The sequence below is a fragment of the Ktedonospora formicarum genome, from assembly GCF_016587355.1.
GTDB classification, from domain to species: Bacteria; Chloroflexota; Ktedonobacteria; order Ktedonobacterales; family Ktedonobacteraceae; genus Ktedonobacter; species Ktedonobacter formicarum.
In genome coordinates this window covers 922747-980417 of record NZ_BNJF01000004.1, presented here as the reverse complement: position 1 = coordinate 980417, position 57671 = coordinate 922747, and the positions used below count along the sequence as shown (strand labels likewise).

Annotated in this window: 42 protein-coding genes (2 of these 42 only partly in view); 15 read left to right on the top strand and 27 right to left on the bottom strand. The window is 49.5% G+C overall.

The features are described 5' to 3' along the window. The 5 genes in view from K3T82_RS35990 to K3T82_RS35970 are tightly spaced (at most 55 nt apart) and all read right to left on the bottom strand, a layout consistent with a single transcriptional unit that may run on beyond the window. On the bottom strand, positions 1 to 1166 hold the 5' end (the start) of the coding sequence (locus K3T82_RS35990) for a VirB4 family type IV secretion system protein (protein ID WP_220198296.1). The gene continues 1687 nt to the left of window position 1, outside the view; the window shows 1166 of its 2853 coding nt (coding positions 1-1166); the start codon lies at positions 1164 to 1166; its stop codon lies beyond the left edge, outside the window. Between the two features lie 2 nt (positions 1167 to 1168). After that, a complete protein-coding gene (locus K3T82_RS35985) occupies positions 1169 to 1603 on the bottom strand; it encodes a hypothetical protein (protein WP_220198295.1) in 435 nt (144 codons plus the stop codon). A 14-nt stretch (positions 1604 to 1617) separates the two neighbouring features. Further along, positions 1618 to 1881 carry a TrbC/VirB2 family protein gene (locus K3T82_RS35980; protein WP_220198294.1) on the bottom strand — a complete coding sequence of 88 codons (264 nt, stop codon included), beginning with the start codon at positions 1879 to 1881 and terminating at the stop codon, positions 1618 to 1620. A 55-nt stretch (positions 1882 to 1936) separates the two neighbouring features. Then, the gene (locus K3T82_RS35975; RefSeq protein WP_220198293.1) at positions 1937 to 2677 is read right to left on the bottom strand and encodes a CHAP domain-containing protein; all 741 of its coding nucleotides are present in this window, start codon (positions 2675 to 2677) and stop codon (positions 1937 to 1939) included. A gap of 17 nt (positions 2678 to 2694) precedes the next feature. Then, positions 2695 to 3882, bottom strand: a complete 1188-nt coding sequence (locus K3T82_RS35970) for a hypothetical protein (RefSeq protein WP_220198292.1) — start codon at positions 3880 to 3882, stop codon at positions 2695 to 2697. A 483-nt stretch (positions 3883 to 4365) separates the two neighbouring features. On the opposite strand from K3T82_RS35970, the gene K3T82_RS35965 reads away from it, so the two are divergent. After that, positions 4366 to 4869, top strand: a complete 504-nt coding sequence (locus tag K3T82_RS35965) for a hypothetical protein (RefSeq protein ID WP_220198291.1) — start codon at positions 4366 to 4368, stop codon at positions 4867 to 4869. 168 nt (positions 4870 to 5037) lie between these two features. Here K3T82_RS35965 and K3T82_RS35960 read toward each other — a convergent pair whose 3' ends face one another. Continuing rightward, positions 5038 to 6309 carry a helix-turn-helix domain-containing protein gene (locus K3T82_RS35960; RefSeq protein WP_220198290.1) on the bottom strand — a complete coding sequence of 424 codons (1272 nt, stop codon included), beginning with the start codon at positions 6307 to 6309 and terminating at the stop codon, positions 5038 to 5040. 427 nt (positions 6310 to 6736) lie between these two features. On the opposite strand from K3T82_RS35960, the gene K3T82_RS35955 reads away from it, so the two are divergent. After that, complete coding sequence (locus K3T82_RS35955; RefSeq protein ID WP_268886706.1) at positions 6737 to 9655, top strand: helix-turn-helix domain-containing protein; 2919 nt, start codon at positions 6737 to 6739, stop codon at positions 9653 to 9655. Here the strand turns inward: K3T82_RS35955 and K3T82_RS35950 are convergent. Then, positions 9652 to 10290, bottom strand: coding sequence for a hypothetical protein (locus tag K3T82_RS35950; RefSeq protein ID WP_220198288.1), 639 nt, complete (start codon positions 10288 to 10290; stop codon positions 9652 to 9654). The genes K3T82_RS35955 and K3T82_RS35950 overlap by 4 nt on opposite strands. A 793-nt stretch (positions 10291 to 11083) precedes the next feature. Here K3T82_RS35950 and K3T82_RS35945 point away from each other — a divergent pair. Then, entirely contained in the window at positions 11084 to 13456 is a 2373-nt protein-coding gene (locus K3T82_RS35945) for an N-6 DNA methylase (protein ID WP_220198287.1), read from the top strand. Beyond that, positions 13449 to 14603 (top strand): MBL fold metallo-hydrolase, encoded by a 1155-nt coding sequence (locus K3T82_RS35940; protein ID WP_220198286.1) that lies wholly within the window; start codon positions 13449 to 13451, stop codon positions 14601 to 14603. The genes K3T82_RS35945 and K3T82_RS35940 overlap by 8 nt, the downstream gene beginning before the upstream one ends. A 419-nt stretch (positions 14604 to 15022) precedes the next feature. Here K3T82_RS35940 and K3T82_RS35935 read toward each other — a convergent pair whose 3' ends face one another. From K3T82_RS35935 to K3T82_RS35865, 15 genes are all read right to left on the bottom strand, one after another. Further along, on the bottom strand, positions 15023 to 15736 hold the full coding sequence (locus K3T82_RS35935) for a M48 family metallopeptidase (protein ID WP_236031793.1): 714 nt from the start codon (positions 15734 to 15736) through the stop codon (positions 15023 to 15025). A 12-nt stretch (positions 15737 to 15748) separates the two neighbouring features. Then, positions 15749 to 18958, bottom strand: coding sequence for a type I restriction endonuclease subunit R (locus tag K3T82_RS35930; protein ID WP_220198284.1), 3210 nt, complete (start codon positions 18956 to 18958; stop codon positions 15749 to 15751). Further along, positions 18955 to 20112, bottom strand: a complete 1158-nt coding sequence (locus tag K3T82_RS35925) for a restriction endonuclease subunit S (RefSeq protein ID WP_220198283.1) — start codon at positions 20110 to 20112, stop codon at positions 18955 to 18957. Before K3T82_RS35925 ends, K3T82_RS35930 begins: the two co-directional genes overlap by 4 nt. Further along, positions 20109 to 21641 carry a type I restriction-modification system subunit M gene (locus K3T82_RS35920; protein WP_236031775.1) on the bottom strand — a complete coding sequence of 511 codons (1533 nt, stop codon included), beginning with the start codon at positions 21639 to 21641 and terminating at the stop codon, positions 20109 to 20111. Before K3T82_RS35920 ends, K3T82_RS35925 begins: the two co-directional genes overlap by 4 nt. Before the next feature lie 129 nt (positions 21642 to 21770). Next, on the bottom strand, positions 21771 to 22097 hold the full coding sequence (locus K3T82_RS35915; RefSeq protein ID WP_220198282.1) for a helix-turn-helix domain-containing protein: 327 nt from the start codon (positions 22095 to 22097) through the stop codon (positions 21771 to 21773). Between the two features lie 370 nt (positions 22098 to 22467). After that, the gene (locus tag K3T82_RS35910) at positions 22468 to 23352 is read right to left on the bottom strand and encodes a hypothetical protein (RefSeq protein WP_220198281.1); all 885 of its coding nucleotides are present in this window, start codon (positions 23350 to 23352) and stop codon (positions 22468 to 22470) included. Positions 23353 to 23588: 236 nt separating this feature from the next. Continuing rightward, on the bottom strand, positions 23589 to 23981 hold the full coding sequence (locus K3T82_RS35905; protein ID WP_220198280.1) for a hypothetical protein: 393 nt from the start codon (positions 23979 to 23981) through the stop codon (positions 23589 to 23591). A gap of 78 nt (positions 23982 to 24059) precedes the next feature. Further along, entirely contained in the window at positions 24060 to 28334 is a 4275-nt protein-coding gene (locus K3T82_RS35900; protein ID WP_220198279.1) for a DUF6094 domain-containing protein, read from the bottom strand. 80 nt (positions 28335 to 28414) lie between these two features. Continuing rightward, the gene (locus tag K3T82_RS35895) at positions 28415 to 29362 is read right to left on the bottom strand and encodes a hypothetical protein (RefSeq protein WP_220198278.1); all 948 of its coding nucleotides are present in this window, start codon (positions 29360 to 29362) and stop codon (positions 28415 to 28417) included. 29 nt (positions 29363 to 29391) lie between these two features. After that, positions 29392 to 30465 carry a hypothetical protein gene (locus tag K3T82_RS35890; protein ID WP_220198277.1) on the bottom strand — a complete coding sequence of 358 codons (1074 nt, stop codon included), beginning with the start codon at positions 30463 to 30465 and terminating at the stop codon, positions 29392 to 29394. A 93-nt stretch (positions 30466 to 30558) separates the two neighbouring features. After that, on the bottom strand, positions 30559 to 31719 hold the full coding sequence (locus tag K3T82_RS35885) for a toprim domain-containing protein (RefSeq protein ID WP_220198276.1): 1161 nt from the start codon (positions 31717 to 31719) through the stop codon (positions 30559 to 30561). 97 nt (positions 31720 to 31816) lie between these two features. Then, on the bottom strand, positions 31817 to 32242 hold the full coding sequence (locus tag K3T82_RS35880; RefSeq protein ID WP_220198275.1) for a hypothetical protein: 426 nt from the start codon (positions 32240 to 32242) through the stop codon (positions 31817 to 31819). Between the two features lie 14 nt (positions 32243 to 32256). Further along, positions 32257 to 32598 (bottom strand): hypothetical protein, encoded by a 342-nt coding sequence (locus K3T82_RS35875; protein ID WP_220198274.1) that lies wholly within the window; start codon positions 32596 to 32598, stop codon positions 32257 to 32259. A gap of 380 nt (positions 32599 to 32978) precedes the next feature. Next, on the bottom strand, positions 32979 to 33671 hold the full coding sequence (locus tag K3T82_RS35870) for a hypothetical protein (RefSeq protein ID WP_220198273.1): 693 nt from the start codon (positions 33669 to 33671) through the stop codon (positions 32979 to 32981). 237 nt (positions 33672 to 33908) lie between these two features. After that, positions 33909 to 34097 (bottom strand): hypothetical protein, encoded by a 189-nt coding sequence (locus tag K3T82_RS35865; protein ID WP_220198272.1) that lies wholly within the window; start codon positions 34095 to 34097, stop codon positions 33909 to 33911. Positions 34098 to 34827: 730 nt separating this feature from the next. Here K3T82_RS35865 and K3T82_RS35860 point away from each other — a divergent pair. Continuing rightward, positions 34828 to 35697: a hypothetical protein gene (locus K3T82_RS35860; RefSeq protein ID WP_220198271.1), complete on the top strand. Its 870-nt coding sequence runs from the start codon at positions 34828 to 34830 to the stop codon at positions 35695 to 35697. 374 nt (positions 35698 to 36071) lie between these two features. On the opposite strand, the gene dnaB is transcribed toward K3T82_RS35860, so the two are convergent. Together dnaB and K3T82_RS35850 are read right to left on the bottom strand one after the other, a co-directional pair. After that, positions 36072 to 37442, bottom strand: a complete 1371-nt coding sequence (dnaB, locus tag K3T82_RS35855; RefSeq protein ID WP_220198270.1) for a replicative DNA helicase — start codon at positions 37440 to 37442, stop codon at positions 36072 to 36074. A 4-nt stretch (positions 37443 to 37446) separates the two neighbouring features. Beyond that, positions 37447 to 39255 (bottom strand): hypothetical protein, encoded by a 1809-nt coding sequence (locus K3T82_RS35850; RefSeq protein WP_220198269.1) that lies wholly within the window; start codon positions 39253 to 39255, stop codon positions 37447 to 37449. A 287-nt stretch (positions 39256 to 39542) separates the two neighbouring features. Between K3T82_RS35850 and K3T82_RS35845 the strand changes: the two genes are divergently transcribed. Continuing rightward, positions 39543 to 40676, top strand: coding sequence for an SMI1/KNR4 family protein (locus K3T82_RS35845; RefSeq protein WP_220198268.1), 1134 nt, complete (start codon positions 39543 to 39545; stop codon positions 40674 to 40676). A 93-nt stretch (positions 40677 to 40769) separates the two neighbouring features. On the opposite strand, the gene K3T82_RS35840 is transcribed toward K3T82_RS35845, so the two are convergent. After that, positions 40770 to 42371: an ISL3 family transposase gene (locus K3T82_RS35840; protein ID WP_220198372.1), complete on the bottom strand. Its 1602-nt coding sequence runs from the start codon at positions 42369 to 42371 to the stop codon at positions 40770 to 40772. Between the two features lie 346 nt (positions 42372 to 42717). Here K3T82_RS35840 and K3T82_RS35835 point away from each other — a divergent pair, with 346 nt between their 5' ends. Then, positions 42718 to 43221, top strand: coding sequence for an ATP-binding protein (locus K3T82_RS35835; protein ID WP_220198267.1), 504 nt, complete (start codon positions 42718 to 42720; stop codon positions 43219 to 43221). A gap of 634 nt (positions 43222 to 43855) precedes the next feature. Here K3T82_RS35835 and K3T82_RS35830 read toward each other — a convergent pair. After that, entirely contained in the window at positions 43856 to 44737 is an 882-nt protein-coding gene (locus K3T82_RS35830; RefSeq protein WP_220198266.1) for a TlyA family RNA methyltransferase, read from the bottom strand. 997 nt (positions 44738 to 45734) lie between these two features. Here K3T82_RS35830 and fes (K3T82_RS35825) point away from each other — a divergent pair. The 8 genes from fes (K3T82_RS35825) (at position 45735) to fes (K3T82_RS35790) (ending at position 57370) form a co-directional block, all read left to right on the top strand. After that, positions 45735 to 47009 carry an enterochelin esterase gene (gene fes / locus K3T82_RS35825; protein WP_220198265.1) on the top strand — a complete coding sequence of 425 codons (1275 nt, stop codon included), beginning with the start codon at positions 45735 to 45737 and terminating at the stop codon, positions 47007 to 47009. A 239-nt stretch (positions 47010 to 47248) separates the two neighbouring features. Next, positions 47249 to 48046 carry a nucleotidyltransferase domain-containing protein gene (locus K3T82_RS35820; protein ID WP_220198264.1) on the top strand — a complete coding sequence of 266 codons (798 nt, stop codon included), beginning with the start codon at positions 47249 to 47251 and terminating at the stop codon, positions 48044 to 48046. 402 nt (positions 48047 to 48448) lie between these two features. Continuing rightward, the gene (locus K3T82_RS35815) at positions 48449 to 49399 is read left to right on the top strand and encodes a phosphotransferase family protein (protein ID WP_220198263.1); all 951 of its coding nucleotides are present in this window, start codon (positions 48449 to 48451) and stop codon (positions 49397 to 49399) included. 549 nt (positions 49400 to 49948) lie between these two features. After that, positions 49949 to 51076, top strand: coding sequence for an oxidoreductase family protein (locus K3T82_RS35810; RefSeq protein ID WP_220198262.1), 1128 nt, complete (start codon positions 49949 to 49951; stop codon positions 51074 to 51076). 133 nt (positions 51077 to 51209) lie between these two features. Next, a complete protein-coding gene (locus K3T82_RS35805) occupies positions 51210 to 52931 on the top strand; it encodes an ABC transporter ATP-binding protein (RefSeq protein WP_220198261.1) in 1722 nt (573 codons plus the stop codon). Positions 52932 to 52976: 45 nt separating this feature from the next. Then, the gene (locus K3T82_RS35800) at positions 52977 to 54779 is read left to right on the top strand and encodes an ABC transporter ATP-binding protein (protein ID WP_220198260.1); all 1803 of its coding nucleotides are present in this window, start codon (positions 52977 to 52979) and stop codon (positions 54777 to 54779) included. A gap of 27 nt (positions 54780 to 54806) precedes the next feature. Beyond that, positions 54807 to 55793, top strand: a complete 987-nt coding sequence (locus tag K3T82_RS35795; protein WP_220198259.1) for a phosphotransferase family protein — start codon at positions 54807 to 54809, stop codon at positions 55791 to 55793. 320 nt (positions 55794 to 56113) lie between these two features. Beyond that, positions 56114 to 57370 carry an enterochelin esterase gene (gene fes / locus K3T82_RS35790; protein WP_220198258.1) on the top strand — a complete coding sequence of 419 codons (1257 nt, stop codon included), beginning with the start codon at positions 56114 to 56116 and terminating at the stop codon, positions 57368 to 57370. 237 nt (positions 57371 to 57607) lie between these two features. Here fes (K3T82_RS35790) and tcmP read toward each other — a convergent pair whose 3' ends face one another. After that, a protein-coding gene (gene tcmP / locus K3T82_RS35785; protein WP_220198257.1) for a three-Cys-motif partner protein TcmP crosses the window boundary here: on the bottom strand, positions 57608 to 57671 show its end. Its footprint extends 989 nt past the window's final position; only the last 64 of its 1053 coding nucleotides appear in the window; its start codon lies beyond the right edge, outside the window; its stop codon occupies positions 57608 to 57610.

The following is a 57671-nucleotide window of genomic DNA, read 5'->3' as shown; positions in this document are numbered from 1 at the left end:
ATTTGTCGTCGCCGGAATTGCGCAATCATCTGTGCCGAGGGATAGGGGTGAATATGGAAGGAAACCTCCAAGGGTTCGTCGAGATCGGCTAATGGTTTGAGCCAGCCGGCATGGACGCGTCGAGGAAGGTGATGGATGACCAGGACACGTGCATATTCATCTTCCAGACGCAGGCAATCACGTTCGATAGCGATACCCGCTGGCGCAACGAGGTCTGCCAATTGGGTGAAATCTCGCCCAGCTACGGTGGGCTCTGGCGTCGGTCGTTTTCGTGTTCGCTGGGTGTGTCGTTCGGGGGACGCTTGCTCAGAGACCGAAGCATCACGTTGTGCTTTCGTTGGATCTTGCTCGAAAAAATAGGCGCTCGTCTGGGAAGATCCATGATGATGGGCCAACCAACCGCTGGCCTCAATGGGTCTTCCCACACTCTCGATGACTTCATCAGGGAGAGACTGACGAGCATGCAAGACACAGGAGGCATAGAAACGCGTTAGCATCCGTGTCCCTTCCAGTCGCTTGACAGCTAAGCCCATATTGGAAAGCAGACGCGAGACTTCGCGCACGCGGACATCGAGTTCCATTTTGGCCTGTTCAAAGGCTTCCGCCTGACTGCTGTGCCGAGTGTGTGAGGCGTGCATCCAGCGTTGCCACACAGGCACTTGGCGATGTGGCGCTCCCTCGATTTTCAGGAGGAGATAGAGCGAGCGCTCTAAAAGCGTCCGACGCGCACCCAGGTGGGATAACAGAGTGGCATGGTCATCCGCGACAGGGTGCCACGGCTCCTGTGCCGTTTCAGCAATGGGCGCTGCGCCCTGGGTATGCGTAGCACGCTCCGAGAGAGTGAATTGGGAACCATATTGTTGTATATCCAGAGGGAGGACACGCCAGAGAATCTGAATATCATAGGGCAGCGATGCCAGAAAGGCCTGGTACAATTCGTTGATAAGGTGTTGCTCATCCTCACCTTTCAGGTCGTAACAGATACCCTCGACCTGAAGCACGGTTGCATAGTCAAAGCACCCAGGCGTCTCGGATGCCAGACAGAGGATCTGCTGATGGATCGCTCGTGCTTTGATGATATCTTCCTGTACCCAGCGATGTTTTTGACGGAAGGGGTGTCTATGGCTTGCCTCTTTTGAGGAGTGTGTGCGGTGAATCGAGTGCATATTTATGCTTCTTCCTCCTGTTCAACAGGTCGAGTCGCAAGAGACTGTGGTATGGACATACCATGCTCCTCCCTCATCGTGAGGAGCGTGGAGGAATGCCAGACGAAGGTGCGTGAACGAGCATAATATCGAAGTGCCAGCATCAACCACATTTCGAGAGAGCGCTCTCTGAAGCGGAAGGTGGCGATGATAAACGTCGCAAAGGCAAGCATGCCTGTGAGAATGTAATGCAGGAGGGGACCACCGCCAGCCCATTGATCGAGCCAGAAAAGGTGATTCCAGGTGCTATACACCAAACTGCCGCCGAGAAGCACAATTATGCCTTGGCGCATGGTGATGGTGAGTGAAAAACCAAAGATCTCAAGTGTGATGGTGTCTGCAACTTTGAGATGGGTTGGAATCTGGTAGCTCTGCTTGGGTTGGGATGAGACCGCCATCGAGGATTGACTCCTTATTTCTTGATGTTATTGACCAGTTCGGTCGAGATGGTTGTGGCAATCACGACGATGATGGCTCCCACAATCACCATGCCAATCGCGCGTTTGATGTGGGCCGCACGCTGGTAATCATCAAGAGACGTGATATACATGTATCCAAGCACCGCCAGGGCAAAGGCAACCACAGGGATGAGATAACTTGTGATAAGCGTGGTTAGATTGCTAAAAGCCGAACCGATACTGGCTCCCAGCACGAGTGAAGAAACAAGCAAAAGCATACAAAAAGGAGCTCCTTTCTAAAATCATCCGTTTGTCTTGTCAATATGATGAGCATTACGCTTGACGGAGAAAGCCACGCACGGTATAGACATCAGGCTTCGTCCAGGTTTCAATAGAAAGGTCTGGATGCAGCGGCATCGTGTACCAGTTGGCAGCATCTGCGCTCTGACCAGCAGGCCAGCGATTGCCTGGAGCATTGGCTTGTGCCACGGTGACGGAGCCATCCTTCCCGTTGTGAGGAGGGGTTACCGCAAGCACTACCGCAATATGTCCAGCTTCTCCGCCTTTCCAGATCATCAAATCTCCAGGAGCAGGGAATCCACGCTGGCTCGGAGGATATTCTGTAGAGGAAATGGTGCGCCACCCCTGCTGGTGTTGATACTTCGGCCAGAAATCGACCGCATTGGCAATCTGTGGTAACGGATAACCTGCTAGATAGTAAGTCCCGACCGCAAAGTAGACACATTGCAGCGTTCCTGTGTGTGCGTACCAGCACACATCATCATTGGAGCCAGGACAGATACTCTTCCAGTAGGCATACACCGGACGCATAAACGGATCATTGGGATCATAGAGATTTGAGCGCACTCCCGAGAGATGCTGTGAGAGGGCTTGAGCCGCCTCCACAATGGAGGTTGCACCTTTCCCAGGCTCAATCCGCACCTGACCAGATTGAGAAACGCCGACGGTTGGAAGCACGCTTGCCAGGGGAGCAAACAGCATGACCACAAAGAACATGAAGGCAAGCACCTGGATTACCACCGCGACCACACCCAGACGGATCAGCATTCCCATACATTTCCCTCCTCTTCTCAAGCCGCCAGTATGGCGACCTTGGCTATGGCTTCGCCAGTGTCTTCGGCGGCTCCCTGGACCGCCTGTGCTCCGGCTACCCCTATCGAGACTCCATCAGGGACTCCATTCATGAGCAATCCAAGGGGCTTGGAGACCAGCATAGTTGGAAGCTTGAAGGCAAGATAGAGTCCTCCAATACCAATTAGCATCCCAACAACGGACACCCCTTTTGGACCCGTCGCCGCCAGAATGGTCGAAGATAGGTAGAGGCAGAGGTTTTGTAAGATTGGCATGAGCAAAGTCGAGACAAAGAGCTGCATCCACCAGTTGCCCCACTCCTGCGTTTGTGGAAGGGTAAAACAGGCAATGCCAAGTGGAGCCAGTACGATCAGGAAGTCCAGTAGAGCCAGATATACAAAGCGCTGGGAGAGAATCATGATCGACATCACTAACTCAGCCAGATAAAAACAGACGATCCGCAAGGCCGTCGAACCGCTAGAGGTATCAATCGTGCCAGTTGGGAGCAAGTTTACCTTACTGCCAAAGAGCGTTTGCAGACTACTGGTCAGGGCATTTTGCAGTTCGATGACCTGGGGAATGTAGAACAAACTAAAGTTGGCTGCGATGACCGCAATGAGCAAACGTACCGCAATCTGGCGGAAATCGCGATAGCCACCTAGCATATAGGTATATCCACCAATAGTCAGGAAGAGTGCCAGCGCAGCATCTAGAACTCCAACACTCCAGGCATGGAGCTTCTTGACGGTGTCATGCTCATAGGTGAGGTCCTTGGGGGTTGCATTGATGACGCCCCAGCTCTCTGCCCACGTCACAAGCCCTTCCAGGGTATTGGCGATGCCATGAAGCATGTACCGAACCAGACCTTTAAAGCCATCAATAGCCCATTGTTTGACATCAAAGCCCACTTGAGGTGTTGATGTGGTTGGGGTCTGGGTGCGACCGGGAATCCCGAGTTGGGGGCTGGAGGGTACCGCAACCCCTCCTTTGCCAATAGCAGGAAACAATAGGGTTTGGGAAGTGGGAGTGATTGTGCTGGAGAGCATCGTTCCCACGACAAGACAGATGCCAAGGAGCAACCCAAGAGATGAAAACGCACGCCAAATGCGCTTGGATGCAGTGCCAGGAGATGGTCGTGGCGATGCAATGCGTCGAGTAAAATCCATGGTGGGTCGTCGTAAGAGCATGTATCACCTCACAATCTCTTTATAAAATGTGTGAAATACCACAGGTTGACCTAACGTGCTGTTGTAGGTAGTACGTTAGGTTGAATGAATAACAAAGGTTTCTTTACTGGCATATCTTCATCGCATGAAGTTACATAGGCATACCTTTCTCTGTCTCTTGTTTCACTGCAATGTTGACTTGTGCCTCCTCTCATTCGCAACGGGGAGGATTTCTCTCCGCACTTTAGTTATACTGGTTTCTCTGTGAGAAAGATAGAAACAAGTTGTATCATTTTATGGATCACTTTTCATGTATCATCTTGCTCGGGAACACTCATGTAAATGTAACTTAGGTCTTGCCATTTGCTCACGTGGGTATTGCCGCAAGAGCAGAGAGTGCCCTTCAATAGGACATATGCCCCATGTGTTCCCTACTCGGAAAGTTTATACTGCTCTCAAGATGCTTTCCATTCTTGCAGATAAATTATCTTTGGAGATAAAGGTATGTCAAAGCGTATTCCAAAATCAATCTGGCTTATAACTTTGTTCGTCGCTGTTGTCCTGGGAATTTTGGTTGGGATCGCGCTCCCGCAAAATACGTTCATTACCCTATTCCCTCTCGTCTTTGGTTGGGTATTTCTTCCATCCATTGGGTGGTCACTTCCTGGTGTCGATGAAGTTACCCACGTACCACAATGGTTCCTCTGGCTCGTCGTCTTTTACTACCCGCTTGCGACGCTGATAGCGAGTGTTTGTGCCTATTGGACACTGTGGGCTACTGAAAATCGGCGTCAAGCGCTGCTGGTGGTGGGGCTGTTCGTATGTGTGAGTATCCTGGTCTGTGTACCAGTGAGTCTGGTAGCACCAAGCCTAAACAGCAATGGAACCACATTTGCTGTCTCTCTTACCACCATCATCCCTGTTGTGCTCAACCTATTGTTTTCAGCAGGGCTGGGTTGGTGTATTGGATGGCTCATACCCAAACCCAAGCGGGGAATGATTTCATGAGAAGAGGTGGGCCGCGAAACCCATTGGCAATGAACGCTTTTCTTTTCGCGCTCCCCCCTTCATCTATTGGCAGGGTACTTTCAAGATCTTCTGGTTCACAGAAGTTGTAGCAAAGCTCAAGCTGAATTCGCAGCCCACGCTCCCAGAGCAGGACGGGAGGTGTAGCATTTACTCGGCACAACGCAGTTGAAGATAGTCGGCAACCGTTGGATGGAGCATGTATTGACCATCTCCAATGCATTCGATCAAGCCTGCATCACTGAGCGCATCCAGTACATCAACGGAGCATTGCGCTTGTGTGATAGCTTCTGCTTCGGTGAAGCTGGCTGGTTTCGGTGGAAAGACTGAGAGCGCGGAGAACGCAATACGCACACGCTCGGATAAGTACTGCTCTGTAGCCGAGATGGCAGCATACAAAGATCGTGGGAGGGAATGTTTCTGATGAGAATGAAGCCCATGTAGACCTAATACTTGCTCCAAATGCATACGCTCATGTATGTTAGAAAGACGGCACAAAGCGGATTGAAGACGGCGTGCCTGTCCTGTGATTCCTTGCGTTCGGAGATAGTTTCCCATGATGGTAAGGGCTAGTGGGAGGCTGCCAACTGCTCTTACGAGATAGCATGCCTGAGAATGGTTTAATTCGAGAGAATCGCTGAAGGACGCAAGCATATGAAGTAAGGTGAGCCCATCGTCCTCACTGAGTTCCTGGATCTGTATGAGGCTGTCAATCGTAAAGCTTGCAGCTGCGCGAAGGGAACGACTGGTCAAGATATATGCACAGTTGGGGCCTCCCACCTTGAGAGCAAGTGCATCGTCAATGTTCCAGACATCATCAAGGACGAGAAGGATTCTTTTTTGTCCAATAACCCTTCGTAATGCCTTAGGCCAGGTTTCATGATGCTCCTGCAAGTCGGTAGATGAGAGACCAAGCTCCTGTCCCAAGCGTTGATAGAGTACATCTATGTCTGGTTGAGCACCTAACTCTGCCCACAGTATTCCATCACGAAAATGCTCCTGTATAGTAGCATCGTGAACTAGAGTCGTCACAATTGAAGTTTTTCCAACTCCAGGAAGGCCGTGGAGCGCGATCAAAGGATGGAATTTCTCATTAAGGAGAAACCGAAGATGTTCTAACTCTTTGTAGCGCCCCATAAGAGGGATGTCTGGAAGAGGTGGAATAGCTGGATCGTAGAGGAAGCCGCGTGAAGCAAGTTTCGGATAATCGGTCTGTGAATCAAAACCGAACTCGCGCTTGGTTGCTCCCAGAACTTGACAAAGCTTCGTCTGATAATAGTCCTGGGGATGCGAGCGGCCAGTTTCCCAGCGACGAATAGTTTGACGACTGACACCCATGAGGTCAGCCAAGGCCTGTTGTGAAAGGTGACGATGCAGGCGAAAATGCGAGATCGCACGATAATTCCACTCTTCGCTCTTCATAGATAGCTTCCCCCTCTAATCGAGAGATAATGTGTATGCCATGCACTTCATGCCAGTGAAATACATGCCTGCGCTAAAGAGAAAAAGAAGCTCGTCCTTGAGCAGGTGCTCTGAGAAAAGCATTGCGATCCATGCTCCACATAACTTTTCTGTCTGCTAGTGTGCCAGCAATTGACTGCGAGGGGAACGAACAGAGGGCATACAAAACTCATACAGGACTCATACAGGACCCATAGAGAAGGCGTGTACACCCGCATTTTGTCGCTTTCCGACCATTAAAACCTTGTGGCGAGAAAAAAGGATGTGTTAATATCGATGAGGAAGGATAACGTATAGGTAGATCTGGTGCTTTTTAGACACATATTCTAGATAAAATCTATATTTCGCTGCAGGGATGCGCATTCGGGTACTTTGAGTCGAAATATTCATGGCACAAGCAAATGTTTTATTGAAGAATGCGCGTAAGGATCAGGGCTTGACCCAAGCGATCCTGGCCGAGAAATTACACGTTGACACACAGACTGTTAGTAGCTGGGAGCGAGGAATACGCGCGCCTCTACCAGACGTGCGCAAGCGCCTATGTGAATTATTGGGAAAGTCTCCAGAGCAGCTTGGGCTCTCCTTTGCTGAAGAGAATGAGGCTGACAATTCTCAATTACAGGTTGCAGTCGCATCCGTTCAAAAGGCTATTGTGCCCTCTTCTTTAGAAACCGTCGCGATTTCTCTTCCTCAAGACCGCTCTATTGTGGACACTACAGAGATCGAGATCCAAGCGTTCCCACCACTTCAAGCAATATCCTTATCTGCCCAAGTGAATAATGATAGCCTAAGATTGCACCTTCTGAATCGTGTGTATTCACTCTGGATCGTTGGATTTTTTCAGCATTCTCTCTTTCGGTCAATCTTACTCAGGTTGCAATTGTATGAGCAACCCAACGCTGTGAATAATCCCTGGCATCAGACTGTTCAAGAATCTAATTTACCAGCTCGTTTGTTGCCTATTGGAACCAGAATCATCCAAGTGTATGATGAGGCAGACGGTGAAGTGCTCATTCTAGGAAAGCCAGGTGCGGGAAAAACAACGCTACTCTTGGAATTGACTCAGCAGCTCCTCATGCGCGCACAAGAGAATGAGCAACACCCAATGCCAGTGGTCTTTAATTTGTCGTCGTGGGCTGAGAAACAACAACCATTGCAAGAGTGGCTAATTGAAGAATTCACCATGCGGTATCAGGTTCCCCCAAATCTAGCAAGAGCCTGGATAGAAGAGGAAGCTATCACACTCATGCTTGATGGGCTTGATGAGATGGCGGGTGACTATCGCACAAAATGTATTGAAGCTATCAACACCTACAGACAAACGCATGGTCTCGTCTCCATCGTTGTCTGTTGTCGACAAGACGATTATTTTGCACAACCTGCTCGTATATTACTGAATAAGGCTATTGTAGCTCAACCATTGACGGAGCAACAGGTTGATCAGTATACATCGCATGAGAATTTCAACGTGAAATCAATGCGATTGGCACTTCAGAAAGATCCAGACCTGCAAGCAATGGTCACAACTCCCTTGATGCTAAATATTCTGACACTTATTTATCATGAAACACCCCAGGGAAAAGCATCGTTGATCTCTTCTCTTCCTGTACATCGCCAGAATATCTTTCAGACATATGTAGAACGAGTGACGAAGAGAGGCCTATTGCAACGCAATTACACGCTTGATCAGACCAATCATTGGCTATCATGGTTAGCACGACAGATGCAAGCACATAATCAAAGCGAATTCTATCTTGAGCGCTTGCAACCTACCTGGCTCCCACATACAGCATATCAGCGCTATCAGGCCGCTATTCTCAGGCTTATTTATGGGATAGATATTTTTGTAGTAGCAGCGCTCTTCGCCTGGATACGTGGAGGCAAGCGTGGAGACGAAGTTGGTGTAGGTATTGGATTACTTGGGGAACTGGGAGGTAGATCAGGAAACGATGTTTTGGGTTGGATGAAACCTGGATTAGGAGGGGGATTAGAGGCAGGTGGAAGTCTCGGCATTCTTCTTGCACTTGTCGTTGTCATCGTCACGCTTCTGATGGGTTCTCCAATGCCAATCTTCTCCTGGAGGACATTATGGCAAAGTGTTACAAGTGGGCTCCGTAACGCTAGCCTGATAGGTGTTGGTGTCACGCTTATTGCAGGCATTCTTTTTAGCTTGAGTCAAGGTCTGATTGGAGGGTTTGAAAGCGGATTAAGTATGGGACTCTTTAGTGGTTTACTTGCTGGTTTATTAACAGGTTTAATCAATGGTTTGAAAAGTAAGCCAGAAATGGCTCATATAGTACAAGATCCTTCTGAGCCCTTACAAAAAAATAAACAATGGCAGAAAAGCAATGTTATCAAGCGATTTTGGGATACAGTATTTTATGGGTGTTGCGCCGGTGTCGGATTTGGAGGCGTTTATGCCTTGCTCGCTGGAGGTATTAATACGTACGTTCTCACCTATGGAGCCATCGCAGGCGCATTTATGGGTCTTATCTTTGGTGCCGGAGGAGGAACCAATCTGCTACATTTAGGGAGCGGAATAGAGCCCGTAGAAAGAGTTGCCTGGTCATGGCGTAATATGCGCTATCATGCGACCAAATCCCTTACGAAGGGCCTTCTTTTGGGCATGATGGTTATGCTTGGGGTTTCCATAACTTTGAGCATCGCGAGTAGTGGTTTCTATGGTCTCGCTTATGGTATGCGTTATGGAATAATCTATGGAATGATCGTTGGCCTGGTGGGTGGATTGGCCGCAATCTTTACTGGAAGCCTGGCAAGCGGGTGGTCTAGTGATATATTGGATGAGCATCAGTTCGTCAGACCCAACGAAGGCATCCGCCGTTCTCTCAAAAATGCGCTTTTAGTAGGATGTGTCTTCGGGCTAGTGGGAGGAGTTGCAAGTGGCCTGATCAGTGGTTTCGCGTTTGGATTCGTAGGTAGGCTGGGAGGATGGCCTATCTTGAGCGCAGGATTTACTATACTTTTTGGGGTTATCTTTGTGCTGCAATGCTTCATCCTACAAGGTGGTGGTGCTTGGGTGAAACATTATGTATTACGATGGTATTGCTGGCGTGCTGGGTATATGCCTCGGAACTACGCACATTTTCTGGATTATGCGGCTGACAGCATCTTACTTCGCAAGATTGGTGGCGGATATATGTTTGCCCACCAGCTCTTACGAGATTATTTTGACAAGCTTGAGATGCAAGGCGAAATCTCTCATCACTCAAACAAGAAGCTACAGATTCGCCATACGGATAACATCGATCATATTGAATGCGACAGTCATGCAAATCCGCCAGTTTAAAAGAGCCCAAATAGTCGAAAGGTGATCACGGTAACAACAGCTGCAAGTACTGTGCCAATCAGTGCCTGGAAAGAGGTATGAGCGCGAACCTGCCAACGGGCCCAGCCGACGACAAATACCAACGGGGTCAGAGAGAGAAAAATAGGCCCATACATCAGTATGATGACGGTTACTGCGCCTGCCATACCGACCATATGCAAACTTATCTTTGTAAATTTGGTAATGATAAGTGCAAGCAGAACAGCAACGATGACCGCGACCATGGTTGCCAACAGATGCGATGAGGCATGCAGTAGCAACAAACCAACAAAGACAAGGGCCACGCATCCAGTCGCGAATAACATTGGCACCAGGCGTTGCTCCCTCCGACTGACATGATGATCAGTATAGCGTCCCCGACGAACCCCTTGCCAAACAAAAATAAGAGGCGCTAATGAGACCCCAACAGCGGTTACGACCCACCAGAGTAATCCCTGCCAGACGTTGGGTGCTGTGGCAATCGCAACTAACAAACAAAGGGGGAGGGCTACAAAGAGAGGATTTGTCACCGTAGAAACGACATAAGCAAGTTTTTCCCAGGGCCCTTTAAACGAAGAAAACTTCTCCTCACCAGTAGGTTGCGCCGAACGTTCCATAGCTACCTTCCATATATCAATAGGCAAATTAATATTTTACCCTTAGTGGCCTCCTGCCCTATACCTCGTGGTCCAACCTATCATTATGAGCATGTTCTTAGCAAAAACAGCCTTACTACAAGGCAAACCTCTTAGCACTTATCCTCTATTGGCAGTAGTGGCTTATTCATGCTGAGCTTCATACTCTCACATAGCATAGCATAAGCAAGCAGCCATTGCACACCTAATATTTATTGTGATAGGACCTTGTCCCATTTTAAACTTATACATGTTAGGAATCTACATGTTTTGTGTTTATATAACATTAAATCCTCTAAAAGTGGGTTTATAAGCATTGTGTAACTGGCTATTTAAGTGCACAAATAGATCTAAATAGCAAATATTATGAGAAGTGGTAAAATAGGAATTAACAAGACTAGCTACTAAAATGCTCTCTCTTCTGCTAGTCTTTCTTGGCCCTACTATTAAGAGAAATATGCATCACTCGTAATTGAGCAGAAAATGTTGGCAAATTTGCCAATGCGTGGATGTGCCGATTTTTTGACGAATGGAAGGTAGGCAAATAGAGCCACATTATCCGGTGAAGAGCTCAAAGAAGCCGAGGGAAATAAGCTCAAACAATGAGGTCTTCATCACTTAATGTAGCTCTACTGGTAGGCAAGCAATGTGTGGCTTATTATTTCTCGGCAAGTAACCTTTTTGTCATAAGAAACTACTAAATTGCTATAGTGTAATGTATACTAGTTCCTTGTATATAGTAAGAAATTGAGCAAGCGTCCTGCATTGAGGAGTTATGATGAATTATTCAAATCCGAGAAATCCTGACACTCTTTCTGAGTCTATCGTTATGAATCAAAAAATTATTCCTTACTTTTATCAATTAGGATACCAATATTTAGATATAAATGTAAAACTCCAAAAGGACTTTATAACCGCTATTGCGGATCTCGTTGTCTATCTTGATGAAGATAAGACACAACCCTATATTGTTGCCGAGGTAAAATCACAAATACCAGCGGAAATAACACTTCTGGCCCCGTCAGTTCAACAAGTATTTAGCTATGCAGCCTATCTTGGAGAAAGTGTTCGCTATCTTTTGGTGACAGATGGAATACACTATCACTGGTTCGAGCGAAGTTCAGGAGGGCGTTCATTGCTCTCTCTTGAAAACGCACCACATGCATATAATCAACAGCAGCTTGCCCTGTTTTCAAACGTTTTACAGCCAATTACTGATCCTCAACATTTTTTTGATCTCATGCATTCTGTCATGCAGATACTTGTGCGTGAGGGAACTGGCTATGGTTTACGTATGGGCAGTGAAATTAACCGTATCTTGATTGCCAAACTACATGATGAACAGAACATCACATTAGGTAGAAAGAGTCTCTTTAGTTCTGATCAGAAAACAGAATCACAATTATCAATCGATATTGCTTCTCTCTTTAACAATGCTCTTGCTCAACTAAGTACAATTTCTATTTCGGAGGGCATATGGAATTTATCTCCGCGGGTTTTGAAACAAATTGTCGTAATGATGGAGAAATACGCTTTCTCAACTATTACTCATAATGCAATAAATCAACTATTTTGGCATCTCTTCTCGGATATGGTTCGCTTGGATCATGATGTATATACAACTCCTCTCTATTTAGCACAATTCCTTATTCAATTAGTGAATCCCCAGCCTGGTATGCGCATTCTTGATCCTGCTTGTGGTACTGGCCTATTTCCGATAGAATCAGCCAAGCATTTGCAAGCTTCATCTGAAATTACACCTACATCAGAAATTTCAATGTTATCCTCATCTCTGCCGGAAAAAACTATTATTGGCATCGAAATTAACGCAGAAGTTGCCGAGCTTGCCCTTACAAATTTTGTTCTAAATGGCCTTCCTCCTAATGATCTTGTAAAGGCGGATGCTCTTGATAAGAATGCTTATACTAATTTTAGAGAATCTTGTGATGTTGTTGTTCTTGATCCTCCGGTAGGGCAGATTCCGAGAAGTTTTTCTTTTCTACATCAGTTTGATATTGCTTCTTTTTCTAACCGCATTACTTATGAGATGCTTTTTGTAGAGAGAGCATTAGATTTTTTAAAACCTGGGGGTATTTTAGGTATTTTATTGCCAGACACTTTGTTGTCTTCTCCTGCTTATGCTCGTGCTCGTGCTTGGATATTACAAGTAGCAATCCCAAAAGCAATTATTAGCCTTCCCGTAGATGCTTTTGTTCAAGTGGGCCATTCAGGTAAGGCTTCTATTCTTCTTTTGGAGAAAAAACCATCTAGCTCATCTAAAGTTGGGCAGGTTTTGTTAGCTGAGATTCAATCTCTTAACATTGGTAAATCTCAAAGGAGTGTAGCTTCAGGGATTTTTTCATCCCTCGTAGAAGTGGTTAGAACATTTATGACAACTAACCAAGTACCAGAAGAAACTCAACAGGATTATTGGAATGCCTGGTTAATTTCTAGCAATGAACTTAAAATAGAGTCCTGGAATGCTAGCGCTCATAACCCTAATAAACGTACCTTTGTCCAAACACTCAAACAAAGTTCTTATTCTATGGTTCCTCTGGAATCATTAGTGGAAATTATAGGTGGTAGAAATTTTGGCCCCAGTAATTACGTTGAAAAGGGTGATAATACTGCGATGGTGCTTCAGGCTGGAGCTGTAAGAGATCTTGTTCTTGATACTTCTGAATCTCCATTTGTATCTTATCGAGATTATATACATTTTGAACGCATTCAGGTAAAAACGGGTGATGTTCTTATTACTACTACTGGAAAATATCTAGGACGAGCTACTGCTATTATTGGCGAAACTCTTGGCTATACCTTGGCAAGTGGAGCCGTCACTATACTTCGTCCTCGCTCTCCTGCTGAAGTTGATCCATTCTTTCTCGCTGCTGTCTTGAGTAGTACTTTAGGCAAAGAGCAAGTGCTTCAAAAACAGGCTGTGTCCAGTGCTCAACCTTATATTCGCCGTGGTGATCTCGGTTCAATTCTGATCCCTCTACCAAACCTTAGAATTCAAAAAGATATTGCTGATCGCCTTCATGAAATGCTAGCAACTGCTCAACGCTTGATCCAACTTGCTAATCGTATTGAAGCTGCCTCAAAAGAGATTGTGGTAAAAGAGCTTCAGGCAGGAGAGGACAATGCATAACCGTTTTTGTCTCGACTTGCATCAGCTTAGAAAGATTTTAAATGATTTAAGAGAAAATCTCACCAAATCAGTAGCTAATGCCGATGCTATTTGGATGGATGCCTTTTCTTCTATTGTTGGAAAAAAAGTTACGAAGCATTCAATTCCAGAAATAACTGCATTTGATGTACAGAACATTATATTAATGCTCTCTTTGACAGGTGGAGATGCACCATGGGAGTTTTATCATGCTGTTTCTAGCCTAGTCGCTAATGTGCCAGAGATAATTAGCGAAGTTATTACACAGAATATTAATTTTACTACTGATTATGACTTTGAAATTATTCGTCTTGCTCCAAACGGACACTGGCAAATTGCTTGGATTATAGACGATGCCAAAGTGAATGACAGCGCGGTAGTTTTGGATTGGCATATCCCCTCTGTCAACATCCATGCACCAGTTGTTCCTTATGCTATTCTTGACCACATTGCTAGTTGCGTTGCGCTCTTACGTCAAGGGCTAGTGCTTCCAGCAGCTTCCATTATTTCCGTCATTCTTGAAGCGGCGCTTTGGGATGCATTAGATGGGAAAGGAGTTCCTCAGTATAAAGCTGAAAAAATATACATGCCCGTCTATTGGCATTTCAGAAAATTATCTAATCAATTTACTGTGAGTATAGAGGGAGCTGATAAAGATGTGAAAGACCTAATTATTCCATCAGAACTAGCAGATAAATCCTATAATGACATTACTTTTGAAATTAGCAAAGCATCTTTTGAGAACTCTGATAAAACCATTAATCTTTATATGAAGGTAAATAATGAAATAGTAGATTATTTATCTACTAGTCAGATTAAATCAGAAGAACAAGTACCTATCAGAGGGCTCTCAGCTGCTTTTCAACAAGCTCGCAAAAAGGATCTCGAATGCCTTAAGGTTATATCGAAAGACTTCGACGGTATTCTTACTTCTTTAAGAAATAACCTTATACACCTTCCATCTCAGGGGAATTTCCGCGAGCCGATAAGTATTCCTGGAGGCGGGGTAATACGTGGTGTCGAGGATCTTAAGAAAAATAACATGTTTGTTTATCAACTCCTATATTTGGTAGTTAATATAGTCAGGTCTGTGTATCTTGAGAAGGGACATGCTATGGTCAACCCTTAATCCTCTTCGGCCCTGTGAATCGTTTCATTGATGTCGTTTAGAATATTTTGTTAAAGTTATGTGCTGAAAGCTTGCACATTTTCGATGGAGGCATTGTTTGAAATGAGCTTCAGTTGTCTACTGCTCAAGTGTCCCAAGCGTTGTTGATGCTGGCTTTAAGCCACGAATGAGCCGTAGAGATGCACAACACATTCCTATTAGTATACCTAAAACACTTCTTGGCTATAATAGAGCAACAGCTATCTTTATCTAGTCTTAGCGCTGGAGAAATGCATTAGATGAAATGCAAGCATACATAGTGTGGTATGATAGAAAACATAGGATCTCAATTGAGGTTGTGAACCTGCAGAAGCAAAAACTCGCCTTAGTAAAGAGAATAACAAACTACAAACATCGGTGAGTTTAAGTTAGCCAACTGTCTAACCTAGCTCAAATTTGTTGAGTTTTTCTCTTCGCTCGCGCCAATTGGGGAGAATTTGGTCGAGGAGGTGATAGTAGTTCTTGCTGTGGTTATGTTCTTTTAGATGGCAGAGTTCATGAAGAAGGACATAGTCGATGCAATCCAGGGGAGTTTGCACGAGCCTGGGATTGAGGATAATCAAGCCTGATTGCCCACAGCTTCCCCAGCGTGTTTTCATAGCACGGACAGATAATGTAGGATACAGTACTCCAAGGCGCTCTATACGTGGATAACAGACGCTTAAGCGCTCTTGAAATATGGCTTTGGCAGCGTCACGATACCATTGCTCTAAAATCTGCTGAACTTGCTTGGTGTTGCGTTTATCAGGAACAGTGATATAAATATAGCTTCGCTCTAATCTTATGCTTGGCTCATCCCTTTCAAGCACTTTAAGACGATATTGTCGCCCAAGGTAGCGATAGCTTTCACCGCTTACGTATTGGCGTGGTATATCCTGCGGAGCATAGCTAGCAAACTTTTGTTGCTGTTTGAGAATCCAGCTCGCTCGCTTATGAACTAGGTCCTCAATGGCTTCTAGCTGGCTCCCTTCAGGAGCTTTTACCATGACTCCCTGGTCTGGATGAACCTCAATGGAGGCCGTTTTGCGCTGGGCAAAGTCAATACAATATTCGATGATGGTGTTACCAAATGGTAGGCTGCTATTTATGGTCATACTCACAGTATACTACAGCCTATCTCGCTGCTTCGCGACTTCAACAGCCTGCTCCATGATAAGGTCCTTTTCGATACCTGTCAGAGCTAGACCATAATGGCTTTCAATGTCATAGAGATAATCTTCGATATCGGTTTTCATGCCATTCTTGACATCATTATTATTAACCCAGTCACGAATCTTGTGTTTCTCTAGTCTCTCTTCAATCCCAATTGCTATGTCAGCTAAAGCCTCTTCAGAGATAAGTTCGTTTATTTTTTGTTCTCGTAACTCCAGAATACTCTCTAATACTCCGTAATAAGCGGCAGCATCGCGATAGCGGCGCAACTTTTCGGGCATACTGCTGGTCTTTCCTTGTTGGACTTGTTCCAGTACCTCACTTGCACGCTTGAGATATTCAGCTTCGTTTAGTCGACCTGCTTTATAGTCTTCGATGGTTTTGTTAATGAGATCCGAGAAACGCTGGTATACCTGGGGATTCTCTGCCAGGCGTGTCGTAACTGTCTTCTTTACGCGGTAGGCAATGATATCAGCCTTAGCGGCAGTACCTTTGACCTTTTCAACTTCAGAGGCGAAAGCCTCTCCATCAAAGATGTTGACCAGCTCGGTTATTGGCTTGACCTCTGAAGAGGTCACATGCTGATTCATGAGCTTGCGCACTCTCTGCTCATAATCCTTGTAGTCGATAGTTTCGGCATAACGCTGGCGCGTTGATATCCTCAGGTTGTGGAAGAAGCGTAGATCTTCTTTGTAGCGGTTGATCTGGTCTTCGGGAGTATTTTGGTAGAAATATGAGGTGCTCAGAGCTATCTTTAAGCAGTTCGCGAAGGCGGTTAGAGCTTCGTAGAACTCTTGGCGTCGGTCTTCTGGCTCCAGGAAGCGCTCAAGGGCCTCAGTGTCCTTTTTATTCTTGACCTCTTTAAAGACATCCCACAATGCTGCGTGATAAAGTGGGAGTTTCTTGACCTCCTCCGAGGCTTGGGGGAGGATACCAGCAACATCCTCAGTGTCATAGGCGGCTAGGGCATTGTATGTGTTGAGTGCCATGTTGAGTTCTCCTAGAACACCACGGTAGTCAATGATGTAGCCAAAATCTTTGCCTTCAAAGAGGCGGTTGACACGCGCAATCGCTTGCAGCAGGGAATGTTCTTTGAGTGGTTTATCTATGTAGAGCACAGTATTACGAGGTTCATCAAAACCAGTGAGCAGCTTATCGACTACGATAAGGATTTCGCAACCATCAGGGCGAGCAAAGGAGGCCTTGATTTCAGAGATATACTTGTCTTCACTGCCGAAACGCTCCATCATACGTTTCCAGAAGGCCTCCATTTCAGGTGATTTAGTGTTATCTACCTGCTCATTGCCTTCTCGGGTATCTGGTGGAGAAATAATGACCTCAGAACTGACCTCGCCGAAGTCGTCGAGAAACCTTTTGTAAAGCAGAGCCATTTCTTTGCTGTCAACTGCTAATTGAGCCTTGAACCCCGTGCCCTGAAAGTTGCTCGTGTAGTGCTCAGTAATATCATAGGCAATCTGCTGAATGCGTTGTTCTGTACGACTAACGGCTTCAGTACGACTGAACTTGTTTTTCAGGTCTCGTTTCTGGTCCTCGTTCAGGTTACGAGTGACCCGTTCAAACCATTTATCGATCTGCTCCTGATTCACGCCTAAATCAGCCATCCGGCCTTCGTACAACAACGGAACAACTGCCTGATCACTTACTGCTTTCTGCATAGGATATTTATGGATAAAATCGCCAAACTTAGCGACTGTAGATTTCTCTGCCTTGAGGAGTGGTGTGCCAGTGAAGCCAATGTAACAGGCATTGGGGAAGATTCGCCTCATCTTTGCATTGAAGCTTCCATACTGGCTGCGATGACTTTCATCGACTAGGACAAAGATGTTAGGATTCTCGTCTTTGAATTTCTTGTTGTCGGCTGCTTCAAACTTATTGATAATGGTAGTAATGATGTCAAATTTGCCTTCCTTAACCTTTTCGACAAGATCCGCCCCTGATTGAGCTTTATGCACTTTCTTGCCGCAGGCCACGAAGGTATTCCAGATTTGATCATCGAGATCGATACGATCTGTTACCAGGATAATGCGCGGCTTGGTGATTGTTGGGTGAAGCGCTAGGGCTTTGGCGAGCATAACCATAGTAAGCGATTTGCCACTTCCTGTGGTATGCCAGATCACACCCCCAGTACGTTTGCCCTGAACATTGAGAGATTCCACCCGTTCAATTGTTTTCTTGACTGCAAAATATTGCTGATAGCGAGCAATTTTCTTGATTCCAGTGTCATACACGATGAACTGATAGCTCAGTTCTAACAATCGCTTTGGCTGTAGTAAGTGATAGAGGGCTTTATCTTGCTCACTAGACAAGCGATCGCCTTCCAGTTCTAGTTGGTTGAAGTAGTTACGTATATTCCGCGCATACTCGCGATGGTTATACAACAGGTCTTTCTTCGCTCTACTGAGTGATTTATTGACGAGCTTATGTAGGTCTGCCTCTCTGTATCCTTCCTCTTCCCAGATAGACCAGAATTTTTTTGGCGTGCCAGTAGTGCCATAGCGAGCAGCATTTTTGCTGACGGCCATAAGAAGTTGACTATAAATGAATAATCCTGGTATCTGGTCATCTTTCTGGTTACGGATCATCTGCGTAACGGCCTCAGTGACTGGATTATCGCCACCTTTGTTCAGGTCAGGTCGTTTGCATTCAATCACCACCAAGGGAATCCCATTGACGAATACCACAATGTCTGGCCGACGCGTTTCCTTGCTCCGCCTGCGTTCGACCACAAACTCATCGCTTACATGATAAACGTTATTTTCAGGGTGCTTCCAGTCAATGTAGCGAAGATTATAGCTACGGGTATTTCCCTCTATGGTTTGTGGGAGATCAGCACCTAGTGTTAGCCGATCATAAATCTTATCGCTGGTGCGTACTAAGCCATCGTATGGTTCGTTCTTGAGCTTACGCAACGCCTCTTGAAGGTTTTCTTTGCTAAATTGGTAGACCTGTCCTTTATAGCGAATCGCATTGATCTTGGGAAGTTGATCGAGTAGAATGCTCTCTAATATGACATTACTAAATTTGCCGCCGCGCGCCTTAAGGGCTTCGTCTGGTTGAAGATATGTAAACCCAAGATTCATTAATAACTGGAGAGCGGGAATCTGTGAGATCAACTCTTCACGAAACGACGGCACATTCATCATACCTTTGCTCTTACCTTCCCTGTAAGTAACTGCTGCATCAAACCTTGCTTCTGCTGCTTCAATAACTCTAGCTTCCTGCTAAGCAGCACAAGTTCATTATCGCATGCGTCTAAGACTTCTGCAATGTATTTTTGTTCATCCAGTGATGGCAGAGGTACTTTTATTCGTGAAAACTCATTCCACCGTAAGCTGCCACGTCGATCAACTGAAGCACTGGTGCTACGCTCAAAAATCTGACGATATGTTTCAGTTTTTAGAAGTGCATATAAAAATTTATCATGGACAATAGAATTGGTTTGAAATACCGTATACATTGGGCTAATTAGTGCTCTGTCATACAGCTCTTGATAGCCAATTGATCCCTCTTCAATATGGTTAGTGGCATAAGCAAACTGATGAAGGCGAACGACTTTATATGTTGAGGTATCATCACTAAATATTTTCCTCCCAAAATATTTAAGCGAGTCGACCAGCCCATCGTATTTTGTACATGATAAAACCGGCAGATCTTCTCCCGAGCTATTACGTTCTGAAATATGTTTTGCAATAGAGGCAATATCTGTACAGTGCCAATCTGAAGGAATCAGCCCAATTTCTGTATTCTGAAATTCATTAGAGTGGATAAACTGGCTGAATCTCTTCTTTCCAGTAAGCAGTTGTTGCATCAATCCACGTTTGTGCTGTTGCTTTGCTGCAATGAGTTGTGTTGTGAGATCGATAGTGCGATCACATGTAGAAAGGATATTAGCAATACGATGCTGCTCAGTTAAAGTTGGTAGAAATACAGGTAAACGATGAGCATCATTCCTATTAACACCTGGTATTCCAGTTTTCTCACTAAGCTTATCAAAATTAATGCTTTGGAGTAAATAATAAATGAACAATGGACAGTTGCCTTTAAAGTCTTTTACGAACAAGGTGGTATTAAGCGGCCAAAATGGTTCTGTAACGTAAAATACAGATCCTAGGCTTCCATAGCGGCGTATTACTACACCTGGAGGTTCGACTTTATATGTATCGTGAAACCCAGTTATACCAGCTGTTGAAACTACAGGGAAATTTCCTAATGCTGAACGCTGAGATGCTGGTAGATCATATCCTCTTTGTAAGGTTAAAACATTACCTAAAGTTGTAGCAAGCCAATTATGATTCATAACAATCCTAACTCTTGAAGCTGTTTCATTAATTTATTTTGTACCTGAGTTAATTCAGCTTCTATATTTAAAATCTCTGTTTGTACACTGGCTAGATTGATTTCTTTTTCTTCTTCAAATGTATCCACGTAACGGGATACGTTAAGGTTATAGCCATTTGCCTCCACTTCTCCTTTTGTTGCAACATAGCTATAGCGTTCATCAGTTAAACGTTCGTAATAAGTCTTGGCAATACGTTGGATATGAATTTCCCCTAATTTATTCTGATTAGTACCTGGTTCAAATTCATGGCTAGCATCGATAAAGGCAACAGAGCTATCAGATTTATCACGTCTAAAAAGTAAGATAGCTGCTGGGATTGGAGTACCATAGAATAGATTTTGTGGTAGGCCAATTACAGCATCTAGTAAATTCTCTTCCACTAGCTGTCGTCGGATATGTTCTTCAGAATTGCCACGAAATAGTACTCCATGAGGAACAATGACTCCAGCCCTGCCTTTGAAAGGCTCCATTGTCTCCACCATATGCTGGATAAAAGCATAATCTCCCTTACTTTTAGGAGGTATGCCGCGATGGAAACGCTTGAAGCGATCTGCTGGAGCGACCTCGGCCCCCCATTTGTCCAAGGAAAAAGGAGGATTAGCCGTAACAACCTCAAAGTGCATCAGGCGATCATCTTCTATCAACTGTGGATTGCGTAGCGTATCTCCCCATTCGATGCGCGCGTTGTCTACTCCATGCAGAAACATGTTCATTTTCGCCAAGGCCCACGTACTACCATTGCTCTCCTGCCCATAAAGTGAGTAGTTATTACTGCCCACGTGCCGAGCACACTTGATGAGAAGAGAGCCAGAGCCACATGCTGGATCACTGATGCGCTCACCTGGTTGAGGATCGAGAAGATGTGCTAATAGCTCAGAAACTTCTGGTGGTGTGTAGAATTCTCCAGCCTTCTTGCCAGCTCCAGAGGCAAAGCGAGCGATGAGATATTCATAGGCATTACCAATAATGTCCAGGTTGCCAATGCGTGATGGTCGTAAGTCCAATCGTGGATTATCAAAGTCATCTAGTAGTTGCTGGAGGCGAACATTTCTGTCCTTTGTCTTGCCAAGATTGGATTCTGAGTTGAAGTCAATGTTGCGGAAAACGCCCTCAAGTTTTTCCTTGTTTGCATCTTCGATTTTATCTAAGGCGATATTGATCAGTTCACCCAAGTTATCGGCATTGCGCTGGTGGTAAAGGCTATTAAAGTCACAGTCCTTTGGCAACACAAAGCGCTCGCGGTCCATTCTGCGCCTGATACGTTCGTCGTCGTCACCAAATTGTTCCTGGTATTGAGCATAATGGTCCTGCCATACATCTGAAATATATTTGAGGAAGAGCATGACCAGGATATAGTTTTTGTACTCTGAAGGGTCTACCGTTCCACGGAAGGTATCACATGCACTCCAGAGAATGCTATTAATTTCATCTTGGCTGATCATCTTTTGCGCCTGATCTTCAAAAAAAGATTTCTGAACTACACGCATTACTTTGCCGCACTCCATTCCACGACAGAATATTTACCATAAAAGGTGAGACAGCAGTACTTTGATATCTAAAAAGCCTCAACTAAACAATCAAATGCTTGCATAGTACAATGTTGAGGACGAGAAGAATCAATGTTGAGGCTGTCTAAAGCGTTCACGTAGGACTTCTAGAGCTTCCTCTGGATGTTCACGCAGAATTTCAAGTATATCGTTGGGGACTTTCTCTGCGGCCAACAACAGGCGATTCTGATCGTAACTGAAATAGTGAGCTATACGCTCGACAAGCTCTTTCGATGGCCGCACCTTATTACTCTCAAGTTTGCTCAGATAGGTATAACTCACTCCTAGATCGGGAGCGAGCCGCTTAATGCCAATCCCCTTTTTTCTGCGTAAACTGCGAAGAAGTACACCAAATTCCATGAGAAGCAGTGTAATCTGGGTTGATTTTTTTGTCAACCCTCCTATTAGACAATATTCGCGAGGAAAATATTCATGACTCCTCACTGAAGCCCCTGCCTCCTGCATGGGTCATGTCATAGGCTGACGAGATTGCCGCTGATTTGTAATGTGCATATGATGAGAAGGTGACTCACTACGATGCCAAGCCAGAGAATTTGCTATTAAGGCGACGTGTTGAGGTAATGCTCTCGGACTTTGGCATTACAATCCTGGAGAATATTTCCTACTTAATACAAACCCAGAGTGTCGCGGCACGATAGCATGTATGAAAGTTACAATGTTATAGTTTAAAAAACAAAAAACACTCTATAGAGAGTGTGCCAGAGGACCCTATAGATCATAAGATCTTCTGGCGTGTTGAAAGAGGTTAGAATAAAAGCATTTGTTTGGGAGCTTCAATAGCCTGCTGTATTTTGTGAGCGTAGCGTGGCTGCGAGACTTGCCAGCTATACTCCACAACTGTTAAGCCACTGCGGCGTCGAGCTTCATGCTCCTGTCCAAAGAGACCATTCCAGGCTCCTGTATCCAATGAAAGCGCTCCTCGAAGCTGGATAGGTGTTTGGAGAAACTTGAGTTTCACACCCCAAAGGTGCAAAGAGATGTCGGGGCCAATGATTGAGGACATGCGCTCTACGATAGCATGAATTGATTTTGAGGGAAGGCGGCGACAAAGACTCCCAATCCCAACCCTGAAGTGATCACCTTCTCCTTCCTCTTCTCCCCATCCTGGATCGGCGTAATAGGCGTGCATGGCGCGAATGAGGGGTGTGAGTTCGTAAGCATGGCGCTCAAGCTCGCTCATGGTGTAGCCTTGAATAGTAGGGCACCAGCACCATTCAGTATCGCGTATACTCTCCCAGAAATACCACGCCATCTCCGTCGTGAAGCGCTGCCGTCGCCTCACTTCTACTGCTCCTGGATACGACCCATCTGGTTCGATGCAGCAGAGATCAAATGTCGAAGCCCATTGGGGTCGCCATGAGGAAAGCCATTGTACATATTGCAATGGTGTAAAGTGATAGAGACCCTTCCAGCGCGTGGTCGCGGTATAAGCGCCACAATCTGCCCCTCGCAAGCGAATGTGAGCCGGAAGACGCGCTCGCCGTAAGGTGACGGCCTTATTGGCGTGCTGAGTGAAGAAGCTCGTTGCAGGTAAGAGGACGGGAACAACTGGCATGTTAGGACGAACTTCTTTGGCGCTGACAGTATAGTAGAGAAGCGGATGAAAGCGGGGATAGAACCAATGAGACATAAAAGAGAGAACTCCTTTTCACGTCCGAGTTGATAGCTGTGGTCTCGTATATGTTGGGGATATCGCGTTAGCATGAGAAACAGGAACGTGCGATAGCGACTGCCATGGCCAATGGAAAGGGGCAAAGGCTAGGGGCCAAAAGATTATCTTTTGGTGTGCAGGGACTCCGAAGGTGAACAGAATACGGGGAGAGGAAGTGACACCTGATTTGCCTCCTCCTCTCCCTGCGCAAATCGTTATAAAGGCCAGGCGTTCACCATATAGCGATAAAAGGCTTGCTGGATGGAGAGGGAGGTTTGATGGACTGGCGCAAGCTGCTGGGAGAGGGCTAGCGTCGCAGCGGTGATGCCCATATTCCAGCGGAGTTCGACGAGGAGGCATTGCTTAACGTGGGACTCGTTCTCATCTTCTTCCCAGGCATCCCAGGCTTTGTTGATGCTGGCTTCAATAACGCACCAGGCATCGAATGAGCCGTAGGCACGGGCCGCACGTTCCTGTTGGCACTCCTGATCGTTGATGGTATTGCGAGCGCGCAGTTCCAGCGCCAGGGAGTGCTGTTGGGCGGCGTGTGCCATGTCCATCGCTTTGGTCAAAAATAGATACAGGATGTGGCTTTGTAGTGAATACATGTCTCGTCCTCCTATAAAATGGGTGTCACGCGAAACACACATCCCCGCCTCGTTGATAGATTGAGACGGGGATGGGTCTTACCAGAGTTCCGGTTGCGAAAAGTTGGGGCGCGATGCTTCAGGTGCGTGGGGGGCAACCTCGACCGCTGGTAGCTCTGGCTCGCTTCCCAAGATAGACCACAGGTCTACGATGCCCTCAACCACCACATGCTTGCGGCGTTTCTTGGGTTTGAGGTATTGACTCCGTAGGACCGCCCAGGGATCTTTGCCAGAGGTAATCGAGGTTTGAATGATCGTGACTTTCTGGGGTTTGGTGGCTTGTTCGGGATGAGGCTCTTCCCCTAGAACCTTGTCTGCCTGAGTGACTACTTCGATGCCATGCAGCGTCACATCATCGTCCAGAGCGAGGGGCTCCGTTGGTGGCAGGGTTTCTTCCCTGACTGGTTCAAACTCGACAGGTTCGATAGCTGCCTCTTGTCCAAGGATCTGATTCTGTTCCCGCTCAATCTGCGTATTCTCTTTGAAGAGATCTTGCAGGTCGCGAATAGCTTCGACCGTGCGGGTTGGGTGCTCGGCCTCCAGGTTTGCGAGCACCTGACGCGCGAGTTGCACCACTACATCTGACTCATTGTCGTCATCCTCTTCCCCAAAGGAGACCAGCCCCTCGCCGGGAAGCTTTCCCTCAACCATGAGCGACATCTTCATCTTTTTTGCCATAAGTTCCAGCAGGTCAAATTCCATCGTGGGATAGATTAGGAAGATGACTTTCACGGGTTGGGTCTGTCCCAGACGATGGGAGCGGCGAGTGGATTGGCGCAGATCAGAGGTACCTTTGGGGATGCTGACGTAGATGAGCGTTGGGAACGCGAGTAAATCAAGCCCCACTTTGACCAGTTTGGGGTTGCAAATGAGCACATCGCACTCTGCGTCCACCTGTTTGGCAAGCCAGGCTTCGCGGTTGATCGTCTCGACGGTGGTGCTGCGCAAGATGGAGACGTTCAGTGGCTTGCCTAGACGTCCACGAACCTTCTGTGCGAGCAGCTTTTTGAGGCGGGGCATTACATCCAGCGTACCCGTGTTCTCCGAGAAAATGAGCACGCGTTGTCCTGCCTGCATCTCGGTTTGCACAAAGCGAATCAATTCACGTTCCTTGGCGTACAGCATCGCTTCCGCCAGGGCCGGGGCGCGTCCCAGGACCTGCCCTGAGCGTTTGACGGTACAGGTCCAGCCGCGATAGGGCATATTGGGATAGTTAAGCAAGCTATTCCACCATGCTGCCAGCCCGGAGGTGTCGCCAACAGCAAGCATCTTGCCCAGTTCGCGTGTGGTCTCAGCTTCAAAGCGTGCATAGGCTTGGGCGACCTGGGGGTCCATCTCGACGACATGGATGTACTCACGGTAGGGAGGAAGCGCGGGAGCCACATCGGCAAGTTCCAGGAAGGTTGAGGACGGGAGGATATGGGCTAGTCCCTGGGGCGCGAAGCCCGCAATCTCGCGAATAATGGGTTTGCCAATGCGTCGCTCGCTGCTGGAACCATGCCCGACCTCTTTCTCCTTGTAGGTCTTCTGGGTGATCTGTCGCTTACCATACAGATCAATCCAGCGTTCCTGCTCATGGTAGCCGAAGGTCTGCCGCACCGAGCGATTCATGGTGTAGTAGAGACGGAAGAGGCTTCCCGCATAGCCATTGGAAAGGGTGCCAGTGAGGCCCAGCATATGCTTGCAGGCATTGGCAAGCTTCTGGCGCGCAAAGTCGAGCGCTGTGCCATCGCTGCCTTCATGCACTTCATCGGCGAGGAGCATATGGAATACATGTTTGTAGCGCTTCTGGAGATATTTGCCCAAGGGATAGGGTCTCCGGAAGGTCGAGGTCACACAGGTGGGAAGGGTTCCGGCTCGGGGCAAGGGCAACGGGCGTAGGTCCTCCTGGCGTGCCTGCAACGGCGAGAAGGGCTTCCAGCCCTTGGGGACAGTTGGCACATCCTGCCATAGCGGTTCGCCACAGTGCATACAAAAGCGTTTGACGCGATGATCTTTACTTCCCTGCAACTCCTTTTCCGTGAGCAAGACATCCAATGGCAGTAGGGTCTCCTCTTCATAGGGAGCCAGACGCCCCTGCTCACGTAACATCTCAATGTGCCCAAAGAAGTGACGATACTCGGCGCTGGTCCGCTTGAGTCTGGCGATGCGGCGCTCATCCTGAATAACATGGAAGCAACTGGGGCAGCAGGGGATAGAAAAGGGCTTGCCTTCCCCATCGCGGCGCAGCTTCACGGTTCTGCTCTGACGGTCAAAGTAGCGAGCGGCTTTGAGGCGGTAGACGGGCATCCATTCCATGCCTCGCTTGGCGACGCTGGCGGTCAGGATAATCATGTGGCAAGGCTTATTTGGAGGGGTTTGTCCTTCTTTGAGGGCCTGATCGTAGCGTTGTTGCCAATGTTCCAGTTCGCGTTGGATACGGACGGCAGTACGATCCAGGCAGGCGAGTGCAGAGAGCGAGGAGCCCTGGAAACTGGGATCAAAGCGCCGGAATTGGGCCAGATCATCGGTGGCATCGATCTCTTCCTCGTCGTCATCCTGCTGGCTCTTTTTCAGCACGTTCTTGAGCGAGGGTGTGCTCATGCGTTTGATGATGACGGCCTTGATGCCGGGAATGGTCTGCTCGGCTTCCCTCTGCCATTTGCGCGCCATGATGGGGGGACAGAGCACCACCATGGGAAAGAAGTGTTGCAGCTTTGTCTCTGGTAGCGCCACCTGTGTCGCGCCACAGGCATACAGGTCTGCAAGATAGGTAGCGCTGAGCGCCAAAAATGTCTTTCCAGTGCTCATCTCCGCAACCATAGCACTACGTTCGAGTAGCGTATCAAGGGGCATTCCACCAGGCTGCATATTGACCAGGCTGTGAACGGTCGCGGCAATGACCTCGCGTTGTTTGCCAATCGGTCGCCGTTTGAGATGGGTCAGTCCCTCGCTGAGCCAGGGGACCTGATGCTCGCCCTCATAACGCGGGGGATTGGCCTGCGCGACCTGCTCAGAGAGGGAGGCCCCGAAGTTGTCGAGGAAGGCTGCCAGAGAGAGGGTCTCGTACTCGACCTGGAAGGGAAGCGGTGAGCTTTTGCCCGTCTCGACACGAATAAAGGTGCCTGTCTCCAGATCAATGCACCAGAGCGCCGTTTCAAAGGTATCGGTGATCTTCTCGACCGTTTCGTCCTCCGTTTCATACTGGCGGGAAACAGGGACCTTGCGTGAGGAACCTTTGACGATGACACGGCGACCGTCCCTGCCTGTGAGGATGGCGCGGTTGGCGATGCCTGCTACCGAGAGGACTGCCAGATGCGCATTCTTGAGTGGGGCCAGAGGAGTGCCAATGCCGAGCCCAATGGTTTTGGGATCGGGACAGCGAGCCGCTAAATAATCCATGCTAGCCCACACCCCCGTTTTGCTGGTTGATGACGTAGCTCCTTCGCGCCTCGGAGACGCCTGTTCTTGTGCGCCCAGGCTCTCATAGAGAGCATTGGCGGTGCGCTCAGGAGCATAGGTTCCTGTAGAAAAGCGGAGCTTGGTGCGGGCCTTGCCCTGGGGAATGTCATAGCGTGGGCGTATCTCTGAGTGCTCATGCACTGGGAGCGCATGCAGACGAGGGCCTCCAGTGGCCCACATCTCGATCATCGCGAGAGTGCTCGGGTCCGCTGGAACGGAGAAGGGACGCCGTTGGGCCAGCACCACTACCTGCTGAAATTGCGCGTAGAGGGAGATCGTCTCTTGCTTCTTGGGGTCAGGCTGATAGGCATCATCAGGAAAGCGGAGACAGGCCAACTGGTCATAGCAGGAAGCCAAGTGCTCGGCGACGGCAGCTAAGCGTTGTTGAGGAATGATATACACCAGGATGCCCCCTGGACAGAGGCGAAAGGTGGTGCGTTGCAGGAAGGTTAGTTCCAGGCGCACTTTTTTGCCGCTCTCCAGGGAATGCTCGGTATCCGTGTCATAGGGCGGGTTGACAAAGGCCAGTTGCCAACCGACATCGGCTCCATCACCCGTCGAAAGGGTGGTGGAAAAGAAACTGGTTTGTAGTACCTGGGAGAGGCAAGTAGTGGCAGCTTTGGCGCGCAGACGCTCAGGCTCGATGCCATAGGTTTCTACGGAGGGTAGCGTTCGTGCGTAAGGCCAGCGCGCCCGGTGACGTTCGAAGAGCCTCTCGATTAGGCGGGAAAGGGCGGCACCCGTTCCCGCACAGGGGTCAAGAGCATGGATTGCCCCATTATATGGGAGGCTCAGAGCGTTTGCCAGTGCATCGACAATGCACTCAGGTGTGGGATAATAGTCCAACTTCTCTTTAGCTTGAATGGTTGCCATTGGGAACAAAACCTCCAAAAGACAATCACCCCTCACGCAGGAAAGAGCGTGAGGGGTGAAGACGATTCTGCAAACTAGGGTTAGCGCGTGGCGACAAGCTGCTGATCTGGAATTTCGTGCTGCGGCGGCACTGACGGAAGGGCTAGTAGATGGGTATGCAGGCGAGTGTTGAGGTATCCTGTCTCGAGTGCCTCGCTGAGATCGCCTTGCAGGCGTGCCGGGTTGGGTCGGCAGAAATAGGCTTCGGAGAGGAAGGGCGTAGTCTCCTGATCGGGCGTATAACACCAGGAGGTGAGGCGCTCAATCTCATGGCATGCTTCGGCCCGTTCCCATAAGAACTCGGCCCAGGAGGGATCGAGCGGCCAGGGAAGGCGCGGGTCGAGGAACGAGAAGTGGAGCTGATGCTTCCACGGTACATCCTGACTGCCCCAGCCAGGGATCAGCAGTAGGAAGAGCGGAAAACGCTCACGAGCATGCATCTCGCTGACACTTTGTGCGGCATTACTTTTCTTGGCTGTCGTGAGCGAGGTCTGCTCCTTGCGCTGTTTTTTCCTACCGCGACGACCAGCATGGCGTGAGGTTCGTTGGCGAATGGTCGCGCCGCGTACGGGATCGCAGATCGTGAGCATCGGACTCTCGATGACCGCATGGAGGTCGTGGTGAGGCTGGACTTCAACTTGCTCATAGTTCCAGTGCAAGGAGTAGCCACATTCGTTGAGCCGGACCTGCTGATGGGCTAGCATCACCTCGCCGACTCCTTCGAGTTCCACACCACGTCCCTTGCTGGTGGAACTGACCAGGCGCGCGAAGATGGCTTGCAGGACTGTACCATAGCCATAGGGCGCGATAAGGGAGAGATAGTAGAGTGGGGTCGCTCGGCCTCCCTGTATCAACTCTTTCTGATGACCAACAATATAGGCATTGACATAGGCATCGACCTGGGGTTCCCCTCCCTGTGCTTTGATGGTGATTTTGGGCAGGGCCGTAGTCTCCACAAGGGAGGACATGGTGCTTTTCTGTGAAGGCATCTGTGTAGTCCTTTCTGATGTGCGAACAGCTAGTGGCGAGCAACGGTCGAGGCGGAGGGGTGCGTGCCTTGCGGAGTCGCGTTCTGTTTCGTGTGTTTGAGGCGCTGAGTCAGATCCCGGCTTTGCTCATGGGTCAGGTTTTCCAGGCGTGCGATCTGATAATGCTTGCAGATGCGTGCGATCCTTTCGGGATCGTGCTGGACGGTGGTGCGTATCCACTCCACGAAGAGCGTATTCACTCGCGGCTGGGAGCTCGACGCTGCTTTCGGGCGCTGTTGATACTGCTGGCTATATGCCTGTAACAATTCCGCAGCCTGTTCATAGCCGAGCGGATTGGGCAGTGGCGTGGTGATGTTGAGGTATTGGCGCAGCTTTTCCAAACTGGCGAGCTGCCCTTTGGTGGTTGGTGCAGGTATCGTGTCCGTGAGCACTGTCTCCGATGGCTGTACTGCTGGTGCTTTAGGGGATGGCGCTTGCACGTCGGGAGGTGACGCCTGTACTTCTGGTGCCTGTCTCCTCTCTGGGGCAGGATGCTCGGTACGCTGCTGTGGCACTGAATGCTGTGTGGGGCGAGCAGACAGCCCCGCTTTGAGATAGAGTTTCTCCACCCAGGCGATGCGTTCCCCTTCGCTGAGTGCGAGACGGTTGGCATCACCGTCATAGGGGAGCCAGAGTGAGGCGAGGTTGTAGAGGTAGCGTCCAAGCAGAAAGTGCGCGCAGGCGCGACGAAAGCCTTGAGAGTAGGCTTCGGTGGCGCTATTCTCGTTCTCACGCTCGGCCCCTTTACGAGTCTTGAGCATAATGAACGCTTCACCGTAGTCGGTGTGTGGGACCCCATACAGAGAGACTGTCACGGGGACAATCAGCTTGTTTCCTTGCTGAAAGGGCGAAACATAGGGAATACTCCAGAGGCCAAAAGCTAGTTCGTTCAGGCGATCTTCGTAGATGCGTTTATTGGCATAGGGCAGGGCGCGACAGACCAGGGCTCCGGCCTTGTTGCGACGTACATCCTTAGGCAGAAATTCGATCTGTTCTGGGGCGAAGGGTTGGGCAAGCGCCGCTTTGAGGGAGGCTGGAATGGGGGAGGTGAGATGCGTGGTCATAAAGGACATCCTTTCCAAGAGAACAGGCTTCACTTCCAGTTGCGACCTGGGGTGAAGCCTGTGTGTAGAGGTTTTGCGTGGAAGTAGTGCCTCTTAGAGGTTGTGTTGTAAGAGGGCAAAGGAGGCATAGAGGGCTTCCAGCCCATCTGTGCCGCATCGACAGTAGCGTTCGCTCCAATCCTTGCCTCTGCCATCGCGGGGTGGAGAGCACAACTCGGCATGTATCTCTCTGGTTTTGATCTGAGCCTGCAATCGTCGCGCTGCCTCTCGGCCTGCGGTATCTCCATCGAGTGCCAGCAGCACTGAGCACAGATGATCTGGCAGCCACTCGACACAGAGTGAGGTACTCACGACTGCCACGACCTCATGTGGCGCGAAGCCAGCCGCCAGAAGTGCCAGGCGATCAAATGGCCCTTCGACGATGATGACGTGCTCGGCCCATTGCACTGGGGGCTCACTGAACCATCCAGCGGGATTGGTCTTGATCCAGCGCTTGGGAGCTTCATCCGAGGCATCCTCAAGCAGGGCCTTGTGAACGTTTTCATCCAGGCAGGTCTGCCAGCGCCAGAGCGAGCGACCGATGTAGCCACGCCCTTCGGGAGCGGTTAAAGGGAAAAGAAGTCGATCCACCCAGCGCTGTAACAGGCGCTCCCCACTGGCTTGCCGGGTGGCGAGTTCGTGGGGAAGATAGCCCACTCCGGTTGCAGCAGCGATGTCGAGAGGGATGTGGCGTGCTTCCAAGTATGCTTGCGCCTGCCAGGAATCGCCGAGCGTGAAGCTCGTCAGCGCCTGACCAAGCAAACCATGCAGATGCAAGAGTGAAGCGACCTCCTGGCGTTGCCATGCGGCGGTGCTGGCTCGCGTTCTCGGTGTGGTCTGGCTCAAAGGTATAATCTGCCCTTGTTGGTTGGGCAGAGATTGAGGACGCGCTGGACGTGCGACAGGAGGAGCGGATGGAGTTGGTGGGGAGAAACGAGTGTGTCCTCGCAGAAGGGTAGCTGTGGCATCCGGGTTGAATTCTCGTACCAGGACACGAGCATGACAGTTAAAGCACTGCCCCCAGCCATTCTCGCGATTGACTGAGAGAGAGCGCTGGCGATCTCCACCATGCAGATGACAAAAGGCGCGGAGCCACGCTCCCCGTTGCAGCGGTTCCCACAAATCATGGACCGAAATGATCTCGATCTGTGTGCCTCTCCTGGTAACAACCCGAGTGGGAGTGGAAGGGGCTGTCTCATAACGGACGTGTTGCATACGTTTGTTGTTCCTTTTTCTCAGGCAAGAACGCCCCATGAGAGCCGCGACAACGTGTCCTCTCATGGGGTGCGTTGTGTGGGATGAGGGAAGGTGGTTAGCGGCACTCCTGAAGATCGTTGAGCACAAAGACAGACCAGACGGTGGACTCGCGTTCCCAGATGAGTCCCAGACCGTATGCCAGCAACTCGTTGCGCAGGCGTAGCCACATGCGTTGTGCGCGCTCAGCAGGGCCATGTAATTCCAGGTCACGGAGGTGATGCAGGCGCTCATGGAGTTCGACCAGACTCATGGCGTGGTCGTGCTCGAAGTGAGCCGCCATCGCCATGTCCAGGGGACAGTAATAGTCCCCTTCTGGCTGCTCGCCGAGCGCGGTCAGAGCTCGCGCACACAGGGAGGCGTCGGGACGAGCAGGAAGATAGAGGGTGCCATCAAAGAGGAGAATCTGTGCGGCTGCTGGCCCTGTTTTGCGTACCACAATCGTATGGGGGCGCAGGTCCTGTTTCTTGACGCGTTCAAGCATGAGATGATGTCCTTTCAGTTGGAGGAAGTGAGGGTGATGGGGTAGGAGAAGAAGACAGGCTTCCAGCCAGCAAGCGCCAGCAGGTCGAGTTCTTCCTGATTGAGTACCAGTGAGAGGCGCGAAAAGCTGGGTGCCCAGCGCACGCGCCCACACCATTCCTTGAAGCGTGGATCGAAGCGCTGCTGGCTCCAGCCACACTGTCCGGTGACGTCATGCTCGACGAGACGGATACGCAGTTGGGCGTCAACCAGTATCAATTCGACAGTGCGCACCTCATCGCGTGGTCGTGCGTAATTCAGCGCCTCATCTGCCGTCCAGGCGGTCTGGGTGAGGAGTGTGGTGAGGGAGATCATCACGGAAAGCCTCCTTGTCGTCAAAAAAGCCTCTTCCCTGACCAGGGAAGAGGCTTCCTACCCGGCTTGCATTGTGCGCGCCGGGACGCTATACTAGAGGCAGATTTTGAAAGACTTGCGACCAACAAGCCTTTCGCACATGCAGCATGTTCTTAGGGAAAAGAGATGGACATGTTGCATTTTTTTCTGCCTGTGGAAGAAAAGATATGGTGTCTCTGACGGGGTCTCGCCTGAGCGCCTGTGGTCACAGACGCGTCGTCGTGAGCCAGAGAGGGAAGGGTTTACATGGAAAGGGGGATGTGTGGATGGGAGATGTGTGGATAAGATGTGTGGGATAGGCAGCACAAAAGACAGTAGTATGTGCTACTACCGTCTTCTCGCTGCTAGACGCCGATGCCGAGGTGGGCTGGCGTCAAGAGATTGAGTTCCTGCCGTAAGGCAGCAATGAAATGCTTGCCAAAGTCACGTTCGGGATCAGGCAAGGCCCGTAGCTGATTGTGAACGTGTGCGAGCTGATCCTCTTTCTCTTTGATGGCTTGCTTGATGTGTTTCAGATGCCGTTCTCGCGAGACCAGGGCGTGTTCGTGGGCTCTGGTTTCCGAGGTCGAAAGAACCCCTCCTGTTCGTCGCAATTGTTCGACCTCTTGCCATTCCTGCTGCGTGCGCTCCATCTCCCGTTGCAACATTCGTTGCTCCTCTGTCCGAGGTGGGGAATGCAGCTCCCGTTTCAGGGTGGCAATACGATAGAGCAGTTCTCGTCGATACTGCCAGTCATAGAAGGCGAGCAATTTGCGCCAGGGCGACCGTGCTACCCGAAGTCGTCGCTTGATTTCCTCAAGCTGCTGCTCTTTTGCACGTGTTAGTGCGGTACATGCCTGGAGATAGTGCTCGTGCAATTCAGCGACAATAGCATCGCGCCGAGCCTGAACCTCTGCCAGCATGCCGAGCAACTGCTCTCGTTGGGCTTGAACCTCCTGTTGAAGCTGATGGCGAAGCACCTCCAGATCACGAAGCTCTCCAGTTAGAGCGTCAAGCGTGTTTTGGAGCTGTTGTTTCTCTTGGATGAGATGAGCCATATGGATGTCCCTTTCTGTGTCTGTCACCAAGGTGTGGTGCCATAACGCCCACAGGCGACAGAAAGCAGGCAAAACGCACAGGGAGTCCATGATGAACTGGCTCCGGCTTTTTTCCTCCTTTCTATCGCCTCTGCGATAATATTCCTCTTGATGATGATTGATAGACGTTCTCTTTGGTTCGATTGCAGGAGTTGCTCACTGCCACAGGAAACCATCCTGTCAACCAGTGTGTGGTTGTCACGTCATGCCCTTGCGGTATTGGAGCAACAAGGAGAGCAGACCGGCTCGGTTCGTATCCAGGAGTTCCTCAACTGGCATGGAGAACCATTTCCATTGTCCGTCGCTGGAGATGCTCACAGCCACTGTGGACAACGCAGCCAATCTCGCGATGAGATTGTGTGTGTCTTTCTTCCCACGTTGTACCATGGCTACGTACTAAGCTCAAGGGGGCATGTGGGAGTGTGTGAGGAGGAAAAGCGAAAAGTGGTGTACGCTCAGCACGGTCAAGGAATATATCTATTCTCTTAATATATCCATAGGCAATATCTGGCTTGTAGAGCGGGATGAGGCACCAATTGATCGGATGCAGTTTGTGCATCTGGTTTTGAGAGGATGGGTGCATATTTGGTGCCCGAAAATTGGGAAAATTCAATTATTGATAATGCTCTTCTTTGTCAACTTGGATAGAGGTTCTCTGCTGAATGCGTGACATGAAGGAGAAATCTATGGGTGGTAAAAGATATCTCTTACTGATGAGATACTTGGAGAGTATGTCTTGTGAGGCAAAAACATACTATCGAGAGGGCGTCGTCATCTGCCATACCAATAGGCTCTTTGCTAACCAAAGGCATTCACAACGACTACCATGCTCCTCTTTAAGCAGGGAAAACGCTGATGAATTGGTTTCATAGGTAGCTTGCTGTCGTCATATGTAGGCAGATCATTTTTGAAAAATTACATTAGTAGTTATATATTGATGGGTGATCTAGATATGGAGCACGCAGATGGCGTGTTTGAATTTTTAAGGGAATGGGAAAGCAACCCATAAAGAGAAATTTTGAAATCTAGGAATTTTTTTCGATGTAAAAGCATTGTCTGTATTTTCTACTTTGGAATAGAGGATACAGACAATGTTAGGACTGTAGGAAGAGAAAAGATGACCTATTTAGAACGATACCTCAATGGTGAGTATGAACAAGTATGGGATGAATTGCTCCAAATGGGTGCCGATGTTCGCCACGAATCAATGTATACAGATGCCCTCGCCGTGGCTCGCGAAACCATGCAGCGTGTTCGTCGCAACATTGAGATGCTCATTGAACGCTTGCCTCAGAGAGGCTATCTCTTCGGCTATGATTTTCGACTCCAACCCGTTGAAGGTAAGGCATTTTTTGATAACCAACAAAAATACCTAGAGATGTTGGCATGGGTAAGAACACAACCACCTGTATTTCTCTCTGCGAATTATATTGATGAAGCCTACGAGCAAGAAGAGAAAAATGTGTTCTCAATGGTCCCTGAATTACGGTATAGCATCGATACCCCAGAAGAGATTGAAGATTGGAAACGGAGCTTACCCGATGGATGGGCATGGCCTATTCGCATGTCGACCTATGTTGATGAGATTGAACGGACCATTGGTCCTGTTCCTCTCTCAGTTCGTGCCTGGTATGAGATCGTGGGTGCAGTCAATTTCTTCGGTTATCATCCTCAATGGGAAGAGATGCTATACCCCTCTGATTCTCCTTTGCCAACCACAAAAAGTCCGGGAAACGCGAGTCTCATGCGAGAATGTGATCCATTATTGGTCAAACCATTGGATGAGAACGTGCTGTTTGAGATGCAAAAACAACACTATCCTGGACCTCCGCCTGTGTATTCATTTGAATTCGCAGCTGAACGAGGAGATAAAATGTATGGTTGCAGCAGCACCAATACCCCCTATATGTTTCGATTTCCTGATGAACGTGCCGATCAAGTATTAGCAGGGGTACGATATGGGGATCTGGGGACCCAACCTTTGTAGAATATTTGCGTTTTAGTTTACGATGGGCTGGTTTCCCAGGAATATCCGATTGGAGGCCACAGCCTCAAGAAGATCTGGATTTTCTGATGCGTGATCTTCTCCCATTTTGATGGAACGGAATCAATTTCTCGAAAGACACCAGAGGGATTGTCACGTTTCTTGTAGATCTGTTTAAAGAAACCTATCCAATGCAAGGAAGAATACTCCGCCTCTAGTTTTTGAGGGTCTATCTAAGGATCCTAAGAGTAATTTTGTTATGGCCAACAGATTACCTCCTCAACAAATCAAATGGTTGAGGAGGTAATCTGTTGGCTTCATTGCAGTGTCGGTAGATTATAATCGCTTTTACTAATTACTCCTTCTTATTTGTTAATTTATATTATATTGCTGGTATTTTTTCCTGGTTCATACACGTGACTAAAATCACGGAAGCGTGTCTGTCTCTTGTCGAAGGTCAGAACAACCTCGCCAACTGGCCCATGCCGATGTTTAGCAATGAGCACATCTGCGGTATTAGGACGTGTGGTCTCTGGGTTGTAGAGTTCATCGCGATAGAGCAGCAAGACCATATCGGCGTCGGCCTCAATGGAGCCTGACTCCCGCAAGTCCGAGAGTTGTGGCACTTTCGAGGCACGTGCTTCCACCGCTCGCGAGAGTTGTGCCAGCGCGAGAATGGGAACGTTGAGTTCGCGTGCTAAGGTTTTCAGGGAACGACTAATGAGGCTCACCAGTTGCGTTCGGTTTTCGCCTTTTCTCCCATCACTTCCTCCTGCTTCCATGAGTTGTAAGTAATCAATGATGATGAGGTCAATGTGATGGTCCGCAATCCACCGCCGAGCTTTGCTGCGAAGTTGCAGTGGTGAAAGGTTTGCCGTGTCGTCAATCCAGATCCCGGCTTCTGATAACGTGCTCATTGAGGTTGCGATACGCTCCCATTCATCATCTTCGATCAGCCCTGCACGCAAGTGTTGCTGATCAATGCCAGCATCGATGGCGAGGAGTCGCTGCATCAGTTGCTCCTTGCTCATTTCCAGGCTGAAGATGCCAACATTGCGGCGATGATGAACAGAGGCATGATAGGCCAGGCTTAAGGCGAAACTCGTTTTGCCCACCGCAGGGCGAGCCGCGACAATGATGAGATCAGAGGAGTGAAGCCCGTTGGTGAGACAATCTAGATCCTTGAAGCCCGTTGGAACTCCGGTCATCCCTTGCTGGTAGCTTGCCTGCGTCAAACGGTCGAGATAGCCAACCAGAAGCTCACGGACATGGGAGGCAGACTGCGTGCCCTGAGTATAGCGTTGCGATACTTCGAATATCTGCTGTTCCGCTCGTTCGAGAGTCGTCGTGACATCTTCTTCCTGATCTTCATATGCCTCTGCCACAATTTGACTTCCAGCGTGAATCAGACGCCGTAATACGGACGTGCGTGCCACGATGTGGGCATAATGTAACAAATTTCCACTGGTAGGCACGTGATTGACCAGCGAGAGGATGTAGCTTTCGCCACCGATTTCATCGAGCTGGTTTTGTTGCTCAAGCGCATCGCAAAGCGTCACAAAATCGGCTGGGGTCTGTTGGGCAAAGAGTTGCTCCATGGCAATATAGATCGTCTGGTGTACATCGCGGTAAAAATCTTCTGCTCGCAGGATACCCACAATGTGTTCCATCGCATCTGGATCAATGAGGATACTTCCCAGCACACTCGTTTCTGCATCAATATTTTGTGGTAAAAATCGTGCTTCCATAGGTCTACGCTTTCTTGGCAAATGGTAAGGCTGGAAGACCAAAGAGGTCGCGCCAGGTGCTCATGGTGTCAAGGCGATGTTGCCATTCAGCCTGTGAATACACAATAGTCTGAGGGGAGCGAGGGCTGAACCACCCGGCATCGACGAGGAGGGCATAGCGGTTTGGCTGTCCTTCTTGCTCCATCCGCAATAATTGGGTGCGATAGAGCCGGGTGCGCCGATCCTTTAGGATCATCTGCTCGACGGTTTGTGCCCCTTGCTTGCTCATCTGCACCTGTTCGGTCCCGATGGGGATGTTCAGGGTAAGCGGAGGATACAGCGGTTTGGGGGCAGGTTTCGTAAAAGGTTGCGACGGTGCTTCTTGCGTCCTCGATGACGAAGAGGCTGGAGATGCCGAGGCCAGTGCTGAACGGATCTCGGCAAGGGACAAGGTCCCATACTGAGCCACCCACTCCTCGACATCCTGGGGGATAGCAAGATCGTATTCGCGGCAGCGAACGGTGAAGAAGCCACCGGGTCTCTCGATAGTCCATCTATCGCGATGGAGACGAATGAGTGTTGTGAGAAATGCCGCTGCGATAACATGAGGGTTTCTTGGGGTCTTGCCTGGTTCTCTGAGCAATTTGAGATATTTGGGAGAAGTCCTTCGATCCTGTTCAAGTTCTTCTGCAAGCATTTCAGCAATACGACGAGGCTCGCTATGCGCATACGTCTTTATGTAATTATAAATAGAGAATACGTTACGTAGAGGGGCGTCTACCACTTCTGGCTCCTTGGGGAGACTTATGCTCGAAGAAACCCTTTCCAGTCTTCCAGAAGGCGGCAAATTGAGAGACGCTGCTACTGGTGAGTGAGCATCCTCGTCTTCTTGATGTGCCATTTTTGGGAGACTTGCACTCCGAGGCTCAGTACTGCGTCTCCCTAATGAGGATAAGAATGGAGATTTTTCCAAAGCATGCGAAGAAGAGGCGTCTCCCTCGGAGACGACCTTCGGAAGACTCATGCTGAGAGACTCTGGTTCATGTATTCTTGTAATAGTTGGAGTGGTAGACACCGCCATCTCGTGTTGGATGGTAATGTCTTCCTGTGGGTTGTGAAATGGGAGACGTGCAAATGTGGTGAGTGGTGAAGACGCTCCTTCCCGCCTCCCCAAAAGAGATGATGTGGAAGACACGCTGAGATGTGTGCTTGCGTCTGTCTCTGCCGGGTTTATGGATCTCTTGAGAAGAGTATCGGTGAGTTGTAGAGCCTTCGCGAGATGTTGTTCCCGTTTGCGCTTAGAGAGATGCTGTTCTGGTTGGAGGAATGATTGGAGGAGGCGGAGCTGTTGTGTCCACTCAGAGGCAATCAAACCGTAGACGTAGCAGCGCTCTTTGACCTGTTGAGCCAGAACACGGAGTTTGGGACGACTGGTATGAATGAGTCTCTCAAGGTCGGCTTCAAGTGTGGAAGGTGGCTCATATGGGCCAATGGAGAGCTGAAAGATGAGGCTTCTCGTCGCTTTCTGTTTCGTGAGAATTCCTAATACAGAATACAGCGTCACGTATTTATGGGTTGTATCATTACTGAAGCCTAACATTTGCCCAAGAGCTGCGATACTGCGGCTGTATAATGAGAGGTGCTTATTTCCTATAGTAATACTATTCTCTTTGCCACTTGCTTGCTCGACAAAGCGCTGCAAAAAGTCAGCCCCTTGTGTGGAGGAAGGAAAAACGTGAGCAACGACAGTCAGGACGGATTGGTCAATGTTTTGTGCTGTTGCGCTTGAGGAAAAGAAATGAGCATCGAAGGGTTCTTTGACATGAGAAGGCATGGATATGCTCCTTGAGAAATACTGATGAGAGGGCTCCACAAGCTGGAGTAGAAAATTACTTTGCTATAAACATATCCAAAAACAGAGCAAAATGTTAGGTACACCTTGTAACATTATGTGTAACATTTTTCAGGTCATAAGTACTCTTTGCGAATTCAACATGAGTTTGGCTCTTCCGCGATTCTGGTGCTGCTCGTTTGCTTGTCAGCGACCTTTTTTTCCTTCTTTGTGAAGAATGGCAGAAAGGTAGTCGTAATTCTGAAAGAAATAGGATAAAGGAGCAACAGATGGACTCAATAGAGAGACTCTGGGATCGGATCGAAAGCTGGCTAGCAGCCAATGCGCCGGACATTGCTAAAGCTTTGCAACCTGGAGTGACAGAAGAAGAAATTCGCGAGATTGAAGCGGGGATGGGAGGGCTGGTCTTCCCAGAGGATGTCAAAGCTTCATACCGCAGGCACAATGGCTACTACTCGGGCAGCTTCCTGATGAATCAATCTATTTTTTATGATCTCGCCAGCATGTTTGGAGGACCGAGCGGTTGGGAGGAACAAGTCCTGGCTCGTAAGCCGTCGCATCTCTCCGGCCCCATTCAGCCAGTTTGGTGGCACCCGGCATGGCTTCCTTTAACAGGCGATGGGGCGGGTGATCTTTGGTGTATCGATCTGGCCCCAGCATCAGGAGGTCAAGTAGGACAGATTATCTCTTTCAGTCATGAAGTAGGCCCAACACAAGTCATTGCGACCAGTTTTCACGAGTTGTTATCCTCCTTCACTGATCAATTGGAAGCTAACCAATACGTTGCCGATGGGCTCAATCTCACCGAGCCTGAAAATATCTGGATGCCAGAAGACCGAACGCGGAGTAATCCTGATCGAGTAAGGGAAGGCCCAGCCATTTCAGTGCCAATGATAAGCACGCGAGCCAGTATCTCCGCCAGCGAGTTTGCTGACTCAATCAACCGGCTCTATCGCGAAGTGTGTGTCTATCTGGAACAACAAGGCATCCAGCCGCTCATAGAATACGTGATGAGGGTCTTTGCACGCTACGAGGAGAGGCAAAACGGCCAACTTGCGTTGGAAGTGGGAATCGCCGTGGAAGAGGCCCGAAGCGACGACCCACATATGCTTGCTGGCACTTTTCCAGGAGGGACTTCAGCTATGCTCCCCCAGATCTGTTATCGTACCCTTGAGAGAATTATCTATTCTGAGGAAGAAGATCGCGAGTTTATGGGTCCAGCAGATCCTCGTATCATTGCCGAGGAAGGCTTTGACGCATTAGAAAAGTGGAGTAAAAATACAAACAAACCATTAACAGGCCAGCCTTGGATCATGTTCACGGTCAGCCCGCAAGATCCTCAAGCGATTCCTGTTGCTGATACTACGGTTCACTTTGAGGTACACAAATTGCTCAAAAGCTAATCTCCTCACGCAGCGTAGAGAAGGAGATCTTTCTGTCTCTGGAGGCAAAGCTGGTTGGTGGAGTAGGCACATTTCTCGACTTCGAGCCGGCTCTCACAAGGCATGAAGGACGCGCTGGCGAAGCAAAGCAAACCCAGCTCGACCGAACATCATTCTTTTGATGAGTTTTACTCTCGTCACCTGCCCTTCCACTTGCCCGTTGCTGTGAATGAGTGTTAATCCGGCCAGAACAGCCGCTTTGTCTCGCTCCAGGCCATTAGCGAAGCGCTGGAGTTCTTGAATACCACTGGCTTCCACCTTGCCCAGCCAGGAGTCAAGCTGTGTTCCTTGGCGGGAGCGTACGAGGCGAAAAAACTCCTGCACGAGTTGATAGATGGCCTCTATCGTGGCGCTGGCCTGGCGCATAGCCAGGAGTTCTTCCTGCTCTTGCTTCTTCAATTTCTCAAAGGGGCGAACGAAGAGCCAGACCGCCTTGTTCGCGGAAAAGTGATCCAAGACGCCCGCTTCTGACAATTCGGCTGGCGTTTTTCCGCGTACGGCTTCCAAATGGCGTCGCAGCGCCCGGTCAGAGTGGGGATAGCCCTGGGCCTTGATCTCGCGCCAGATCTGTTGAATGTTATGAACACCCTCGCCCCAGCGCTGCCTCACATACGCCTCGTATGCGTCAAAACTGCTCCGGTGCCGGTGATGGTAGTTGGTTTCGACATAGGTCCCATCTTTCAGCCAACGCTGGACCGTTCGCACACTGAGACCCACTCGTTTCGCAATCTCTTTGACTTTGGCACCTTGTTCCCGTAACTCCACCGCTTGTTGATAGCGATCATAGCGCTCGGTTTGATGGGCCGAGTAGGGTTTGCCGTCAGGAGTCAACAAGACTGGTGAATGTTCCTCCGCTGAGATGCCTTTCTGCACGTTTTCCTTGCTCTTCTGATTTTTGCGCATTTCTGTCCGACAATGTGCCAGCGCTTTTTCGGCTGCTTCGGTTAAATTCTTACAGAGATGAAAACGGTCGGCTGTCTGAACAGCTTGTGGAGCGCCTTGACTGGCAGCAGCAGCGTAATCTCCCCCACGATCACGGCTGACCAGTTCAATTTCCGGGTGGGCTTGTATCCAGGCTTTCGCCGTTTCGGCTTTCCGGTCTGGGAGGAGATCTATGACCGTGTGACAGGTTAAATCGACCAGGACCGTGCCATAGGTTCGCCCACGACGAAAAGCGAAGTCGTCGATGCCAAGATGAGTCACTGTCTCGACAAAGGGAAGAGGCAGTGCCATGATGCAGCGGAGCATGGTGGTTGGCGATGTGGCTATGCCCAGCCGATCAGCCAGGCGGAAGCCCCCTTCTCCACAAGTGGCCAGACCAATGGCCTCGATGGCCTCACGCAGTCGCGTCGTTTTGCGCGCCCAGGCTTCGACAAACGGACCAAGCCGCTCTGCAAAGACTTTGCGCGGGCAGGAAGCTGTATCACAGCGAAACTTACGAACATGAAGCATGAACTGGACGCGATGGCCCGCGCAAGGCAGATCTGCCACAAGACGGGTGTAGTAACTACGGACGTGCGTAGCAACCTCAGCGCACAGAGGGCATGCTCGCCCTTCCGCCATTGCAACCACATGAAGACGTAAAACATCATCCACGATGGAAAACTGTGCTACCTCTAGCCCATCGGGCAGTGACAACAACGAAGCAAATTCCATCATCAATTTACTCCTCATGAATGAGCTACAGAGAGCATTTCATTATGAGAAATATATCATATTACATCAATACACCGCTTTAGAAAAGCAGACAAGTAGCACCAGAATCGCGGAAGAACCTGAGTTTTGCCGCTTCGATGAGTAAAGGAATTCATCGCCAACCTTATTCAGTCTGAGAGTTCGTGGTACTTGGGATAAATTTTTGAATTCTAGGACGAATCTTTGAGCATTGAACAAGCTTTGCAAACAAAGCCTGCCCAATGAACACAAACTAGATATTATTCTTGGCACATGTGACCACTCCTGTAATTTCTGCTATCCCATGTTACGGATAAGAAAGGCTTGTATGAATACATTGTATTTAATGTGTGGCGCTCCCTTTTCGGGAAAGACTACATTAGCGAAACATATTGTCACGCGAACCCAGAGCGACTATATCAGCTTGGATGATCTCATGAGGCAGCGAGGGTTTGATTTGACCCATCCACAACCAGGAGAAGAATGGGAGAAAACGCATCAACTGTGCATTCAGTTACTCCATTCCCTCATGCAAAAAGGCGTAAATATTGTTCTAGATGACACAAATTTTCTCAAATGGCTCCGGGACCGATTTCGGAATGTAGCAAGTGAGCATCATTACCAAGTCGTAATTGTCTATCTAGCGATACCCGTTGCTGAACTCAAAAAGAGAAGGCAACAGGTTTTGGCGACCCAGGAAAGGAATTATCTCGTCGACGAGAACTTTTATCCTGTGATCGAACAATTCGAAACTCCTAATGAAACAGAAAATACCATTATCTTTGATATGACATCTCATCTCTCGGACTGGATGGATAAGTATCTTTCCTAACCAACGTGGTATGTTATCTCAGCTAATACCTTATCCTTATGAAGAGAAATTCTTCTTCTTACTAGAAGCGTTCCTGATGGAAAATCTGTACGTACACAGGTTAGTCCCATATTTTTGGGGCGACCTGTGCGCAAAATTTACAAGCTCGTTATTTGTTCAAAGATTCGGCCAATTTACCAGTTCGGGAGGTCAATTCGACAATGACATCGAAATATGCTACTCTTTGAGGTAAAAGAGTCGTTTGAGTAGGATTGGTTCTGAGGATGAGTAGGAGAGAGTAGCATGGCTGACCTCTTGATGGAACCAAACGAGCCTCTCAAAAGCAATATCCATTAGAGACGGTTTTCAGCCGGCCAGAACGAGGGACCCAGATGATTTCACTTTTTTCGCAAGATGCCACTATCTGAATATGTGAACTCTCAAACATTGAATTAGTACATTCCCTCCATGTCCGAGACGAGAGTATGATTATTCGTAGCAGGAGATGAGCTCAAATGTGACTTGGGGTGAAATATTTCAGAATATATGTTGCACGAATCTTTACATGCCTTTCACCGAGCCACGGTTTACATTTTCGACGTCGCATACAAAGAGAGATGAAGTATGCTTCACCTCTCCTGCAATGAAAAGTTAACTATTCTTCTTGGGTCACACCAACGCCTGTTCCCTGAATAATATCAAGCAGTGTTTGCTCCTCAAACTGCCAATCAACCACACCGGGACAGCGAACAAAGGAAGCAAAGAATTCGTGCACACCATGGCGAGGCGTAAGTGCCAGCTTCACCATCCCCTGGAGACTCAGACCGCACGTCCTTCCTGCTTCCACGACCTGTTGCAGCGCTTCAAGCAGCAATGTCACATCGTCAATGTGTCCAGTCCGCCTCGCATCGGCACTCTCAACCTCGAAGAGTGGCTTCACGAGAACCAAAATCTGCCCTTTGGGCGCAAGCAATGCCGTTGCAACAGGCAATGCTTTGGTGAGAGAAAGGTACGAAAGATCCAGTGTGATCAGCGTCGGTAGAGGAAGTAACCTATCCACTGTCAGATCACTGAGATTGGTTCGCTCAAAATTTCGCACACGAGGATCAATGCGTAGACGACCAAGAAGCTGGCCATAGCCAACATCAACAGCATAGACCAACGTGGCTCCTCGTTGTAACAAACAATCAGTAAAGCCTCCCGTAGAAGCACCACAGTCAAGAGCGACCTGCCCAACAGCATCAACTCCAAATGCGTCCAAGGCGGCTTCCAATTTGTATCCAGCTCGACTTGCGTAACGGGACCTTCCACGCACATGAACATGTGCATCACGAGGAACAAGCATCCCAGGTTTGTCCAAACGCTGGTCGTTCACCACAACCTTTCCAGCCATGGTCCATCGGCGTGCCTCTTCAATGTGTCCAAAGAACCCTCGCTCTACGAGCAGTGTCGCAAGAGGAAGCTGGCGTTTGGTAGATAGGCCTCTCTCTTGCTTGGCTTTGCGATCATTCGCTTGAGCATCTGAAAATGAAGACATCCTTTTTCCCTTTTTCTTTTTGCATGGGAAATGTACAAATTCGCCAAATGGAAAGAAAAAGGAATGGAGGGGCACGACCAGATGGGCGTTGGAGGCAACACAAAAAGATCCGGTCGCCCCAAAGGGCGAGGATCAGCCAAGAAACAGAAGTTGTACCGAGATGAAGATATTACTTTGAAACCAATCCACTATCAAGGAGCATCAGGGGGTGTTACCTCCTGTGTCCTCTGTGAGAGCCTACGCTCTTGGTTCGTCAGTAATACATCACCCAGTTCCAACTACTCGCTTGTCTACAAGGAGACAGAGGGAAAAGAAACATCCTTTTTTGGGTAATGCTTTGCGAAATCATCGTTCTCATCCAATCTAGAGCGAAGAAAGAGCGCTTCTTCTCATCTTGAGTTCCGCGCGTATCGACGTTCAAGGGATAGACGTAGCCATCACATCATCGCTTCGCTCAACAGAGACAATAGTGCAACGCCATCTTGAACAACGCAGGAATGTTTGCAGCTAGCATACCATACATTCAGGACATGTGGCGCAGTTTCAAGGACATTGCCACAATTTTTATCGTTCTCGTAAGAAAAACTTGACAAAAGAGCAAGCGTACTTTATGCTCAAGAGGTAGATATCTCCTCAAGGAGGCCAAAAGCACGTATGCCTAACCACTACTAATGCACGCTCAACCACAATGCTGGTGAAAAAAGCAGGGAATCGCTCCTCTCTCAAGCACTGCTTGCTACCTTCCTGATTGTTCGGGAAGCCCGTATCCTTGTGTTGTAGTCGTTCCCAGTTGCTTGCCTATGTGCATATGTAGTTTTGGTGAGACATGAGTGTGAGGTCCATTTTCTCTCCACCATTGTACTTCCTCTGCTCGCCATCCTCAAGACGATTTCCCTTTGCATTTTTGTGCGCGCCTACGTGTGCTCACCCATCAGCATGATATGGTCGTTTACGGTGTACACAGATACATGTTAAATGGACAAAAGAAAAGGTCTCTATGGAATCACAACGCTTCCCTGAAAGTCCGCGCATACACGCTGTACAACAAGCACTCACACGAGGGAATGCCACCGCTCTTGACCGTTTCTGGCAAGATATATTTGCCCATGGAGCACCGCTGATAGAAACGATTGAAGGAGATGAGAAGCACGCTCTGGTCACGTTTCTCTGGAAAGCGAGCGGAGACACACACAACGTCGTGATCTGGGGCGGACCAGCAGGATTAGACCATCCCGAAGAGCATCAGATGACACGCTTGTTACAGACTGATCTCTGGTATAAGACATACCAGCTCCAAATGGATGTGCGTGGAGTTTACACCTTCTCCATCAATGATGCTTTGACTAATCAGGTTCAGGGCGGGTTCGGCACCCGTTTTCTCCCTGATCCGCTCAACCCCAAGCAATTTGTGGCTCACAGAGACGAAGAAAAACCTGATTCGCAGGAGGTCATCTTCTCTGTGCTTGAGTTGCCCCATGCTCCTGCTCAGACCTGGATTGTGCCTTCCCCTGACGGAGCCAAGGGCAAGCTTCATGCTCATTGCTTGCGCAGCCAGATCCTCGACAATGAGCGTCGTATCTGGGTCTATACGCCTGCCGAGTACACCGAGAGGAGCGAACCCTACCGTCTCTTGCTTCTCTTTGATGGCTGGACCTACCTTGACCTGATTCCAACACCAACCATTCTGGACAATCTCATACGAGAAGAGAAGATTCCTCCGTTGGTTACCGTCTTCCTTGATCACCCAGATGATGAGACGCGCAACCGCGAGCTAGCTTGCCACCAGCCCTTTGTCGATTTTCTCGTTCAGGAACTGATGCCGTGGGTGCAAGAACAGTATCATGTGACTGCTGATCCCGCCCAGACGATTGTTGGTGGTTGTAGCTATGGCGGATTAGCCGCCGCGTTCGCCGGGTTACGCGCCTCAGGAACTTTTGGCAATGTGCTTGCGCAGTCTGGCTCGTTCTGGTGGGACAAAGACCCTGAGGACGATATTCAGCAGGAGTGGATAATCCAGCAGTTTATCGAGAGCCCACGCCTCCCTCTTCGTTTCTCTCTGGAGGTTGGGCTGAAGGAGGATATGGGATGGATCTACATGGTGGGCTGCAATCGGCATCTGCGCGATGTGTTGCGCCTCAAAGGGTATGAGGTGCAGTATGCCGAGTTTAACGGATATCACCACTCTGTTTCCCATCGCGGTTCATTCGCAGATCGATTGATCGCCCTGGTGGGCAAGGAACCAGTGAGTGGAGCGAAAGAGAGGTGCAAGTAATCGTTGACCCACCTCAGAAGGGAACGAGAAACAGAGCCTCGTTTCTCAGCTCATGCACACGTTCTCTCTTGAGGCAACGCGCTTCTCTCAGCAATATGACGAGGGCAGGCCGCTCTCGGTCTTTTCAACCAGAGAATAGTAGACCTGAGGTTTGTCTGCATGCGACCAGTATGCCCATCTGGTAGCGTATTTCCCGCCACTCTTGGCGAATCATAGGGGAAAATAGAAGGAGATAGCTTATGTCTCATCACAGAACGCTTTCGCTCCAGCATCGAACTGCCCTTCTGAAACAGATTGCCACGGTTTTAGAGCATGATGAACGTTTTGTCGCAGCGTGGTTAGCTGGCAGTTTTGGTCGAGGCGAGCAGGATGCGTTGAGCGACCTCGACCTCCATGTCGTGGTCGCTGAAGCATACAGTGAAACACTCTGTGCGACTCCTTGGCCATATGGTGCAAGAACTACTGAAGAGAGACTGGCGCTGTTTCAACAATTTGGAACGCCGTCGGTTCTTTTTGAATCCCATAGTAACAATACGCTTGGCGGGACGTTTACCTATGTGTTATACCAGGAATCAGCCATCAATGTCGATTGGATGCTCATCCCCCAACAGCTCGCACATCAAGAACATCCATCGCTCCTCCTATTTGAGAAAGTTGGAATTCCTGAGCCCCCTCCTCTCGAACCAGTCCCTTTTCAGAGATGCATTGAGGATGCATCTCTGACGACAGGCTTCTTCTGGATGATCGCAGCCAGCATAATTCCACTGCTGGCCAGGCATGACCTGATTGGTTTCCACAATGGGCTGTTAGGGCTTCAACGAAATGTGCGTGAAGTACGAGCTGCACTTCAGGGGGAGCTGCTTCCTTTTCAAAAGCGTCCGTCTCGACTCTATGTCACCTTAGAAGAACAGATATTGGCGCTTAGTGCCGTATGTGATGAGATGGAAGCATTGATGCCTCAGGTTGTTGCTGCTGGTGGGTCTGTTCCGTCCTCACCTCGTCTGGCAATTGAAATGCGTCTTGCCATGCTTTCATAATGGCACATACTTGATCGCTCCATCCAACGCGCAACAGAGCAATCAATGTGAACAAAACATGGAAGCAGGAGGGACGTTCGTTTTGACAGAAAAAACATCCATTGATGCGTCGTCAATCTCCGCCGCTCTCTCGTCATCCACGAATATATTGTCTACAATCTTACCGTGAAACCCGGCATCCGCATATGATACTCGGCACCTCATGGTAGTTGCGGGAGGGGATGCCTGAAGATAAAATAGGTTATGCCAGAGACTCGACTTTCCTGGCTGGCGATGCTGGACATGTGTGTTCTTTCACCCGCATATGCTTGTGCTCAAAGAGGAAAACAGGTATGCTTCTCTTCATAAGGTAAGTGCCGACTCCATCACTTCTCGGCATTTTTTCTCTGAGGAGGACATATCATGAGGCTTACCAGTCGGGCTGATCCCAGCCTCGATCAAGAAATGTTGCGGTCTTTCATCGACACAACCTTTTCAGCCGAGGTGACTTCTGTTCACAAAAAGGCTGAAGGCGCTTTTGGGATTATTTATGTGGTCCACATGACTCGCGATCCTGGACAAGTCGTCATCAAAGCGCATAAATTTCCAGGCCGTGGCCTCGCCGAACAACAACAACTTGATGTATTACGCAAATATGCTCCTGTCCCTGTCCCGCACGTCTATGCTCTGCACATCGCTCCAGATACCTCCTACGAAGTCTTGATCATGGAGCATCTCCCTGGGGTTGAGGGACGGCAACTTGGAGAGCTTAATGAGAAGGCGCGTGAAAAAGTTGCACGTCACATGATCGAAGTCCAACGCGCTCTCCACGCTGTTCGGAGCCCCAATGGATATGGGCGTTTCGATGGACCCTACTATGCGACCTGGTGGGACTATTACGGTCAACGCGTCAGAGCCATCAATCAGCAGATCCAACATCCACACTCTCCCGAAGAGGCACTCCCTGCTCTCATTCGAGAGGTCGCTCAGCACGCACTTGATCGGGCGGAAGAGATTCTAGGCCATCGGCAAGGAGAAGCCGTGCTGATTCATAGCGATTATTGTCTTGGCAACCTGCTCTTTCATCCCTCAACCTATCAGGTGACTGGTCTGCTTGATCCTCTCGATGCTGAATGGGCAGACTATGAACTCGATCTGATTCACCTGACCAAGAGTCAGGGCAAGCGATACCATCTCCTTGAGACCTACCAGCAGATGCTCGCATTGGATCAGGACTTTGAGCTGCGGTATTGGTTTTATATGTTCTGGACGTGGCTCTACTACTATGCGCTCATTGGTCTCTATGATGCACAATGGTATCCTGCTTGCACAACTCATTTGCAACAAGTGATGAGAGAGAGAGGGCTCATGTAAGGGTCAGCTCGCAGCATTCCAGTGGAGTCGTAAGCACCTCTCCCAAGGCACGAATACCTTGGAGAGATGGCGCTCTTGATCTCTTGGAGAAGAGAAACGTATGTGCCACACCTCGCAACCATCGCTGCTCTTCATCTCGTTCATATGCCTCGCTGGGAATAACCATCCCCCCATTTCTTCTCATTGAGATAGGATGGCCTTGGATCTCAAGCATTATCGACTTGACACAGATGGAAGAAAGAACATAAAATGAAGGTACCGATCTAAAAGGGGGAAATTACTGATCATGAGCCTTTGCTAATCGTGTACCACGAAGTCACTCATTCATTTCTCTTGCGACTTTTTGTACGCATATATCGGCGTGCAACTATTTGCTGGTGTGGCTGGTACATGAACATGCAGAGCACATGACGCATGGCTTTTCCCTGCCACCCAGCCTCACCTCTTTGCCATGCCTTCTCCATTCCTACTATGCTTGTGCCTGCTTCCTCATGTGCAAACGCTCGCCAGTGTTGTGTCATCAAATGACACCCTTTGGAGAAGAGGCATATGGTTGAACTGTTTGCAACGACCGAAATTGATGGGATAACACCAACCTGGTTAACACAAATCCTGCGCCATTCGGGAGCTCTCACCCAAGGCGAAGTGCATGCCATTGAGATCCAATCAACAGGCGCTTTTAATTCCCATACCAATTACCTCTCCCTGCGCTATTCGCCTGAGGCACCACCAGAGGCGCCAACGCACCTTGTCCTGAAACAGAATACACAAGAAGAGTGGTGCAAACAAGCGCAGGCGCGCGAGGTGCGCTTCTATCAGACCATTACTGCACTTCCCAATCATCCACAGGTGATCGCTCCCTGCTATGCCGCAGCCTATGATGAGCAGAGCGGCAATTCCTATCTGTTGCTTCAGAATCTCTCAGAGACCCACCGCCAGCCTGTGACGCGCGATGAGTCCATCGATACGAGCGGGAGCGTCCCCAGTCCCGACTACATCGAAGCCACCATCGAGACCCTTGCCCACCTTCAGGCCTTCTGGTGGGAACATCCTCTGCTCACAACAGAGGTCGCTCGCGCCGGAATGTGGCTAACACATGAAGCGCCTGCAAGCCGCTATATCCAGACTCGTACCCAGGCATGGGAGCAATTCGTCACACGTCAAGCAGGTGCAGCTCTGCCGGTCGAGGTGCGTGCAGGCTATGAACGATGGCTTGCTCACATGCCTCGCTACTGGGAACAGCACCTGGAGCCTCGCTTCCGTACAGGCAGCAAACAAACCTTGCTGCATGGCGACGCCTACTTCTCGAATTTCCTCTGCCCGCGCCACCTTCCTGGAGCCACCTATTTGATCGATTGGCAAGGACCAGAAGTGCACATCGGAGCACTGGATCTTGCCAATATGCTTGCCACCTTCTGGACCCCTGCCCAGCGTCACGAGGAGCAACGAGAGGTACGTGCTCTACGGCATTATTACGACACGCTCACTGCTCACGGCGTCCGTCACTATAGCTGGGATGAGTTGCTCGATGATTACCGAATTGGCCTCATCGAATGGCTCTACATGCCCGTCTGGGATGCTAATAACGGCTCATCACACGATTATTGGTGGCCGAAAATGCAGTGCCTGTTTCAGACTGCCATGGAATGGCAGTGCCTGGAATTCATGGCGAAGTGACATACCTGTTGCTCCTCCCTAGAATCAAGACAAAAATCTTGTGAGCAAGAAAAACTGCATGTTCTTGCTCACAAGATCCAACGCGCTTGCGAAAGAACCGAAGCTTCTCTTGGTAACCATGAAGAGAGAGTCTATGCACACATCCGGTACGCTACTATCAACCCATGCTTTGCGCCGCTTTCGTCATCTTTGGAAGCAGTATCTTGCAACCCAATGGCGCCTTTCCAGCTTGCTTGCACTGTTTTTACTTGCGACCATTGGGCTGCAACTGCTGACCCCCTACATGCTCGGGCTCTTCATTGATGCTGCGACAGGCGGGAAACCAACAGAGCAGCTCTTGGTGCTCGCGGTGATGTATCTCTGCCTTGCATTTCTCGCACGCGCTGTGCGAGTTGGCGAAACCTATACAGCGGAGCGACTCGCGTGGATCACGACAAACGCCCTCCGTCTTGATGTCGCACGCCATTGCCTCCGGTTGGATCTGAGCTTTCATCATCAGCACCCTCCAGGTGAATTACTTGAGCGTGTTGATGGTGATGTCAGTATGCTCAACAATCTCCTGTCGCGTTTTGTGCTTGTGCTCATCAACAGCACCCTTTTGACGGTGGGAATGTTGATTGTTTTATTGCTCATTGATCTGCGCATTGGTCTGACCCTGCTGGGGTACACGGCGCTGTATCTGCTCATCAATATCTACATATCGCGCTTCCCTCCACCCTATTTTGTACAGGCGCGCCACACCGAAGCAGAACTGTATGGTTTTCTCGAAGAGCGGCTCAGCGGAAGAGAGGATATTCGCGCGAATGGAGCTGTACACTATGTCACCCAGCGCCTTACGGTTTTTCTCCGCCAACGGTTTCGCCTCCAGAGGCGAGCAGAACTGGTCAGCCAGGCCGTGAGAGGCGTGCGCATGCTCATGTATATTCTCGGGACGCTCATCGCGCTTGGCCTCGATGGCTATCTCTACCTCAATGGGGCGATAACGCTTGGGATAGTGTACCTCATTTTTGCCTACACGATGCAACTCTGGGACCCACTGCGCGAGATGACCAACCAGCTTGGCGACTTCCAACGAGCGGTGGCAGGCCTCTCTCGTTTGGATGAGCTTCTGCAAACGAACACCCGTCTTGCTGATGGCGAGCTAGAACACATCTCAGCGGGGCCACTGACCGTGTCCTTTGAGGATGTCTCCTTTGGCTATCAAGCAGGAGAGCCTGTGCTTCGTGATCTTTCCTTTCGCCTACCGTCGGGCAAGGTACTCGGTATCCTCGGTCGCACCGGGAGCGGGAAGACAACCATAACGAGTTTACTCTTACGCTTTTATGATCCCGATAAAGGATGCATCCGGATAAATGGCGTGGATCTCAAGACGATCAAAGTCGATGTGTTACGCTCGCGCGTGGCCATGGTGACCCAGGATGTGCAGATCTTTCATGCCAGTGTACGCGACAATCTCACGTTTTTCGACCAGACAATCTCTGATCACGCGCTGAAGCAGGCCCTTGAAACGCTCGGTTTGTGGGACTGGGCTGAACAATTACCGCAGGGGTTAGACACAATGTTACGCTCTGGGGGCGGCAATCTTTCCGCTGGACAGGCTCAACTAATCGCGCTGACACGGGTGTTTCTGGCCCATCCAGATCTGGTGATTTTGGATGAAGCCTCTGCTCGTCTCGATCCAGTCACTGAGGCGCTCCTCGACCGTGCGATGAGCGGCCTCTTCCATGGTCGCACGGGCATCATCATCGCGCATCGGCGAACGGCTCTGAAGCACGTCGATGACGTGATGCTCATTGCACACGGACAGAAGGCTCACTATAGCCCACGTGAACACTTCGTCCTGGATGCAGAATAACACGTTTCCTGACAATTTCCAGGGGAGGAGAAGCGAGGAGACAACATGAAACTGTGGCAACTTGCCTGGCACCTGTATCGTTTTCAAACGGGGATGTATCTTTGCTTGCTCCTTATCGTGGTGGGGGGCTGGGTGCTCTATATCCCCTTGGGAGTCCTCCCGAGCCTCTTTTTCGATGCCCTGTCAGCTCACTCGCCACAAGCGATGGAGGTGTGGGGTATCCTGACGTTATTGTTTACGGCTGAGTTCATACGGGCCATCGACATTCTCGGGTGGGAATTACTTCTCACCGTGACCCACTCCATTACCAGTTCACTTCTGCAACACAATCTCTTCCAACGCCTGCTTGCCTTCCCAGGTGGACAGGTACTACCGTTCTCAACGGGAGAGATACTCAATCGCTTCCGTGACGATGTCAACGTGCTCTGCCAACTCCTCGCGTCGTGGTTCAACCTCGTTGGAGCAGGCGTCTTTGCGCTCGTTGCGCTGGTGATGATGGCGAGGATTTCACTGTTGCTGACCATCCTTGTGTTCCTGCCTCTGACAATCATCATCACCGTAGCGAAATGGGTACGGCCGCGCATCGAGCAGTATCGCCACAAGAGTCGGCAGGCAACCGGCGAGGTCAGTGGTGCGCTTGGCGAGATGTTCAATGCGGTTCTGGCCATCAAGGTCGCACGCGCAGAAGAACGAGTGATTGAGCATGTGGCAGCGTTAAGTCGTAAACGCCAGCGCACGTCACTCCAAGATCTGCTGTTCACGTCGACCGTCGACGCGATCTTCGGAGGAACACATGAACTCGGGATAGGTTTGATACTGCTGTTTGGCGCCAGCGCACTTCACCAGGGAACATTGACCATCGGTGAATTTGTGTTGTTTGTCTTCTATCTGGAATGGGTTCCAGGGATTCTTGCCTCGATCAGTCAGGTACTGCCAGCATATCGGCAGGCGTGTGTCTCGCTTGAACGTCTGGTGGCCCTACTGCAAGGCGCACCACCAACCACCCTTGCAGCGCATCATCCAGATCTGCTCAAGGATGCTCCAGCACAGGGAAGAGAAAAAACACCGCAGCGCGATCCAACAGAAAAACTCGCCTGGATAGCTGTCAACAATCTCACGTATCACCATCCAGGCACGGTACATGGAATTGAGCAAGCGACATTTTCCCTGCCGCAAGGCTCGTTTACCGTTGTGACGGGTCGTATGGGTGCGGGCAAGACGACATTGTTACGAACATTGCTTGGGTTACTCCCGAAAGAGGCGGGGGAGGTTAGCTGGAATGAGAAGAGAGTAGAAGATGCGGCGTCGCATTTCGTTCCACCATATAGCGCCTACACCCCACAGGTACCCAGGCTCTTTAGCGACACGCTGCGCGACAATGTGTTGCTTGGTCTTGCCACAAAAGATGCAGACCTGGCAGAGGCTCTCTCAGCCGCCGTGATGGAACAGGATCTTCAAACCCTACCAGAGGGAGTAGGGACACAGATTGGTCCGCGTGGAGTTCGGCTTTCGGGCGGACAGGTCCAGCGTACAGCCGCTGCTCGTATGTTCATACGCGACCCAGACATCTTCATCATTGATGATCTTTCAAGCGCGCTGGATGTGGAAACAGAGCGTCTCTTGTGGGAACGGCTTTTTGCTCGTACAAACAGCACCTTTCTTGTGGTCTCACATCGTCATGCGGCATTGCGCAGGGCGGATCATATCCTCCTCTTAAAGGACGGCAAGATTGAGGCACAAGGGACATTGCAAGACCTGCTTGTGGAGAGTGAAGAAATGCGTTGGCTCTGGTCTGGGGAACACCCGCATAAGGAAACACGAGAGACATCACCCTCAGAGATTGAATAGAGTATTGCTTGTTGTCAGGAGAAGCACATGGCAGAGACCCCTTCCTTGAATGAATGGCTTCACACAAGGCACAACCAGTGGACAACCCCGACCAGTTTGATCCAGGACTTCGTCCGTCGGGCGACGGGAAGTACGATGGCGCACGCAAGCCGGGTGGTGCTTGGGCAGGATAATGAAGTCTATGCGGTAACCACGACCGACCATCACCACGTAATCGTGAGAATTTCACGCAAAACGAATCATCGTTTCGAGGCTGAACGCTGGGCGCTAGATGCCGCACGTCGAGCTGGTGTTCCAACGCCCTATGTGTTGCTCATCGAGCAGGCGACGTATGATGAGACAACCGTCATGTTTTGTATCGAAGAAAGAGTCCCAGGCACACCGCTTGATGTCCTGCTCAAAGCAGCGAGAACACCCAACGTGGACAAAGCCATTCATCAGATTGGAGAGATCCTCGGCAGAGTGCATAGCGTCAGCATCGAGGGTTTCGGCTATCTTCAGCCTGATGCAAAGGGCCAACAAACCTCTTTTACTGACATCATGCTGATGGCGAATGAACGAGAGACTGAACTGTCTACAGCTGCAGCGCACTGGCATATCCCGACACAGAAGATTACGACGTCTCTGAAACTGTTAGATACGCATCGCGAATTGTACACGTTTTCGATGCCGGTCCTTGTCCATGGTGACTTTGGGCCGCAACATATTTTTGTCGAAGACGATCACATCAGCGGTCTTATCGACATGCAGGATTGTTCCGGCAACCACCCGGTCATCGATTTCGTCAACTGGGATGCCTATTATCGTGAACGTGTCCCAACGAGCACGCTGATGGCCTCCTACGGGAACCAGGAGATCTTTACAGACAACTATGAGGCCCTTTTTCACCTTGTCTTGCTGCGAGAAGCACTCATCATGCTCATGGTGAATGCTGCGCATCAGAATCCACATGGCATACAAGGCTTTCTTGCCGCAATGGAGCGTGCTTTGAAGTATTTCGCCACTGCTCGCTAACACAACAAGGGCGAATGTTCAGGCATATGGCGGAGAGGTGGCACTGAAATTGAGGTGGATCATCTCCTGAGCAAGCGACTCTCCAGTATGCCCCCTCGGCTGAAGAGAAGCATACTGGAGAGTCGCTTATTTACCAGTTTCTTTGAGGAGAGTTCTTGCTTCAATCTCACCCTCGTCATAGTAGTTCTATCAGTCAAATACAGTTACTGCTAGCAGTAACTGTATTTGACTGATAGACTAGCGCCTCTTCTCTATGGTACGATGCTTTGGGACCCAACTATGATGTGCCTTACCTGTGAAAAGAAAAGAAAGGTCAGGAAATGACAGCAGATCCTTCTCTTCTGAGCCCCCGCCTTGCTCAATTACAACAAGAACTTGAAGAGGGGAGCTCGTATGCTCTCCAGAGCTTCTGGGAAGAAGTGACAAAGCAAGGAACTCCGCTCATCGAGCCGCTTCCCAATGACTCCCTCCATTCACTCGTGACATTCCTCTGGAAAGATGCCGGTAACACACAGAATGTTGTGCTCATTGGTGGGCCAACACGTTGGGGTGAGTTCACCCACAACCAACTGCAACATGTTCCGCATACGGATCTCTGGTTCAAAACCTATCGCCTACGCTCTGATATGTGTACAACCTATCGGCTCTCACCCAATGATGCCCTGACTGGTTTAAAGGAAACCAAAGATTGGAAGGCTCGGACCGCAACCTTTCAACTCGACCCTCTCAATCCGCAGATCTTCGTCTATCCCAAAGATGAGGACATAGCTGATGATGAGGAGTATCAAGCGTCTATCCTCACTTTACCCCAGGCTCCTCGGCACTACTGGAGACAGAGACGACATGGAATCGCCAAGGGAACAGTGGAAATGCATCGTTTTCGTAGTGCTCTTCTCGCCAATGAACGGCGGATATGGGTCTATACTCCCCCAGGATATACCGCATCCAGCACACCATATGGTGTACTTCTCCTGCTGGACGGCTTCTGCTATCTTCATGTGATTCCAACCCCAACGATCCTTGACAATCTTCTGAGTGAGAAGCAGATTCCTCCCCTCATCACCGTCTTCATTGATTCATTGGATGCGCAGACACGCTTACACGAAATGCGGTGTAACCCAACATTCGTCCACTTTTTGCGACAAGAACTTCTTCCCTGGCTCCGAGAGCGCTATCATGTCACCTCTGATTCTGCTCGTACCACTATCGGAGGCGTCAGTGCTGGTGGGCTCGCTGCTGCATTCGTTGCTTTCCAAGCAGCAGACCTGTTTGGCAATATCCTCTCTCAATCAGGCTCCTTCTGGTGGGGACCGGAGAAAGAAGAGGAATGGTTGACAACACAGTATGCAGCAAGTGAGAAGCGGCCTCTTCGCTTTGCTCTGGAGGTTGGTCTGTTAGAACGAGCCACCACCGTTGATCAAGTCGTTGTCAACCGACGACTTAGAGACGTTCTACGTACGAAAGGATATGATGTGCATTATGCCGAATACAACGGGGGGCATGATTATCTCACGTGGCGCGAGTCAATGGCAGATAGATTACTCGCTCTCATGGGAAAGAGCCTATCAGGCAAATGAAAGCAAAACGCACGAAGCAATTTGGACAAGAGTTTTTTGATGAATAGCTCCCCCACACGTACCTACTATTGGCCAACGTACACGTGGCGCGCGGCCTCACCTTCCGATATAGGCACTGAGGCCACGTACTTGGCCTGACACGATCAGTATGCTCGCGGCATTGCTGACCTGTGTAGCATCCTGATAGCTCGCTCAGGCTATCTCCTCTTTTGGGCGAGAAATATTTTGCAAAGATATTTATTCAAGTTCATGTATATGTAAATGCGGATAGCGTTTGAGATACTTGAGGATATGAGGCCTA

Coding starts and splice junctions, on each gene's coding strand:
- K3T82_RS35840 (WP_220198372.1), bottom strand. CDS start 42,371: ATGGAATTTGCTTCGTTGTTGTCACTGCCCGATGGGCTAGAGGTAGCA.
- K3T82_RS35935 (WP_236031793.1), bottom strand. CDS start 15,736: ATGACCATAAATAGCAGCCTACCATTTGGTAACACCATCATCGAATAT.
- K3T82_RS35910 (WP_220198281.1), bottom strand. CDS start 23,352: ATGTCTCATTGGTTCTATCCCCGCTTTCATCCGCTTCTCTACTATACT.
- K3T82_RS35835 (WP_220198267.1), top strand. CDS start 42,718: ATGAATACATTGTATTTAATGTGTGGCGCTCCCTTTTCGGGAAAGACT.
- K3T82_RS35970 (WP_220198292.1), bottom strand. CDS start 3,882: ATGCTCTTACGACGACCCACCATGGATTTTACTCGACGCATTGCATCG.
- K3T82_RS35795 (WP_220198259.1), top strand. CDS start 54,807: ATGGCAGAGACCCCTTCCTTGAATGAATGGCTTCACACAAGGCACAAC.
- K3T82_RS35930 (WP_220198284.1), bottom strand. CDS start 18,958: ATGATGAATGTGCCGTCGTTTCGTGAAGAGTTGATCTCACAGATTCCC.
- K3T82_RS35810 (WP_220198262.1), top strand. CDS start 49,949: ATGGTTGAACTGTTTGCAACGACCGAAATTGATGGGATAACACCAACC.
- K3T82_RS35925 (WP_220198283.1), bottom strand. CDS start 20,112: ATGAATCATAATTGGCTTGCTACAACTTTAGGTAATGTTTTAACCTTA.
- K3T82_RS35920 (WP_236031775.1), bottom strand. CDS start 21,641: ATGCGTGTAGTTCAGAAATCTTTTTTTGAAGATCAGGCGCAAAAGATG.
- K3T82_RS35960 (WP_220198290.1), bottom strand. CDS start 6,309: ATGAAGAGCGAAGAGTGGAATTATCGTGCGATCTCGCATTTTCGCCTG.
- K3T82_RS35815 (WP_220198263.1), top strand. CDS start 48,449: ATGAGGCTTACCAGTCGGGCTGATCCCAGCCTCGATCAAGAAATGTTG.
- K3T82_RS35890 (WP_220198277.1), bottom strand. CDS start 30,465: ATGACCACGCATCTCACCTCCCCCATTCCAGCCTCCCTCAAAGCGGCG.
- K3T82_RS35900 (WP_220198279.1), bottom strand. CDS start 28,334: ATGGCAACCATTCAAGCTAAAGAGAAGTTGGACTATTATCCCACACCT.
- K3T82_RS35865 (WP_220198272.1), bottom strand. CDS start 34,097: ATGGTACAACGTGGGAAGAAAGACACACACAATCTCATCGCGAGATTG.
- K3T82_RS35870 (WP_220198273.1), bottom strand. CDS start 33,671: ATGGCTCATCTCATCCAAGAGAAACAACAGCTCCAAAACACGCTTGAC.
- fes (WP_220198258.1), top strand. CDS start 56,114: ATGACAGCAGATCCTTCTCTTCTGAGCCCCCGCCTTGCTCAATTACAA.
- K3T82_RS35905 (WP_220198280.1), bottom strand. CDS start 23,981: ATGTATTCACTACAAAGCCACATCCTGTATCTATTTTTGACCAAAGCG.
- K3T82_RS35850 (WP_220198269.1), bottom strand. CDS start 39,255: ATGCCTTCTCATGTCAAAGAACCCTTCGATGCTCATTTCTTTTCCTCA.
- K3T82_RS35945 (WP_220198287.1), top strand. CDS start 11,084: ATGATGAATTATTCAAATCCGAGAAATCCTGACACTCTTTCTGAGTCT.
- fes (WP_220198265.1), top strand. CDS start 45,735: ATGGAATCACAACGCTTCCCTGAAAGTCCGCGCATACACGCTGTACAA.
- K3T82_RS35955 (WP_268886706.1), top strand. CDS start 6,737: ATGGCACAAGCAAATGTTTTATTGAAGAATGCGCGTAAGGATCAGGGC.
- K3T82_RS35980 (WP_220198294.1), bottom strand. CDS start 1,881: ATGCTTTTGCTTGTTTCTTCACTCGTGCTGGGAGCCAGTATCGGTTCG.
- K3T82_RS35880 (WP_220198275.1), bottom strand. CDS start 32,242: ATGCTTGAACGCGTCAAGAAACAGGACCTGCGCCCCCATACGATTGTG.
- K3T82_RS35950 (WP_220198288.1), bottom strand. CDS start 10,290: ATGGAACGTTCGGCGCAACCTACTGGTGAGGAGAAGTTTTCTTCGTTT.
- K3T82_RS35820 (WP_220198264.1), top strand. CDS start 47,249: ATGTCTCATCACAGAACGCTTTCGCTCCAGCATCGAACTGCCCTTCTG.
- K3T82_RS35895 (WP_220198278.1), bottom strand. CDS start 29,362: ATGCCTTCACAGAAAAGCACCATGTCCTCCCTTGTGGAGACTACGGCC.
- K3T82_RS35860 (WP_220198271.1), top strand. CDS start 34,828: ATGACCTATTTAGAACGATACCTCAATGGTGAGTATGAACAAGTATGG.
- K3T82_RS35965 (WP_220198291.1), top strand. CDS start 4,366: ATGTCAAAGCGTATTCCAAAATCAATCTGGCTTATAACTTTGTTCGTC.
- K3T82_RS35805 (WP_220198261.1), top strand. CDS start 51,210: ATGCACACATCCGGTACGCTACTATCAACCCATGCTTTGCGCCGCTTT.
- K3T82_RS35940 (WP_220198286.1), top strand. CDS start 13,449: ATGCATAACCGTTTTTGTCTCGACTTGCATCAGCTTAGAAAGATTTTA.
- K3T82_RS35975 (WP_220198293.1), bottom strand. CDS start 2,677: ATGGGAATGCTGATCCGTCTGGGTGTGGTCGCGGTGGTAATCCAGGTG.
- dnaB (WP_220198270.1), bottom strand. CDS start 37,442: ATGGAAGCACGATTTTTACCACAAAATATTGATGCAGAAACGAGTGTG.
- K3T82_RS35830 (WP_220198266.1), bottom strand. CDS start 44,737: ATGTCTTCATTTTCAGATGCTCAAGCGAATGATCGCAAAGCCAAGCAA.
- K3T82_RS35985 (WP_220198295.1), bottom strand. CDS start 1,603: ATGGCGGTCTCATCCCAACCCAAGCAGAGCTACCAGATTCCAACCCAT.
- K3T82_RS35845 (WP_220198268.1), top strand. CDS start 39,543: ATGGACTCAATAGAGAGACTCTGGGATCGGATCGAAAGCTGGCTAGCA.
- K3T82_RS35885 (WP_220198276.1), bottom strand. CDS start 31,719: ATGCAACACGTCCGTTATGAGACAGCCCCTTCCACTCCCACTCGGGTT.
- K3T82_RS35800 (WP_220198260.1), top strand. CDS start 52,977: ATGAAACTGTGGCAACTTGCCTGGCACCTGTATCGTTTTCAAACGGGG.